Origin of the sequence: Mariprofundus sp. EBB-1, from assembly GCF_003665155.1 — a bacterium.
Classification (GTDB): Bacteria; Pseudomonadota; Zetaproteobacteria; order Mariprofundales; family Mariprofundaceae; genus Mariprofundus.
Window position 1 is genome coordinate 115,343 of the sequence record NZ_RCFQ01000002.1, and the last position, 57,671, is coordinate 173,013.

Below are 57,671 nucleotides of genomic sequence, written 5' to 3' on the forward strand. Positions count from 1 at the left end.
TCACTATGGAAATGCTAATTTCTTGCAGGAGAGTAATCTTACACGGGCCATGCCCGAAGGGGGCTACACATAAAAGTGTAGCATGAAACCAACCATTTATATGGCCTGTTAGTAGCCCATCCGTGGGCTGCAAGGAAATATCGAATCATTCAACATTTCCTATACCCATGTTAAGCAATGAAGGTTTAGCTACTCAAACTCAACTGGTCTTTGAGGTTGCGTATTGACGTGAAGTGTAAAAATATCTGGTCTTGCATAATGGCCTGCGACATCGAGCGCGCGTTTTGCAATGTCAGCAAGGTTTGGATCCACATCGGCATAGAGTAGGCCCTTCTCTTGATGCATTGGACCAGCCAAAATTTCACCACCTGGCGAGATCACTACAGAATCTCCGGGGTTGATCCATTCTTCTGAAAAGGGATACAAAGTGTCTCTATTCGGAAAGTCCGTGGGTATATCACTGTTCGCCAAAACGACACCACTGCCTATAACCCAGCAACGACCTTCACGTGCAATATGCTGCAGCGATCCAATCCAGTTATCGCCACTGTCATAGGTAGGTGCAATGTAAATTTCTATACCTTGAGCGTAGAGGCTGTACCTTGCCAGAGGCATATAATTTTCCCAGCACAACAATGTACCAATCCTTCCACAAGGAGTATCAACCACTTTCAACCCGGTGCCATCTCCAAAGCCCCATACCATACGTTCAGGATTGGTTGGCATTAACTTGCGATGGCGATTAATAATATTTCCTTCTGGCCCAATAATGACGACAGTGTTGTATAGGGTTGCCTTGCTAAGGTTTCCATCTCTTTCATTAAGGCCACACACGATTGTTATTGCGTGCTTCTTTGCTATTTCGCAAAGCGGCATTAGTTGATCGGAATTGAGATCGACAGCACTGTCTAACAAACGAGCATGTAAAGACTCATTTAAATCCCAATCTCCACCAGGTCGGAGTCGCCATATCCAGGCAGGATAACCTGAAATAAACGCCTCTGGGAAAATCACCATCTCTGCGCCATTGGCTACTGCCTGGTCAATCATAAGAACAGCCTTTTCAATTGTCTTTTTACGATCTAACAGTATAGAAGATTCTTGAACGATTGCGATTTTACCCATGGCAAATACTCCTACTGAATATTTAATGCACAATATAACCAAGCTAAATAGTAGGCTATTCTCTATTGAGACTCAAATTCGCTATGTTGGGAGCTAAATGAAGACTCAGCCACCATATCCATAGCATATACAGATAGTTCGTATGTCAGCTCTCTGGATTGACGCTAATCAGTAGATTTCTCATAAGTCCGACAGGCTTCTGGAGATGCTTTTATGTGGTGGTGGCGAGATTACGCTGGCGTGACTGGAATAAGTCGCGTCGTTGTTTGATCATGTTGCAGGCGTTTCCAGCTGGCGTAGGGCATGTGCATGTCGCGGGTGGCAGCAATGGGCAGGTTGAGGGCATGGGCGATAAGCATGCGCATGCTGCCGGAGTGGCCTACCACTAGAATATGACCGTCCGTCATGTTGCTGGTGGTTTCTTGCCACCATTCTGCAATACGCTCACGCAACTCTTCTGGAGATTCTCCACCGGGAGGACGCATGCCGGTTGGGTCCTGACGCCATTGCTGGATCAACCCCGGTGAAATTTGTTCAATTTCCTCGATGGTTTTATCTTCCCATGCACCATAATGCATTTCGGCAATGCGTGGTTCGATGATGCATGGAATATCTGCACGTTTGGCCCAGTCGGTAGCCGCTGTAGCGCAGCGGGAGAGTGGGGATGTGATGATGCACTCCACCTGTTCTGACAGTGGCTGCCATACCTGATCCATTGCCAGGCGTCCTTGGCTGGTAAGCTCCGCTTCAATTTGACCGCGATATTTTATGCCGCCTTGTAGGGCGCCGTGGCGTAGCACATCGATAGTTAACATCTTATCCCCTATATTTTACAGGTGTTGTGTAGATTTAAAATCCGCTATGGTATCGACCGAACTGTAAAACAGAGCGGTATGTTATTTCAGGTGCGAAATATTGACGCATGCTGCAATGCTGGCAACTGTGGCGTTGTATAGGTTTATTTATGCTAAGTTTCGATTACAAATCAATTGCTTGCGAAGTGAGTTGTTGATTTTCGCTCCCGCCCATGGGGGCGATGATGACTTTAAAACGCATCACAATAACGCGTTGCAATGAAAGGAATGAATGATGACTGACGATTTTGACATCGAAGACAAGAAGAATATCGAAGCGATGGGTTTTGTGCGTGGCATGCTTGAATACATTGGTGAAGATGTGAACAGGGAAGGTTTGTTAGAGACTCCTGCACGTGTTTTAGCGGCGATGGGTGAACATTTCTCCGGTTATAAAGAAGATCCGCGTGAGCATCTACTGAAAACCTTTGAAGAGGTTGAGGGTTATGATGAAGTGGTGCTGGTTTCAGACATTGAAGTACATAGTCATTGCGAGCATCACATGGTTCCATTTATAGGTAAGGCGCACGTGGCTTATATTCCGCGTGATCGTGTGGTCGGCCTCTCCAAGCTCGCACGCGTGGTGAATGGTTTCGCCAAACGTTTGCAAGTGCAGGAAAAATTGACCATGCAGATTGCCAATGCCATTGAAGAGGTGTTGGATCCTAAAGGGGTGGCGGTCATTATTCAGTGTCAGCATTTCTGTATGTGTCACCGTGGGGTACATAAACCTGATTCATGGACCACAACATCGAAATTGACCGGTTCATTTTTGAAGAATCCATCCTCACGCCTGGAACTGTTTCAACTGATAGGCATGAAAAAATAGCGGGTGTTTAGAAGGGAGAAGATATTTTTCCTTTTTTTACAATGATCGGATTTTTCTGGCCTGCCTGGTAGCTTTCTATCAGAGCTTGTTGGATATCGGGCTGCTGCATCAGGTCAGAAATATTGAGATGCTGTTCAGCAATAGCCTCAATCTCAGAGAGAATGCGCATCTTATGCCACGCATGGGTAAAGCCTTCAAAGTCGAGTGTTCCATCTGTAAAAAAATCACAAGCTAGGCCGGTGGGCTCTGAATACACAATCGCATGCATCACCATTACATCATACTCATGCCGATAGGCATCCAGATCAATGGAAGCACCAAGCAATACATATAGATAGTTCAATGGCTGCTTCTTTAGCATCATCGTATGCAGGTCAACCGTAATAGATGGTTCGAAGCGCTTGCCACGAAAGTCGAAACTGATACTGGCGATAACAGTTGCTGTCTGTGTGTTGTTCATGTGTTCTCCATAGATGAAGGGTTGTTTATCGGGGTGATATCAATCAATTCTTTGGCATGCTGCAAGACAAAGTTTTTGAAAGCTTCCGGAATGGCTGCAAAACGCTTTCCGGTTCGGTGCACAATATGCCATTGGCGCATGATTGGGAAATCTTCGACATTGAGAATGTTTAATCGTTTGAGTGCCAGTTCCATCTCGATGGTGTGCAGTGATACAATGCCGAGCCCAAGTTCAGCCATCACGGCCTGTTTAATGGCTTCGGAACGGTTCATTTCCATGCCGGTAATCAGTTGCAGATCATGCTTGGCAAAGAATCGTTCAACTGCGATGCGTGTGCCTGAATCAGCCTCACGCACAATAAAGTGTTCATCGGCAACTTCTGCCAATGGAATGTGTTCGCGTTTAGCAAGAGGGTGGCTGGGCGCGGCAATGACCACAAGCGGGTTATCTATAAATGGTATGCCATTGATTTTTTTGTTTTGTGGAGGGCGTCCCATAATGACCATGTCGGTGATATTATTATCGAGTGCATCAAGCAGGCCTCTGCGATTACTTACATCAAGCGTTACCTGTGCGGCTGGAAACTCTTGATGAAAAGCGGCAATGAGTTGAGGGGCAAAATAGTTGGCGGTCGATGCCATGGTGAGGTGTAGTTTGCCGCGTTTCATGCCTTTGAGTTCTTCGATCATCTCCGATGCTTCTTCCAGTTGTTGGCGAATATTCTGGGCGTAATAGAGTAGCTCTGTACCAGTCTGAGTCGGTGTTACCCTTTTACCATCACGATCAAATAGTGGCATACCTACCTGTAACTCCATCTGTTTGATCTGCATGGAAACAGCCGGTTGCGTCATAAATAGTGATTTTGCAGCTTCAGTATAACTGAGCTTCTCTACAATCGCTTCAAGTATAGACAACTGTTTGAGTGTAATGTTCATTGTGCACCACCATAAGAAAAAGTTATGGAAGACATCATATGCTCTGATTTTACATTATGGAAGTGCTTTCTATACTTCCATCCATCGCTGAAGAGGTTTATCATCCTCCACCGCGACGGAGAGGGGCGAAAGCTTCTTTGCTCACATAATAAAACTGGAGGGAATTCCCTAATGGATCAATCGAATCGTTACGCAGACCTGAGTCTGAATGAAGCAGACCTAATCGCAGGCGGCAAGCACTTGCTTGTTGCTTATAAACTAATTCCGGCCGAAGGCTATGGTTTCCTGGAAGTTGCTGCGCATATTGCGGCTGAATCTTCTACCGGTACCAACGTAGAAGTATCTACCACCGATGATTTCACACGTAGTGTGGATGCACTGGTATATGACGTAGATGAAACTGCATTTGCTGATGGTAACAGCGTCACGGGTGGCGGTTTGATGAAGGTTGCATACCCCGTAGAACTTTTTGATCCAAACTTGATTGATGGTCATTACAATGTATCACATATGTGGTCTTTAATTCTGGGTAATAACCAGGGTATGGGCGATCATGTTGGCTTACGTATGTTGGATTTCATGGTTCCTGAATGCATGATTAAAAAATTCGATGGTCCAAGTGCTGGTATTACCGACTTGTGGAAAGTGTTGGGCCGCCCTGAAGTAGATGGTGGTTATATCTCCGGTACTATCATCAAGCCTAAATTGGGTCTGCGTCCTGATCCATTTGTTAAGGCATGTTACGAGTTCTGGCTGGGTGGCGATTTCATCAAGAATGATGAACCACAGGCCAACCAGCCTTTCTGTCCAATGGAAACTGTTATTCCTATGGTTGCAGAAACGATGGATCGTGCACAGCAGGAAACCGGTGAAGCGAAACTGTTCTCTGCCAATGCAACTGCTGATTTTCATGGTGAGTGTATCAAGCGTGGTGAATTCATCCTTGAGTCGTTTGCTAAATACGGCAACGAAAAACATGTTGCATTCCTGATCGATGGTTTTGTAACTGGTCCTGCTGGTGTAACCACTGCTCGTCGTGCATTCCCTGATACATTCTTGCACTTCCATCGTGCTGGTCACGGTGCATTAACCTCTTATAAATCACCAATGGGCATGGATCCACTGTGCTACATGAAACTTGCTCGTCTGCAGGGTGCTTCCGGTATTCATGTAGGTACTATGGGCTATGGTAAGATGGAAGGTCACGGTAAAGAAACCGTGCTGGCATACATGATCGAGCGTGATGAGTGCATGGGTCACTACTTCAACCAGAAATGGTATGGCATGAAACCTACCTGCCCAATCATCTCCGGTGGTATGAATGCACTGCGTCTGCCTGGTTTCTTCGAAAACCTTGGACATGGTAACCTCATCAATACCTGTGGTGGTGGTGCATTCGGTCATATCGATAGTCCTGCATCTGGTGGTAAGTCACTGAATCAGGCATACGATTGCTGGAAATCCGGTACTGATCCAATCGAATACGCTAAGACTCATAACGAGTTTGCACGTGCATTCGACTCATTCCCGGGCGATGCTGATAAGATCTACGGCGCTGACTGGCGTGAAAAAGTGGGCGCGCACAAATAAGCTCCGACTTTTAAGTCAACAAAATGAAAAGGCCTCTGCGAAAGCAGGGGCCTTTTTTCTTTGTGATTATTCTGCTCGCTCCTGATGCGTGATTCCTGCGTTAAAATACTTCAAACCGACGTAAACTTCGTACCTTTTCCTTGGTACTACGCGAATCAGAAATCATCTGAACAGTTACAGGGTGCTGTGGCTAAAACCACATTCCCAATTCCGGTTCATCATCTTGCTGAATACAAGTGCGTAATGTGGCTGGCACTGTTTATGCGCCATTGGATCAGGAAATACCGCTTATATCTGGAGGTCTGTTTAAGTTCGTACATAAAAACAGGTGGTTATAATGCTTTGATGAAAATGCTTCTCTTCCGTTTTCTGTTGGGATCGGCAACTGTTGCCGTTGCTATAGGAATCTTATTACCTGTTGCGGGGCGAATGTTATGAAGCTGACGCTGGCGATGGGTGTGCAATTCGATAATGGTCAACAGGCCAGTATGGTTGCGTTGAATCTTGGCCAGAACAAACAATCATCAATGCAGGCAGATCAGCGGCGAATCGAAACAACTGAAGCAATCGAGGCAGCGGTAGTTCGAGCTGACCCGGCTCAAACAGAAGTAGATCAAGGGGGAGGCAACGGCTTGCGTTTCAATCCACCCTCAACCATGCCTGATAGAAAGAGCGACCCTCTATTTTTCCTTACCTATAATTTTAACGGTTTAAACGATACGCTGGTGTTTGAGCACAGCTTGGTGGATATCTATGCCTAACGGTCGGATGAAAAAACAGAAATGGAGCGAATACCATAATCACCACCGCGATTGCTCATGATTAAGCCGTTGAACGAATCGCGATAATTTTTGTCGCGCGCTTGAATCAAGCGGCGTCCATCGAGTGAAACAGTCATTAAACCATCAGCGCTGCGTTGCCAGTCAATTTTATGCATATTTCCATCTTCTAACAGCTTGCCGGTATCGTAAATATCAATCACGGCAGATCTGTTGCGTTGATAGCGAAGCAGTTTTAATGCTGGCCGCGTACCGGCTTGATACATCAGTCGATAACCAGACTCCAGGTTTTGCCTTTGGTAAGGGCCAAATTCAAAGCTACCATGCTGCTTACCCCGGCCCAGCGCTGATATCTTTATAGTGATGGAAAAAGCATTGCTGATACTGACCGCTGTGGATAGATCAGCACGTAAATGCTGGGGGGCCGTTGGTTGAGCTTGTTGGCGTGGTCTGTTGTTGCCAAGAATCATACCGATGATGGCTGCTTCAGGAGAACTATTGAGTTGCGTTTGTGGCTGTGCTGTTTGGGGATTTAACACACTGCGTAGCCCAATACTGCGTGTCACCCAAAAATCATCGGAGCTGTTATGCCAAACAGGATTACGCAAGAAATCGCCGTCGCGAAAATTATCAAACAATACCTGTCTATCCCATGGTTGATCATAGCGTGCGCTTAAATCGCGCAACTGATCGATCAGGCGATAGTTGGCAGATCGATCACGTTCAGCCTGGTCTGTAAGTATTTTAAGCTCATTTACCAACTTTTGTGTTGTGGCATTACCTGCTTTAGGTTGAGCCAGAATGGTAGTTGGAGAGATGAGAGCAAGAGAGAAAAAAATGTAAAGAAGTTTCATGTCTGACTCCTGATGAATGGGTGTCTTTTACTTATAACAGTGGCCATTGCATGCCTTTTTAAAAAAAGATGGTAACACTATCTGGCTTGCGTTGAAATCAGTCTGCAGAGATGCTGGAAACGTGAAGCAAGCGGAGGTGGAAGAAATTGTGCTCAGGCTTATAGTTGCGTAGCTATCAGAAACAGGGGAACGAAGCGGGAGTTTCAACATGACAGATGTGCAGAATAATGGGTTGTTATCAATAGCAGCATTGATGGAAAGTAGTGGTGCGAAGTTCGGTACCAGTGGTGCGCGCGGCTTGGCTGCCGATATGACCGACCGGGTCTGTTATGCCTATACGTTGGCGTTTTTACAGGCGCTTGAGAGCAGTGGCGATATTAAGAAGGGCGCACGCGTTGCCATTGCCGGAGACTTTCGTCCCAGTTCACCACGCATCATGGCTGCAGTGGCCTTGGCAGCCCATGATGCTGGCTGCGAACCTGTCAATTGCGGTTTTATTCCCACACCGGCAGTGGCCAGTTATGCCATGCATCGAAATGCGGCATCGATTATGGTGACAGGTAGCCATATTCCTGATGATCGCAATGGTATTAAATTTTATAAACCAGCTGGTGAAATTCTCAAAAGTGATGAGCAGGCGATGACTGCACGCAGTGTATCGATACCAGCGGGTCTGTTTGATGACGATGGAAATGCGCTTGTTCAGTCACTGTTGCCATCTGTGTTGGATGTTGCTGAGCGCGAATTTGTGCAGCGTTATGTCGATTTTTTTCCGGAAAACTGTCTCTCAGGTCGCAAGGTTGGTGTGTATCAGCACTCCACTGTAGCGCGTGATGTGATGGTAGAGATTCTGCAGGGGCTGGGCGCAGAGGTTGCCTGTCTGGGTCGTTCAATAAAATTTATTCCGGTGGATACAGAAGCTATTCGTCCTGAAGATGTAAAGCTTGCCGCTGATTGGGCCAAAGAATATGACTTTGATTGTATTGTATCTGCCGATGGTGATGGTGATCGGCCGCTGGTCAGTGATGAAAATGGCATCTGGTTGCGTGGTGATGTGGCTGGTGTGTTGTGTGCCAAATATTTGCAGGCCAGTTGTGTGGCGACACCAGTGAGCTGCAATAGCGCAGTCGAAAAGTCCGGCTGGTTTAAGCGCGTGGACCGTACCCGTATTGGCTCTCCTTTTGTTATTGCGGCGATGAACGAAGCGATTGCAGATGGTGCCAGCAGCGTGGTTGGTTATGAAGCCAATGGTGGTTTTCTTACGGCTACCGATATTGCATTGAATGGCCGTATTTTGCCTGCTTTGCCTACCCGTGATGCAGTCATTGTGCCATTAGCCATTTTGATGTTGGCACAGGAGTATAATCTTACTATTTCAGCACTGCTGGAGACATTGCCACAGCGTTTTACCTATAGTGATCGTTTGAAAGAATTTCCAACTGCGTTGAGTCAATCGCGATTGAGTGCCCTCAATACCGGTGATACAGCACGTGATATTGCTGCGGCAGAAGCGTTGTTGGGTGCAGCTTTTGGTTCGGTCGTGGCTATTGATAATACAGATGGTGTGCGTGTTACGTTTGAAAGTGCAGAAGTTGCTCATTTGCGTCCATCCGGAAATGCACCTGAACTGCGTTGTTACAATGAGGCTGCCAGTGATGCACGTGCTGTTGAAATGAATAGAATCTGTATGGATATCCTGGAAAGTTGGCGGTAACGACTTAACAAGGATCGACTTCTGATCCTCATATTAATAATGAGGGCGAATTGTCCTGCTAGGTGATCGTTTTTGTCGATGCATATTTTGTGGTATCTATAGCAGTTCAGTTTCTTCTTGTTTCTTATCTTCTGTTTGCTCTTCTTCAGTTTCTTCTTGTTTGTTGAAATGAATGATTATACCGATAATGGTGGAAATAAGCCCCAGTGTTAATACGACGGTTGCAGACGGTGGCAGGTCGAGAAAATGGGCTGTGAGTGTGCCGACTACACTGGCAAGGGCTGCCAGGGCAGTAGCTTGCCATATCGGGCCGTTGTGACCATTGCGCCATACGGATAGGGCGGGCATGACCAGGTAAGCGAATACGAGCAATACACCGATAGCATGAATGGCTGGCACGATGATCAGGCTTAATCCGGCAGAGAAACGTAAACGACCATGATAGGTGTTGCTGTGTGGTGTTAAAGCCAGAGCCAATCCAACGGCTGAAAATGCTACGAGTATTCCAATACCTTCCCAGTTTACGCCTAGAATACTGCCGAACATCAGCTCCATCAATTGCCCTTCACCATACGGTAGCAGGGATAGTAGAACCATGCCAAGAGAGGCTGCAAAGGCATACACTGCACCCATGACAGCCTCTTTGGGTAAGATGGTATCTTCATCCATGGTTGCCATCAGCGCTACGGCAATAGCAGTGGTGATGATGGCGATGAATATGCCAGGCATATGCAGAGCCATGCCGAGCGCATAACCTGTTGCTGCAACCTGCGCCAGAGCCAAATCAACAAATACAATACGTCGTTCCAGTACCCTCTGCCCCAATACGGGTAGGCTGATAGCAATCACCAGCGTGGCTATTAATACTGTTAATAAAATCATTGGCTCCACCTCGCGATACGTTCAATCATTCTATCAAACATACCGATATATCCTTTTGCCCCGAATCCTGCGACCGAATCGGGTAATACCATCAGACGAATACCTGCGGCATCGGCTATGCGTTGGGCAATCGCTTTGCTATTGTATGGTTCAACCCAGATGAGTTTCACCTTCTTTTGACGAATAATATCGACCAGGTTATCCAGGTGGCGTGTGGATGGTTCGATGCCTGATTTAGGTTCAACGAACCCAGCTAGTTCAATATTCATGGATTTCATGAAATACACATAGGTGCTGTGGTAGGTAATGATGGCGCCGGTGTGCAGATCCATATAATCACGCCAGCGCGGTAATGCGCCTCGAATAGCCGTGACAAATGCGTCAACTCTTTGTTGATATCGCTCAGCATTGACCGGATCTATCTCACTCATACGAATAGCCAGTGCTAATGCCACTTTGATGCCAAGCTCCGGATCAAGCCACCAGTAAGGGTTTGTATCTGAAGACCATTGCTCCATGGTGTCGCTGGTCATACCGCGTGGTACACCAATGGCTTCAATGGCATCATCGCCGCTGAAATAGCCTTGCATGCCAGGTGTTACCTTTGGGTTTTTAGACAGATGGATCAGGGTACTCAACCAGGATGATTCAAGACCAAAACCTACAGAGAAAAGTAAATCTGCTCTTGAGAGATTACGAATATGACTGGGGCGAATGAAGAATATGTTGGGGTTTTGCCCTACCAACACTAATGATTGTACTTCTACATCAATACCACCGATAGCCTCAGCAATTTGTGCCAGTGCTGGCATGGTGGCAATAATAACCGGCTTACTACCTGCGTGGGCAGAGGGTGTGATGCACATCCATATGATGAATGCAGCGACTAACCCTGTTGTAGATTGTTTACTACGCATGTGAAACCACCAATGAAGTTGTATGAAGAGTAATAAAGAAGTTGTTAGCAGATTCAATGCCAATTTATATAAAATGTTAAATACATCAGTAAATTTGATGATAGCCATAATTATTATAATCATGATTTTTTCTGCGCTGGGGTTAGACTGAGTCCCAACAATTTCAGGAGGCGAAACGATGACCACCGATAATGAGCAGTACAACATTAAACAAGAGCCATTCTATCAGGCTCAGAACGAAGAGATCGAGCTATATGAGGCTGCTTATGCGGCCCGTTTGCCGGTGATGGTGAAAGGCCCGACGGGCTGTGGTAAATCACGTTTTGTTGAATATATGGCATGGAAGCTGGATAAGCCATTGATCACTGTGGCCTGTAATGAAGACATGACTGCATCTGATCTGGTTGGTCGTTATCTGCTTGATGCCAATGGCACGCGTTGGCTTGATGGGCCGTTGACTACTGCTGCACGCATTGGTGCTATTTGTTACCTTGATGAGATCGTGGAAGCGCGTCAGGACACGACTGTTGTAATCCATCCGTTGACCGATCATCGTCGCACGCTGCCGTTGGATAAAAAAGGTGAGTTGGTTGAAGCGCACCCTGATTTCCAGCTGGTGATCTCTTATAACCCGGGTTATCAGACCTTGATGAAAGATCTGAAACAATCGACCAAACAGCGTTTTGCAGCGTTTGAATTTGATTATCCAACTGCGGCAGTGGAAACAGACATTGTGGCCAAAGAAACCGGTATTGATGCTGAATTGGCGGCTAAACTGGTTCAGATTGGTGGAACAGCCCGTAACCTAAAAGGACATGGTCTGGATGAAGGTATTTCTACCCGTCTACTTACTTATGCAGCGACCTTGATAAAAGGTGGTATTAACGCGCGTTCTGCCTGCCGTATGGCACTGGTTCGCCCAATTACAGATGATGCTGATATCCGTGATACCTTGGATCATGCGATTGATGCCACATTTGGCTGATCGTATTGTGCGTCCGTACATGGGCGCGATGATGACTTTTTACAAAGTGGTCAGTATTGAATACGTGTTACAGTGATCTGTTGAGGTTTAACTAAACAATGTGGAGTAAGAACTCCAGGGTGGTCAATCATGGGTGAATCGTTAAGAGCCATGGATGTAAAAGTCTATTGGCAGCGCTTGAACTGTAATTTTGCTCAAGCCGATAAAATTTTTGATGAGTGCATGGTCGAGGCGAAAGCACTGCTTTCCAAGCAGGGACTGGTCAGTTATATCGAAAATGCACGTTTTCTTGGCAAGATGGGCCGTGGCCCTGAACCGTTGCTGGTATATTTGGAAGAAGCGCCTTTGGTGGCGGGACAGGTGGGTGAAGAGGTTCTGGAAGATCTGCGTGAATTTGCGCATTACATGTCCACGCATACAAATTTCAAAGCGATGGTGCCTTTTTTGCAAACCAGTGGTGCAGTCGCTAAGCGTTTGAAAAATTATACCTCATTTAAACGGTATATAGAGATTCTGCGTGAAATGATGGATCAAACGTCTGTATCTGTGCAGGGGCATCACACCACCTTCCCCAGCCCTGGTTTGCCGGATATGCTGAAACAATCACCCATACTATTACGTGAATTGTCACTGGAAGGATATAAGAACTGGGTCGATTACGGTGTGAAATATTATAGTACGCATCCGGGACGTCAGGTCGATTTTTTCTCCCTGCAATCTGCCGATTCACATGCGGTGATGCAGCGTGAGCGTCATGGAACACTGTTGGTAGACAGCGAGCGTAAGCTTGATGCTTTTCTACGCGGCCTTTGGCAGGACTCGGACTATCTGGTGCCGTACTCGCTCATCTTTGATGAGTTGCGTAAACCCATGCCGTACTACGATGATCATGGTATCCGGTTGCCGGATGTCTATGATGATGATCGTGGTGTTTCCGGTATCGATCGTTATCGAGCCACGCTGGCGCATATGGCGGCGCATCGGCGCTGGAGCCAAAAGATGGTTGTTGATAACTGGAGTCCGTTTCAGCGTATTGGTGTTGAGACCTTTGAGGATGCCCGCGTCGATTATCTGGCGTGTAAACGTTTTCCGGGTCTGAAAAAAACATTAATAGCACTGCATCCTGAACCCAAACAGGAAGATCTGGCAGTAGAAGGGATGTCGTTAATTCCACTGCGTCTGGCTATTGCTTCCAGAGGCATGCTTGATCCCGATTACAAGATCGAAGATGCCGATATTCGTGAGTTTGTTCAGCGCTTTTATGATGCGATGAAAGATGGTGAATCCAGTAGCAGAGATGTGGCGATGATTGCGCTCTCTTTTATTGCCCGCACCCGCAGACAGACCGATGCGTTGCCAGACACATATTTTGAGAACACTGAAGTAGATTATCGGGATGATAATCGTCATCTGTGGATCTATATTGAACAGGGTGATGATGAAGAGACGACCTTTGAACATTTGGATAAACGTCAGACCGAGGATGAACATGAAGGTCTTCCACCACGCCATTATCACGAGTGGGATTATAACGCGCAACATTATCGTCCGGATTGGGTCAGCGTGTATGAAGCGCTGCAACCGCGAGGCAATGCGGCTGTTATTGACAACCTGCTTGCCAAAAACAGTGCGACAGCCAAACGTCTGAAAGCGATTCTGGATATGCTTAAACCACAGGATCGCGTGCGCGTGCGCTATCAGGAAGATGGTTCGGAGCTGGATCTGGATGTGGCTATTCGCTCGTTGATTGATTTCAAGGGCGGGGCAGCACCTGACCCTCGCGTGAATATGTCGCATAAAACGGATGGCCGTAATGTGGCTGTTTCACTGGTGTTGGATCTATCACAATCGTTGAGCGAAAAAGCAGCCGGTAGTAATCAGACCATTTTGGAACTCTCTCAAGAGGCCGTATCACTATTGGCTTGGACGATTGATCAGGTTGGGGACAAATTCGCAATCTCAGGCTTTAATTCCAATACGCGCCACGATGTGCGTTTTTATCATATCAAGGGGTATTCTGAAGAGTGGGGCGAAGATTCGAAATCACGTCTGGCTTCTATGGAACCAAGTTATTCTACCCGAATGGGTGCTGCTATGCGCCATGCGGCGCATTATCTCAAAGCCCAGCAAGCGGATAAGAAGCTCATGTTGATTCTTACCGATGGTGAGCCTGCTGATATTGATGTGGATGATGATCAGTTGTTGATTCAGGATGCGCGTCAGGCGGTTAAAGAACTGGATCAGGATGGTGTATATACGTATTGCATCAACCTTGACCCTAAAGCGGATGAATACGTGGCGGATATTTTTGGTAGTCAATATAGCATTATTGATCATGTCGATCGTTTACCGGAAAAATTGCCTGAGGTGTTTATTTCGCTAACCAAGTAACAAGTAGCTGATTAATGATTCAGTCGCATATAATGCCGCCCTGTAATGGGGCGGTATTTTTTTGCCGTATCCATCACACAGGGCACGTTGGCCGGCGGAAAGAATGTCCTCTTAAAAGCGGAAAAAAATTCCCCGAGGAACATTATTCCTGAGCATGTAGTCTTGTAAGTGATTGAAATAAAAGCATAAAACATAGAGGTGTTCACTGGCCGCTATCTTGCATTAGTACAAGCAGGCAAGCAGTAGTTCAGGAGTACATTATGCAATTAGGTTATTTAATGGCCGGTGTCGCAGGCGACATGGCACAGCAGAAGCTGGATACCATCAGTAACAATCTCGCCAATGTGAATACGGCCGGATATATGGAAGATCGCACCTCTTTTGCATCGCAGTTTTCTAATGCGATGGGACGTGTAGGAGATCCAGAACAAACATCCGCCGCCTTTTTATCCATGAATAAACAATATGTGAGCACACAAGCTGGCTCTGTACATCATACCGGTTCTGATTTCGACTTTGCCATCAATGGCAATGCCTATTTTCGTGTCCAACTGGCGGATGGTTCAGTGGCGTTAAGTAGGGCTGGCAATTTTAAAATGGATGCCGACGGCAATCTGCTTACGCAAGGTAATCTGGCTGTGTTGGATAAATCAGATTCGCCGATTACGTTGCCTGTTGGCGCGATGAGTGCGACTAAAGACGGCACTATTTATGTGAATGGCAACGCTACTGCGGAATTAGGATTGTCCATGCTGCGTGATGAACGCCTTATCACAAAGGGTGAAGGTGTGATTATCAAAACAGATAAGGAAAATATGATTGAAGCCGATAAAACGGTATCGATACATCATGGTTCATTAGAAAATTCTAACGTGAATGCTGTGTTATCGATGGTAAGTATGATCGACACCATGCGAAATTATCAATCCACGATGAAAATTGTAGAACAATATAATCAACAGGCCGGCCTGCTTAACGACAGAGTCGGTGTGGTTCAGTAGGAGTTTATTATGATGCGAGCATTATGGACGGCGGCAACAGGCATGTCGGCACAGAGTCTCAATGTGGATGTGATATCCAATAATATTTCAAATGTGAATACAACTGGTTTTAAGCGTGGACGGGCTAACTTTCAGGATCTGATGTATCAACAGATCAAATCGCCGGGTTCCGAGGCAAGTTCTGCCGGTACGCAGCTACCAACAGGTATTCAGGTTGGGTTGGGTGTGAGAGCGGCCAGTGTCGATAGTATTTTCACAGAGGGTAGTTTTCAGCAAACCAACAATCCATTGGATCTCACCATTCAGGGGCGTGGTTTTTTTCAGATTCAATTGCCCAATGGTGATACCGCCTATACACGTGATGGGAAATTCAGTGTGGATTCAACCGGTCAGATTGTGACTCAGAATGGCGATCTGGTGCAGCCGGGTATTACCGTGCCGGCGGATGCCCAGGCAGTACAGATTTCACAGGATGGCACAGTCTCTGCAGTGCAGGCTGGAGGTGTTCAGTCTGTATTGGGGCAAGTTCAGATTGCCGACTTTATCAATCCAGCCGGGCTTACCCATTTGGGTTCAAATCTTTTTCAACCCAGTAATTCATCCGGTGAAGCGGTAATCGGTAACCCGGCTGAAAATGGTCTTGGTTCGATTGGTCAGGGTATGTTGGAGATGTCCAATGTTAGTATGGTTGAAGAGATGGTGAATTTGATTGCAGGTCAACGTGCGTATGAAATGAATTCCAAGGCGATTCAGGCAGCTGATGAAATGCTGCAGACCGCCAACAGCATCAGGAGGTAAGCGTGATTCGCCACCTGCCATTGTTGGAAGGGGTGTGTGAGAACACATCCAAGCGCTTGCTGATGCTGGTCGTCGCTATGTTGCTACCTGTTCTGAGCTTGCCTGCTTTTGCATTAGCAGCATCGGATTCAGTCATGCAGCAGTCGCTTGTATCCTTCTTTAACAATGGTGTGGTGGTGCGCGGCGCTTCTGCTGAGTTGATTCGTGTTGAACGCTGGCCTGTGACGAGCGGTGCTATTCGCTGGTCATTGCCCCTATCGTTGCGTGGCCATCCTAAACGCTTCTCATTGGTTGCCGAGCAGGGCGGTAAACGTTGGTATGTACCTGTTCGTGTACATTGGTGGGCCATGGCAGTTGTTATGGTGAAAGATATTCCGGCACGTAGCTTGCTCACACAGTCTATGTTAAAGAGAACGCGTACCGATATAGCTGGCCATAGTGGTCATTTGGTTCGTCAAAATAATGACGCGGTTGGCATGCGTTTGACTCGTCGGATGTATAAAGGTGATCTGTTGCTCAGTAATCATATGAAACGTCCTCCGTTGATTCAGCGTGGAGAGCTGGTGACAATGATTGTTGAATTTGGTGGTTTACATGTGCGTACACAGGGTAAAGCGATGCGTTCAGCCCAACAGGGGCAACGTTTATTGGTGAAAAATTTACGCAGCCAGCAAGTAGTACAAACCATCGTTGAAAGCGCCGGTGCTGTGCGTGTGCTGTTCCAGGGAGCTGAAGGATGAATGCTTTAATGATGGCCATTTTATTGACAGTCAGCATGTTTCTAGTATCTGGTTGCATGCCGCGTGTTGATAGCAAGGCCAATGCACAACAAAAACAGGAAGTGGATCAGGCTTTGAGTACACCGACCCCTGATACCAGTCAAAGCGGCTCATTGTGGGGCAATGGCGGAGCTGGTTTTTTATCCGACTCAAAAGCTGCCCAAGTAGGGGACCTGGTAACGATTGTAGTCTCGGAAAATGCCAAAGCGACACGGTCTCTAGCCAGTAAACAGAGTAAAACCTCTGACCGCAAAACGGGTTTGAGCGCCAATATTACCTATGGTGCAGCGCTAGCCAATAAAGATGTGAGTCCTGCTGGTGATATAGGCATGAGCAACAGTAAAACATTTGACGGTTCCGGTTCCACCAATAACTCGGATACCTTAACAGCCAGTGTTACTTCGGTTGTGATGCATGTCTATCCCAACGGTAATATGCGGGTGGTTGGTAAGCGTCTGTTGAATGTTAATCATGAGCCACAGGAGATCACGTTTTCTGGTGTGATACGTCCAACCGATATTGCCGCAGATAATACTATTCCATCGTCAAAAGTGGCTCAGGCACGCATCAGTTATGGTAGCACAGGTGCTTTGGCAAATGTGACCCATGAAGGCTGGTTATCGAAAACACTGGATCAAGTATGGCCATTTTAACCTACCTTCCCCGACTAAGCCTCGCTGTATTGGCAATAGCGCTGCTATTACCGATGCAGACCCAAGCTGAACGCATCAAAGACCTGGCTAGTATTGAAGGCGTGCGTGGTAATGCCCTGATCGGTTACGGCCTGATCGTTGGCCTCAATGGTACCGGGGATTCAGGAACCTCATCGCCCTTTACTATCAACAGTATTACAGCTCTGTTAGAACGCCTGGGTGTGAATGTGCGTGCTGATATTACCAAAATGAAACCAAAAAATATTGCGGCAGTCATGGTGACAACAGAACTGCCTGCATTTGCACGCCCCGGCCAGCAACTGGATGTTACTGTCTCCAGTATTGGGGATGCCAAGAGCTTGCGAGGCGGCACATTGTTGGTAACACCTTTGCTTGGTGGTGATGGTCGTCCATACGCGGTTGCTCAGGGTGGCTTGTCCATTGGTGGTTTTTCAGTTGAAGGAAAAGGAGCCAGCACGACCAAAGGGCATCCTACGGCAGGTACTATTCCGAATGGTGCGCGTGTTGAAAAAGCAGCTCCTCGCGGGTTAACTGCTGAGCAGGATCATATTACATTGAGTTTGCGTCGTCCTGATTTTACTACGGCCAGAAATATGCAGCGTGCGATCAATGCCAAATTGGGTAAAGGCATGGCCAGAGCCACGGATTCAGGCACGATTAAAGTGTGGAACCCAAGCAGTAATACGATTGATCTGATTGCTGATATCGAACAGATCGATGTCGCTATAGATCATCAGGCCATCGTGATTGTTGATGAACGTACCGGCACTATCGTCATGGGGCAGGATGTGCGCATTGATACGGTTGCTGTGGCGCATGGTAATATTACTGTCAGCGTGACAGAGACCCCCGAAGTATCACAACCGGGTGCTTTTGCCGGTGGACAGACCACAACGGTGGATCGTACTGCTGTGGATGTGACTGAAAGTGAAGCTAAATTGGTAGTGTTACCTAAACAGGTCTCTTTATCCGAACTTGTGAGTGCATTGAATGCGGTGGGTGCCAGCCCAAGTGATTTAATAGCGGTACTGCAGGCGATCAAAGCAGCCGGTGCATTGCATGCCGATTTGAGGACGATGTAATGGCAGATCTGGTCGAATTCGTTATCGATGGCATCTTGAAGCGGGAGCAGATGCAACAGCATGTGAAGACGCAGCAATCAGCCAATGTTCGCACGCATTCGCCAACAGCTACCAATAAAAACAGTTTTCATCGTGTGCTTGCATCACAAACAACGGTGCCGGTAAAAGAAAAAGATGAAGGGCTGTGGAAAGTCAGCAAGCAGCTTGAAGCGGTTTTTGTGCAGCAGATGATGACTGAAATGCGTAAGAGTGTAGGAAAGTCTGATTTTATGCCCAGTGGGTATGCTGAGAATGTACATGCTTCAATGATGGATGATGCCATTGCTCAGGCCAGTGCAAAGCGTGGTGACTTTGGTATCGCTGAAAGTATTTATCGCCAGCTTGAAGGTGCCCAGCATGCGCGCACTTCTAAGCAGGGAAATCATGCAATGATTCAAGAAATTTCCAAAACCACCGATAAATTAGAGATGAGTCGTGGTTTGGCCATGGAGGTAAACAGAGATGCGCATTAATAGTACATCAGGATCTTCTGGAATTAAGCGTTCCGGCAGTGCCTCAAAAGGTAAGGGCAAAGGCAAGGCGTCGGGTTCAGGTGGAGATTCTGTTAAAGTTACAGATGCAGCCAGTTTGCGTGAAAAAGCCATGACCATGCTTGGTGAAATGTCAGATGTACGGATGGAGCGTATTGAAGAAATTCGAGGCGCTCTGGAAGAGGGAAGCTTTAAATCGGACAGCCATAAAGTGGCCGCGCAGATCGTCAGCAATGCGTTGGCGGAGCGGTCATGGTAGGTCATAATATCTCTAGCCCAAAGCGTTCTCATAAGATCATCGCATTGCCAGCTAACGCATTAGAAGAGCTACATAGTGTGCTGGAGAAAATGAATGTGTGTGCGCTTGAATTGGAAAAAATTGCGCAAGCTGAATATGAAGCTATTCGTCATCTTGATGCGGATCAAATCATGCAGTTGACGGATGAACGTATTATTGCTCACCAGTGCCTTGGCCAGTTGGAGCAGCAGTGTCGTCAATTGCTGGATTCATATGATGTTTCCAGAGAGCTGTCATTATCGGTCGTGATTGATATGTATGCAGGCACTAAAGCGGCAGCGTTTCAGTCCTTACGCCGTAATTTGTATGAGCGTATGATCAAGGTGGATCAGAGTAATCAGGAAAATAAGTTACGCTTACATGCTGCATATAATGTGACGTCAAATATTTTGCAGGGCTTGGGTCTGAGTCAACCTGAGCACACCTATAATCGCAGGACGCCCGGGTAATACCATGATTTTCGATAGCCTGAATATCGCTGCCAGCAGCTTGAAAGCACAACAGAAGTCTATGGATGTGGTGTCGCATAATATCTCTAATGTTAATACTCCCGGGTATTCGAGGCAGTCTGCAAACCTGGTTACGGCAACACCGGAAAAAATTGGTGCGACCACACTTGGTCGTGGCGTGAATGTGAATAGTGTCCAGCGTAAGATTGATCCCATCATCAATCAGGCACAGCTTAATAATGGCACGCAATTATCGTATTGGACAACCATGAACACAGGCCTTAATGCGGTTGAAAATGTCTTTGGCAGTTTGCAAAGTACAGGTCTTGCCTCATCGTTGGACGATTTCTTTTTGTCATGGAAACAACTGGCAAATAATCCTCAGGATAATGGACAACGGGTGAATGTCAGGGCGAAAAGTAATGCATTAGTCAGCAATATAACCAATATGCATACGCAATTGGTAGGTGTGCAGGCCACTACCGATAGCAATATTGATCAGTCGATTGCCAATATTAATCAGGCACTGACAAATATTGCTTCGTTGACTTCGCAAATTAGAAGGCAGGAATCAACATCTCAGGGCGGTATCAACCTGGCGAATGATCAACGTGATCAGCGGGATCAGGCTGTGCGTGATTTGGCAGCATTGCTGCCTGTGCAAAGCGTTACCACCGGTGACGGTTCTTTTATGATACAAACCCTGAATGGAGATCTGTTAACGCAAGATGGTGTCGCGCGCCAATTGGCAAGGGGAGGTGCAGTTGCTGGTGGCTTTTCCAGTATCGTGATTGCAGGTACTTCTACGCCTGTTCTGGGCACGACTCAGGGTGGAGAAATCGGCGGCTTGCTGGATTTGCGAGATAACCAATTGGGGAACTATATCACCCAGATTGACAGTATAGCAGCCAATTTAATTTTTTCGGTTAACCAAATACATGCCAATAGTAGTAATGCTGTGAAACATACTGCTCTGTCATCAGGACAGTCCAGTCAGGCAATCATTGCCTTGGATGATGCCAGTCAGACAGCTCCGTTTGCTGCAAAAGTACAAACTGGCAGTTTTAATATTCATGTGTTTGATGCGGCAGGTGCACCTGTGGTGCCAGGTGGTATTGCGATTCCGATTACAGCTGGTGCAACGACGATGAATCAGGTGGCAACAACGCTTAATGCAGTGGCTGGTATTAATGCAACGGTTGATGCTGATGGTCGGTTGTCGATCAATGCCGCAGCCGGACAGAGTTTTGCTCTGTCTGATGATACCAGTAATTTTTTAGCAGCGTATGAAATAAACAATTTTTTTACGGGTGGCGATGGCGCATCGTTGAGTGTATCTGCGGCTATTCAGGCTAATGCTAGTGCCATCAATACAGGGCGAATAGATCCAACCACCTCTATTGTTCAATCCGGAGATAACAGCAGTGCGTTGGCTATTCTCGCATTGCAGGATACGCCTTTGAGTGTGGATGCCACCACATCATCGAGTCTGCATAATCGAACCACTGCATTATCTGTTCAATATGGCTCTGATGTTACCATTTCCAAGCAGCAAAAAGAGTATCGCACCGTTGAAGCAAGCTCTTTGGAAAGTCAGCGCTTAGCAATCTCCGGCGTTAATATTGATGAAGAACTAATATCTATGATTAAATTTCAGCGCGCTTATGAGGCATCAGCAAAAATTATCACGACCACCAATCAGATGCTTGATTCATTGCTTGGCTTAATTCGATGAGATCGGTTTTTGATATGAACAGGGCAGGAGTGAACGCATGAGAATATCGACTAGTATGTTATATAATAGTTTGCTCACAGGTATTAGTAAACAGCAGAATATTCAGAATGACGGTAATGCTAAAATTGCCTCTGGCACACGTTTTCAAACGCCAGCGCAGGCTGGTTTGGATTATAAATTATCGCTGGATTTACGTCATAGTCAGTTGGCTAGCCAGAGTAGTATTGATGCTATTTCTACTGTTGAATCACGATTAAGCATGAGCCAGACAATGCTCAATGATATGAGTAATATCATGCAACGCGTCCAGACTTTAGCGACGCAACAAGCTTCTGCTCAGATCGGTACTGCAGAACGACAGGCGGCGCTTGCTGAAGTGGGACATTTGAAGAATCAACTGTTGGCAGATGCAAATCAGCAATGGCAAGGAGATTCCCTGTTTGCTGGAACAGCAACTGACAAAGCAGCCTTTGTCTCGAATCCGTTCAATGCAGGCACAGCGACGTATACGCCTGCTACTCCGGTCACCAACACATCCATCAGTAATGTGACACTTGCTTCCAATGCTAATGCTATCAATGACAGCTATACCATCACACTTGATGCCGCAGGTACCAGTATTGCCAGCATCTCCAACGCTGCAGGCACCAATATGATTGGTACCCCTGCAGCACTGGTAACAGGTGCTAATAGCGTGTTATTGAGCAATGGTAGTCAGTTAAGCCTGACCTATAATGGCATACCGGACACGGTGAATGCGGGTGCCGGTACGCTTAGTGTCAGTGGTTCAACTGTTGCAGGGAGTATCAGTTATAGTGGTAGTAATCAGGACCGTATCGTTTCAGTCAGCGCAAATCAGCAGGTTGTAAGTAATGTTCGAGGTGATCAACCGGGCTTCAGTGCAGCATTCACAGCTATGCAAGAATTCACGGTAGCTCTGACGAATAATAATCTGGCCGGTATTCAGTCATCGTTGGGGTCTTTGAATGCAGCAGGGAACGGTATGATTGATTTAACTGCTGATGTCGGAGCAAGACTCAAGTCGGTGCAGATTTCTAAAAATTCCTATCAAGATATGAAATTGAATCTGGACCAACGACTCAATACGCATGAAGCAGTGGATATTCCAGCTGTGGTCGCTGAACTGCAACAATCGAGTATTGCTTTGCAGGCCGCTTATAGCCAGGTAGCTCAGATAAAATCACTCAGTTTAATTAACTTCCTCGGATAGGAGGAAAATGCATTAGATGTTAGTTTTACGCAGAAAAATTGGTCAGGCTATTCAAATCAATGATGATATCCGAATTGTGATACAGGATATTCAAAATGAGCATATTGTGCGCATTGGCATTGAAGCACCTTCAGACATTCCAGTTCACCGCATGGAAATATACAATCTTATCCAGGAAGAGAATAAAGCTGCCGGAGGCGCAGCAGCTTTAACATGGTTACAAGGAGCGGCCCGATATGATGGCTCAAGTGATGACAGTTCCAATGATGGAGACAATAACGATGAGTAAAATAGATATTGATTACTCAGAAGCCTTTCATTTTCCTCAGGGCTTGGCTGGTTTTAGTGACGCTAGAAAGTATGGTTTCATTTATGAGGGGGAGGGTGACATCATTTGTATTCAGTCTATGGATCAGCCTGAAGCCGCTTTTTTGATTACGCCATGGAATGAGGAGCGCCTTGGATCCGTTCCTTCATTGTCACCTGATTCGCAAAGCTGCATAGGTGCCGATAGTGATAGCCCTATTATGTGGATGCTGGTGCTCAACCCTTTTGCAGATAAACAATGGGTAACAGCTAATCTGAAAGCACCCATTGCATTGAACATAGAAGCACGGCTTGGCCTGCAATGTATTCGTCAGGAGCCTGATCTGGATATTCGATACCAGTGGATGCCACAACCACAACCGGAATAAGCTGAGTGGCGTTTAAAGGCATGATAAATAGAGGATTGAAGTGTGAGCTGATTGATTTCACGTTAGAGCGGTTTAGCAACCTCTATTGTATAAAAGTAGTCAATAATAACTGATCAAAATGGTTGTTATGCGGCACGCATGCAGCCATAAAGATCCCATAAACACCCCTTTTCATGACCTCTTTAGAGGAGTAAGATTTCATTGTATTCGGCGATTCTCTTTCTATACCTCCAATACATAACAATGATGCGCATGCTTATGCGTTCAAATACTTTTGAGGATTTAACAACATGACTAAGCAGGCAACTACATACGTTTACTCTTTCACCGAAGGAGATGGCAAGAACAGACAGCTTCTGGGTGGTAAAGGTGCCAACCTGTGTGAGATGACGCAGATAGGTTTGAATGTGCCGCCTGGTTATACCATTACAACGGAGGCATGTCTTAGTTACCTGGAGAATGATAGTACCTATCCGGATGGTCTGATGCAGGAAGTGAAAGAACAGATGGTCGCGCTTGAAAATGTGACAGGTAAAGGTTTTGGCGATGCGCATAACCCCTTGCTGGTGTCGGTCCGGTCCGGTTCAGCCATGTCGATGCCGGGTATGATGGATACTATTCTCAATCTGGGTATGAACAGCGATACCTTGCAGGGTGAGATTGAGCAGACAGGAGATGAGCGTTTTGCTTATGACGCATATCGCCGTTTTATTCAGCTGTTTGGAAAAGTAGCTCTTGGTATTGAAGATGAGTATTTTGACGAACCCTTTGAAGCGATTAAAAAACGTGAAGGTGTGAAAGAAGATGTTGGCCTCTCCACTGACAATCTGAAAGAGATTGCGACCCTGTTTCTTGAAATTGTACATGCTCAGACAGGCCGTTCTTTCCCGGAAGATCCATATGAACAGCTGGACTTGGCCATTAAAGCCGTGCTTGGCTCGTGGTCTGGTAAACGTGCGGTCGATTATCGACGTGAATTTAATATCACCCCTGATCAGGCCAATGGTACTGCTGTAAATATCTGTACGATGGTCTTTGGCAACCGCGGTGATGATTGTGCTACGGGTGTGGCATTCACCCGTAACCCGGGCACCGGCGAAAATATGTTTTACGGTGAATATCTGGTCAACGCTCAGGGTGAAGATGTGGTAGCAGGCATTCGTACACCCAAACCCATTGCCCAGATGGCTGATGAGATGCCGGATCTCTACCGTCAGCTTGAAGAACTGCGCAGCAAACTTGAAAAGCATTATTCAGAAATTCAGGATTTTGAATTCACAATTGAGAAAGGTATTCTATATTGCCTGCAAACGCGCAATGGAAAGATGAATACGCAGGCCATGGTTCGCACCTCGGTTGAACTGGTGGCAGAAGGCCTGATCAGCGAAGAAGAGGCGCTCATGCGTATTGCTCCTGAATCATTGGAACAGATGCTATTTCCTCGTCTTGATCCTGATGCCGATGCCACACCTCTGGCTGCAGGCTTGCCTGCAAGTCCGGGCGCTGCATGTGGTCATGTGGTGTTTGATGCGGATCGTGCAGTGGCGCAAAAAAACAATAATGACAGGCCGCTTATTTTGTTGCGTGAAGAGACCAAACCTGAAGATATACATGGTTTTTTTGTATCCGAAGCGATCTTAACCTCCCGTGGTGGTAAAACCAGTCATGCTGCTGTTGTTGCGCGTGGCATGGGCAAACCTTGTGTGGCGGGAGCCGATGGCATTGAAGTAGATGTGATGGCCCGCCGCGCACATATCGGTGATGTTGTCATTAAAGAGGGTGATGTTATTACTCTGGATGGTACTACTGGCAATGTGTATTTGGGCGTTGTTGATACTGTTGAAGCGGAGTTCTCAGAAGAGCTCAAAACCTTACTGTCATGGGCTGATGAACGTGCGCGTTTAAAAGTGATGGCCAATGCCGATGTGCCTGAAGATGCTGAACGGGCGCTTAAATATGGTGCTATGGGGATCGGGCTGTGTCGTACAGAGCGGATGTTTAATGCGGCAGAGCGCCTGCCAATCGTGCTTGAGATGATTGTTGCGGATACCCTTGAGCAGCGTCAGTCTGCACTGGACAGATTGCTTCCTATCCAACGTCAGGACTTTATCGAACTGTTCACAACCATGTCACCAAATGCTGTAACAGTGCGTCTGCTTGATCCGCCTATTCATGAATTTCTGCCATCAGAAAACCAGTTGATTGATGATCTTGTACAGCTCAAACATTTGAAAGATACCATGCGTGGCTCAGAAGTGCTTTCAGCCACCTTAAGCCTGCTCTCTGCGCAGAATGGTGTGCTTAAACCCATTCAGCAGTTGGCTGACTCTTCGCTGGTTGATGAGGCTATCGAGAAGAAGGAAGCCATTCTTAAAAAAGTGCGTGCGCTGTTCGAAGTCAATCCAATGCTGGGTCATCGTGGTGTGCGTCTGGGTATTACCTTTCCAGAAATCTACGCCATGCAAATTCGCGCGGTACTTGAAGCAGCCTGCGAATGTCAGAAAAAGGGCATTGAAGTGCATCCTGAGATTATGATTCCACAGGTTTGTACTGCTGAAGAACTCAGAAATATTAAAGTGCACGTTGAAAAGATTAGAAAAGAAGTGCAACAAGCACAGGGCATGGATCCAAGCTTCAAGTTCGGCACCATGATGGAAGTCGTACGTGCATGTCTGCGTGCAGAACAGCTGGCTACCGAAGCCGAATTTTTCAGTTTTGGTACCAACGATCTGACTCAGGCAACATTCTCGTTCTCACGCGAGGATGCGGAAAACAAATTTCTGCCGATGTATAGTGAAGTAGGCATCTTGCAGAACAATCCGTTCGAAGTGCTGGATGCGAATGGTGTCGGTAAATTAATGGAGCTGGCCGTGAATTGGGGGCGTAGTGTTAAACCGGGCATGAAGATCGGTATTTGTGGAGAGCATGGAGGCCATCCAGCTTCTATCAGCTTCTGTCACAAGATTGGCCTGAGCTATGTATCATGTTCAGGTCCACGCGTACCTATCGCGCGTCTGGCAGCGGCACAAGCAGCACTGCTGGATTCCTGATCAGCAAAAAAGAAGTGGATTGAAAAAGGGCAGCGCTTCGCTGCCTTTTTTTGTGGGCTGAATGTAAAAGGCTTTCTCAATGCGTTAAAAGAAAATGGGGCGTGAATTCGATACATTTCGAAAGTCCGGGAATACTGCTTTGGCATACTAGGAATAGGGAACTGTGATGTGATCGATAAGCTAGCCACGAATACACACGAATTTCCACGAATTACAAGATATCATCGCTATGACAAACATCAGCTGGCAGGTAAATAGCAAAGCCTGAAAGAGTGTAGTGAGCCATGACTTAACAAATTACACTGATTTTTTTCGTGATTGTCGTGTTGATTCGTTCCCAAGGGAGCCCTCTAGTTTAGCTATTCACCTTCTGGCTGGATACTTTTATGATTGAGTAACATCGAACAGTTACCATATGTTGATGTTTCCTGATCACCCGTGATGAACTTTAAATGCTGACAGGTATGCGGCGAGCACCAAAAGCACCATGAAATGGACCAAAGCGGCCAGCTATTGAAGTGCCACAGACGATGCAACAACCATCATCTGACACGCGGTGCTCCAATATTTCATACCAGTCGCGTTCTATTATTCTGGTCTTACACGTTGGGCATAGTGTTGTAGCACCTATGCGATCATGTACGTTACCTGTATAGACATAATGCAGGCCTGATTTTTTACCGATGCGGCGGGCACGGCGCAATGTGGATAGTGGCGTAGGCTGCACATCCACCATTTTCCAATCGGGATGAAATGCAGTGAAGTGCAGCGGTACATCAGTGCCAAGATTTGTCGCAATCCAGTCACACATGGCGTTGAGTTCTTCGTCACTGTCATTTTGATCAGGAATTAACAGGGTGGTGATCTCAAACCACACATCAGTTTCATGTTTTAAATATGCCAATGTATCCAGTACGGGGCCTAACTCGCCCGCACACAGCTTACGATAGAAATCATTGGAAAAGCCCTTTAGATCAATATTGGCAGCATCAATGTGTGAAAAAAATGCTTTCCGCGCTGCAGGTTTGATATAGCCGGCAGTCACAGCGACTGTTTTAATACCCTGTTCATGACAGGCGCGCGCGGTATCAATGGCATATTCAAGAAAAATTACCGGATCGTTGTAGGTGAAGGCAACACTCTGACAAGCATGGTCAACGGCAGCTTTGGCAATCGCTTCAGGTTCGGCCTGATTGCATAAACGATCAAGCGTTCGGGCTTTGGAAATATCCCAGTTCTGACAAAACTTACAGGCCAAATTGCATCCGGCCGTGCCAAATGAGAGCACGCTTGAGCCAGGGTAAAAATGATTCAGTGGTTTTTTCTCAATAGGATCAATGCAGAAACCGGATGAGCGGCCATAGGTGGTGAGCACAATTTGATCACCTTTGCGTTTGCGCACAAAACATAATCCCTGCTGACCATCATGCAGTTTGCAATCACGCGGACAGATATCACACTGGATGCGTCCATCTTCAAGTGTGTGCCAGAAACGACCCGGAAAGTGTGCGTCGGCCACGATCAGTCTCCGGAGCCACTGTGTTCATTCTTGTGTTCATTATTGTGCTCATGGAATTTATTCACCTGATAAATATGCAGTTGCATATCGGGGTGCCAGAAATCGGGGCTGAGTCCGGCCTTCTGTTTCAGGTGAGTAAGAAATTGTCGGGGGTCAGGTAGTTGATCCCACACTTGCGGTAAAAATGTGGCTTTATGGGCTCTAAATTGCAGTACCACGCCATCCATCTCCGGCCTTATATTGGCGATTGCGCTATGCTCATCTCGGGCATTAACGCATTGCATCTCAGAAAGTACCGACACCTCTATCCGGATAGAGTCATATTCACTTTTGCTTAAGGGAGTAAAGCGCGGGTCATGAATAGCCGCTGCTACAGCATTAGAGCATACATCATCGATGAGCGGGCGGTATGCTTCCAAGCTGCCAATACAGCCGCGTAGCTGTCCATGCTTGGTGAGTGTAACAAAGCTTGCTGCATCTTTTGCCAGCCAAGCATGATCATCCGGGCTGATGCCGGTGTGTGGTATCTCCAGTTTGGTGGCAATGGCATGACGTGCCAGTGCTATCAATACCGGGCCGCGAAAAGATGATTCAGGCATGATCTTGCACATCGTCAAAAAATGCGATGGAAGCGTAACCAACAACCCGTTCTTTATCGCCAGCGGTATCACCGGAATTTCTGTAATCCAGCAGTTGTGCTTTCAAATGATGTTTGTTGGCAACGTTCAACAAAGCATTGATCCCTGTGGCTCCACATGCCTGTTCATGGTTTAAGCTGGCTTGCTGCCGTAAAATCATATCAATGCTTAGCTCATCGATTGTATTCGCTTCTTGATAGCTGTGAAAATGTGATAGATCAGAGCTGATGACAAAGAGTGTTGCATCATCATACCAGAATGATTCGATAAGCTGTGCCACCACATCGGCTTCTACGCTGCCGATACAGATCGGCAACAGAGTAAACTGATCAAGCACTGTCTGCAGAAAAGGCAGTTGCACTTCCAGTGAGTGCTCCTGTGCATGCGCAGCTGCATTGATTTGCACATCAGCGTGTATGAGAGCTTTTTGCATGCGTTTATGATCAACCTTCACCAGTCCAAAAGGGGTTTCAAAAGCATCACAATCGGGCACGGCCATGCCACGAAATGCGATGCGGTGAGAGGGGCCTAATAATATGATATGTTGAATATGTGCAGGTATCATGCTGGCAAATGCGAAGGCTGCAGTCTGGCCGGAATAAATAAAACCGGCATGCGGCACTATAACAGCTTTGAGACTCTGAGTTGGTGCAGGTAATAATGCAGGCCTTGCCTTATTCAGGGCATGGATTATCAATGCCTCCAGATCATTTTCAGAGCCGGGGTAAAATAGATCAGCAACAGCAGCAGCACGAATGTCCATAGTCGGACTCCTTTACATTCTGAAACATGATAAAACTTCGGCATAGATCTGTGAAGTGTGAGACTGTTTCAGGGCGGACTGTCTGTTTTTAGTACGGTTGCTAGTATTCTTGTTGCAAGAGGTGATTGAGAAAGTCATATTGGCTTGGTGGAGATGTGAAGTGCTGGAGGAGGGCATGCTGCAAAGAATGAAACTCAGAGGGTTAGGTGGCTTGGGTGTTCTGGTGGCGATTCTGTTCTGGATCGTTGAAGCATTGTTGCATGTTTTTGTGTTTGGTGGAGAAAGTTTTCTGAAGAATCTCTTTTTTTCCGACCCCAATGAAAACTGGATGCGTCTGTTAATTTCGGTCACCGTGGTTGCCTTTGGATTTTATGCTCAGGCAGCTGTAGATCAGCAGCAGCAATTACTGGAGAGAATTCGTAAGAAAGGTACACGACTACAGAAAGTGGTAGATGGGTGCTACGATGCTTATGTAAGCATGGATCAAGAAGGTAAAATTATCGATTGGAATCGTAGTGCGGAACTACTGTTTGGCTGGCCCAGGCAGAAGGTGATTGGCGAGTCGATGGAAATCATTATACCGGAGCGTTTTAGAGAAGCTCATCGTAAAGGTCTGGCCCGTTATCAAGCAACAAATATAGGATCGTTTTTATACAAACCTGTATATACACAGGCACTGCATCGTGATGGGTTTGAGTTTCCCATTGAAATTGTTGTAACACCCTTGAATACCAATGGGCCTCAAGAGTATTTTGCTTTTATTCGTGAAAACTTTCCAGCAGATAAATGATGCCAGCAGCGTTCCCTTCTTTGGCTTGCCAAGCCTGAAACAGATTCCACACTGCTGTTCTTTACACACTGAGCCTGCTCAGTAAGCTGTAGTGATGGAAAAGTCGCCTAAACCATCAGTCAAATTTAAATTCAGCCAAATGCTGGCTATGGATGTAGCTGATATTGCTAGTCTTCCGGCTCTGTATAGGCATGGTGTTCATCTGTTACGTTTCTTTTTCAGAGTCATCATTCGTTTTATTACAGATCAGTGTATTCAGCGTGCGTCGGCCCTGGCGTATGCTTCCTTGTTGGCCATTGTGCCGTTGGTAGTGCTTGGTTTCTCGGTGTTTACCAGCTTTCAGGTATTTGAAACGATGTCAGGTAGTGTGAGTGAGGCACTATTAAAGTATCTGTTGCCCACCAGTCAGCAGGTTGTGCAGGATTATCTGGGAACCGTGGCTGAAGAGACAACCACCCTTTCTGTCTTTGGTATTATCGGTCTGTTATTTGTTGCCACAGCCCTACTGAATACAATTGAAGAAGCATTTAATGATATTTGGCGTATCACGCGAGCACGTGCCTGGCTCTCCAAATTTGTCGTGTTCTGGGCGACAATAACTTTGGCTCCGATACTTATTGGCGCTTCGATTACGATTACATCCTACTTCACAGCACTGCCGGTGTTGAAGGAGGTGGCAGAAGGTGCATCCTATATCTCCGAGGCGCCTTTTCTGGTGCCATGGTTGATGTCCTCCATGGCTATGGCATGCCTGTATTATGTGTTGCCTAACACCAGCGTACCGTTTCGTTATGCCGCAGTAGGTGGTTTGATCGCGGGTGCGTTGTTTGAATGGACCAAGATAGGCTTTGCCTTTTATGTGACTGAAATTGCCGATTACGAGCGCCTGTATGGAGCGCTATCGACACTGCCGGTGTTCCTGCTTTGGATATATCTGGTTTGGGTGATTGTATTGCTCGGTTCTGAAATTGCATTTTGTCTGCAGCATCCGGAGCAGTCGCATCGGCAACACAGTAGTTTCCAGAAACCGGGGGTGAGGCAGTTCTTTTCACATCTTGTGCTGTTACGGGCAGTACAGGCTCAGCGTGATGGTGAGATGCTGAGCATGGGCGACCTTATTGAAGAGACTGATGTGCCCAATAATATTTTGCAGGAGTGGCTGGATCAGTTGTGTGCAAGTGGATTGTTACGAACGACGATATCGAATCATGAAGAGGCCGGCTGGTTGCCCGGCTTTGATGTCGATAAAATGAGTTTACAAGATATTTTTCAGTATCTTAATGATAGTCCGATGGATGTGCCGGAAGCGTGGGCTGACAGTTCTCTGGGTCGACAATTAACCGGTATTTATTTCCGCCTCGAACGAGAACGCTCAGCACTTCTAAGCCATATGAATTTACGTGAATTTATGAAACGCCAGCATGAAAAAGATGATGCGCTGGATGATGTATTAAAAGGATATAACGATAAATGAAACAGTTAGATGGTACACGACTAATTATTGCCGACTCAGAACATAATGCCGATATGCTGTATGCCAGTGGTATGTTTGTACCTGATGCATTTATTGCCATTGAAATGGAAGGGCAATGGCATGGGCTATTTTCACCATTGGAGGTGGATCGGGCAAAAAAAGATTCAAAGCTACATGAAGCGCACCTTGATACGCCCTGGCGACAACAGGCTGAGGCGGATCATCGCTCTGGTTTGGCTGCTGTTGCAGCTGCTTTTTTACAGCACCGTGATATCACACAGGTGATGGTGCCGGGTGATTTTCCACTCGCTTATGCTGAAAAATTGCGTAGCTGGGGTTTTAAGGTCGATGCTGTTGAAGGCGCTTTTTTCCCGGGCAGGGCAGTGAAATCTGAATATGAACTGCGCTGCTTGGCACAATCCGAACGCTTAACACGCCAATCCATGCAACAGGCTGAGGCATATTTGGCGCAATGTGGTGTAGGTGATGATGGTATTCTACGTGCTCCTGATACGGCTAAAAAAGTAAAATCAGCAGATGTGCGACGTGTGATTGAAACCTTTTTGATTGGCCGTGGTGCGATGCCAGCCCATACCATTGTGGCATGTGGAAAAGAGGGGGCTGACCCCCATAATATTGGCCACGGTTTTATCCGTGCACACCAGACGATTATTATTGATATTTTTCCAAGGATGCTGGCGACAGGTTACTGGGGTGATATGACCAGGAGCTATGTTAAAGGCAAAGCCAGCCCTGAAATAAAACGGCTGTATCAGACAGTACGCGAAGGCCAGGATATTGGTTTGTCGATGGTGGCTTCTGGTGTAGATGGAACCGTGATTCATCAGCGGATTACGGATCATTTTGATACGCAGGGATACCCTACAAAAATGGTGCGTGGCAAGCAGACAGGTTTTTTTCATGGTACGGGCCACGGCGTTGGCCTGCAGATTCATGAAGCACCAGGCATATCCGTGCGCAGTAATATACTTCAAGCCAATCAAGTGGTGACAGTAGAACCGGGCCTCTATTATCCAGGTCTCGGTGGTATTCGTCTGGAAGATATGGTTATCGTACGTGATGGTGGTTGCGATAATTTAACCAAATACAAACGTAAACTCGAAATTGCTTAGAAGATCGGATAAACCTTATAGTCTTTCTCTTTCCATATGCCCTATGCCCCAATTTTGAAGCGCTAACAGAACCGGCTCCAGGGTTTTGCCGTAGTCAGTCATGGAGTACTCCACCTTCGGAGGCACTTCAGCATAGACTTTTCTTATGATCAGCTCGTCTGCTTCAAGTTCACGCAGTTGTTTGGTCAGCATACGTTGGGTAATACCCGGCATCACTCTCTTGAGCGCATTAAAGCGCAATGTTTCATGTTGCAGGTGGTAAAGGATAATGCTTTTCCATTTGCCGCCAATCACTTCCAGAGCCGCTTCCACAGGGCATCCTTCATTACAGTCATAACGTTCGTGAGCCATCGTCATCCTCCTTGTTCATCACAATAGTATATAAAATGATACTACATAACAAAAATGTGCGTACTTATATTAAATATCCGTAGTGCACATCATTGCGGCATCCGACAGTAAAATCAAACCCGGTCGTTATGTATTACAAAGAACACGGAGGAGAAGAAATGAAAGCAATGATGATTAATGCCTATGGTGAAGATGCGGTTTTTGAAGCGGTAGAGGTGAATAAACCCGAAGTGAAGGCCGGTCATGTGCTGGTAAAGATTGCCGCTTCAAGTGTAAATATGGTGGACACGATGATTCGAAAAATGGGCAAGGATCTGCCCTTATCACCAGATACGCCGGCCATTTTGGGTATGGACTTTGCCGGTACGGTAAAAGAAGTGGGTGACGATGTTACAGCATACGCGGTTGGTGATGAGGTCTATGGTTGTGCAGGCGGACTGGCAGATCTGCCCGGCACATTGGCTGAATACATTGTGGCTGATAGTAATCTGATTGGGCGAAAGCCTGTGAATTTAACCATGCGGGAAGCCGCAGCACTGCCGTTGGTTGCTATAACAGCCTATGAAGGCCTGACTCGGGCAGGTATTAAACAAGGACAAAAGGTATTGGTACACGGCGGCTCCGGTGGTGTAGGTCATATAGCGTTGCAACTGGCAAAAGACTTTGGTGCCGAGGTCTATTCAACCGGCGGCGGTGATCAACAGATGGCTCTGATCGAACAGCTTGGAGCAACAGCCATCAATTATAAAACAGAAAGCGTGGAAAATTATGTTGCCGCCCATACCAATGGTGCAGGCTTTGATCTGGTGTTTGATTCTGTTGGTGGCGCCAACATCATCAATTCGTTTGAGGCAGCTGCTTTGAATGGTCAAGTCGCTACCACCGTTTCGTTGTGTGAACTGGATTTGTCGTTGGCGCACTTTAAGGGGCTCTCTCTGCATGTGGTCTTTATGCTGATTCCCATGTTGCATCACTATAAGCGCGAACAGCATGCAGAGATCTTACGTAACTTGACCCGGATTATTGAGTCAGGCGGACTCAAGCCAGTACTGGATGATCATCACTTTAGGCTTGAACAGGCAGGACAAGCGCACGCCCGACTGGAGAGCGGACAAGCAATGGGCAAGGTAGTGATTGAGAACTGAGCATTACCGATTTAGGCGAACACCGGGAATGATCCCGGTGTTTCTCCCTTCGGCAGTAGCATTTCTTGGTGGTCTCGATCGATTACCGGTCTGTGGTTGATGTGACACCGGACTTTGCTGAACAGAAGGTAGTCTGACTGCTAAAGGGGCGCTGATGCCTCAGAGTATCATTTAACAATTACGCTCTTTAGTACTGCCTTTGCCACCTGTTCTGATGAGGCCGGGTTCTGGCCTGTGATCAGGTTGCCGTCCGTAATCGCGTAGGAATGCCAGTCATCTACCTTGGAGTAGTTTGCCCCTTTTGCTTTTAACGCGTCTTCGAGCAGGAATGGAACAATCGTAGAAAGTTGCACGGCCTCTTCTTCACTGTTGCTGAAACCTGTTACAGACTTGCCTTTGATAAGAGGGGAACCATCCGGGTTTTTGGTGTGGATCAGTGCTGCGGATGAATGACAAACGGTAGCCACCACTTTGCCAGCTCCATACATGGACTCAATCAAGGCGACCGAGTTGCGATCTTCTACCAGATCCCATAGTGGCCCATGCCCACCAGGATAAAACAACGCATCGAAAGCATCGGAAGACACATCTGATAATTTCACTGTATGCGCCAGTGCGGTCTGCGCAGCATCGTCGTCCATGAAGCGTTTGGTTGCATCGGTCTGGAAATCCGGTTCATCACTTTTCGGGTCCAGCGGCGGCTGGCCACCATTGGGGGAGGCGAGTGTGATATCCGCTCCGGCATCCTTGAACACATAGTAGGGTGCAGCAAACTCCTCTAGCCAGAATCCTGTTTTCTGTCCTGTATCTCCTAGTTTATCGTGGGATGTGAGTAGCATAAGAATTTTCATGTTGGATCTCCTTGTGGGTGTTGATGGCTCATTTGAGCTTAAATATCAGGTCGAGGTAATCAGTCGTTCGAAACGCGCACGATCAGTTTGCCGAAGTTCTTGCCTTCAAGCAGTCCGATGAATGCGTCGGGTGCGTTTTCCAGGCCGTCAACGATGTCTTCACGGACGCTAATCTTGCCCTCGCCCAGCCATTGTCCCATGGCGCTGGCAAATTCCGGATAGCGGTGGCCGTAGTCGTCAAACACAATAAAACCCTGCATCCGGATGCGTTTGACCAGCAGGGTGCGCATCAGTAGTGGCGTGCGATCCGGCTCCTTCGGTAATCGGGTGGCATTATAGCCGGAGATCAGACCGCAAACAGGCACGCGGGCTGAGCTGTTCAGCAAGGGCAGTACGGCATCAAATACCTTGCCGCCGACATTTTCAAAATAGACATCGATGCCATCGGGGCAGGCTGTGGATAACAGTGTAGAAAGTTCAGGGTTATGGTGATCAATGCAGGCATTGAAACCGAGATCATCGACGGCGGACGTGCATTTCTTTTCACCGCCGGCAATGCCAACCACGCGGCACCCTTTGAGTTTTGCAATCTGGCCCACCAGTGAGCCCACCGCTCCTGTTGCTGCGGCAACCACAACGGTTTCACCCGCCTTGGGGTTGCCGATGTCGAGCAGACCCATGTAGGCGGTGAGGCCGGGCATTCCCAGCACGCCGAGGGCGTAGGAGGGAGGCGCAATCGTTGGATCGAGTTTGGTCAGAGCGGTGCCATCTGAAACGGCATAGTCCTGCCAACCGCTATAGGACAGCACCCAGTCACCAGCTGCAAAGCCGTCGTGTTGACTGGCCTGAACCCGGCAGACAGTGGCACCCACCATGGTGTCACTGATGGCCAGTGGGGCGGCATAGCTTGCCGCATCACTCATACGACCGCGCATGTATGGATCGAGCGATAAAAATACCGTACGCAAGAGCAGTTGCCCAGCTCCGATTTCAGGGACGCTTGTGGTGGCCAAATGAAAATTGGCAGCCGTTGGCGCACCGGCAGGGCGGGAGGCCAGCTGGATTTGGCGGTTGATGGTGGTGGTTTGAGTCATAGAACTTCTCCTGATTTGTGGTGAAGGATTTTGAATTGGTTCTTAAATCGCGGTAGTCAGAATGCGGCGGCTTACTTCGGGGGTGACATCACCATGTTCACCGAGTTGTGTCATGCCATGCGCTTCTAGTTGTTTGATGACCAGGTCAATCGCCTCGTTACCCAAATCGTAGTCACTCAGGCGGGTGGGTGTTCCCATGCGCTCGAAGAAATCACGGGTAGCTTCAATGGTGGCGGTAATGCGCGCATCCTCGCTGCCGCTGTTAATGCCCCATACACGCTGGCCGTATTGCAGTAGTTTATCATGCTTCTGATTGCGTTGTTCGTGTAACAGCGCCGGCAATACAATGGCCAGCGTACGGGCGTGATCTATATTGTAGGCCGCAGTCAGTTCGTGGCCGATCATGTGCGTAGCCCAGTCGTGTGGCACCCCGGCACCAATGAGTCCATTCAGTGCCAATGTTGCAGTCCACATCAAGTTGGCTCGGGCATCTGCATCTTCCGGCGTTGCCAGAGCTTTCGGGCCGATCTCCACCAGGGTTTGCAACAGTCCTTCAGCAAAGCGATCCTGAACCATGCCTCCAACCGGATAGGTCAAATATTGCTCGGTAATATGCACGAACGCATCAATCACACCATTGGCGATTTGTCGTGTAGGCAGCGTATAGGTCTTGGCCGGATCAAGGATCGAGAATTGCGGAAACACATGGGTATTCATAAACGCCAGCTTGGTATGGGTTTCCCGGCGTGTGACCACCGAACCACAATTCATTTCTGAACCGGTTGCCGGCAGCGTTAGTACCGTACCGAAGGGCAGGGCGCTATCAATGTTGCGCCCATGATTGAGCAGGATATTCCATGCATCACCGGAAAAATTAACAGCGGCTGCGACGAATTTTGTACCGTCAATGACCGAGCCGCCACCGACGGCAAGCAGATAATCCAGTTTTTCCGTGCGAATGTATTCGACGGCCTGCATCAGTGTCTCGTAGCTTGGGTTCGGTTCAATGCCACCGAACTCCTGCATAAATCTGGAACCAAGTGCTGATCTGACTTCATCCAGCGTACCGTTCTTTCTGGCGCTGTTGCCACCGTAAAGAATCAGCACCCTTGCATCCGATGGCACAAGCTCGGCCAAGCGGCCAATGGTTTCGTTGCCGAAAATAATTTTCGTTGGATTATGGAACTCAAAGTTTTGCATTTTTCCATCCTTATTTGTTTTTTTGTGTACTCTGTTCAACCCTATCGCGTGCCGGGAGCCCCGGTGCTTGCTTCCGTGGTCAAACGCTTTTCGGTCTGTTTTGCTAGATGACAATCAAAGGCAAAAAACCACGGAACAGACAGAATACATGGAAGCAAAACCCACGGTCAGGAACCTGAAAATTCCACTTAGGGTTATTCAGGTGATTTATGTCAGTATTTTCAGGGTGACAGCCATGGCAGATTCGAGGGCGCTACGGTCACGGCGGATCTTGGTTAAAGCAGTTGCCCCAAGCCAGAGGTTGTAAAGCACCAGCGCGGAGTCTGTAGCATTAATGGATTCGGATAGTGAACCATCCGCCTGAGCAGTGATGATGCTCTCGGCGATCATGTCAACAATCCGACTGGTGCCATGCTCAAGGCTGATACGCATAGACTCAGACAGATCAGAAACTTCGCCACCGAGTTTTACAACCAGACACTTTCCATCCGTACCATCAGTAGATTGGCTATCCAACCACCGTTGCCAGTAGTTGATCAGTCGGTCACGACCATTCCCATCACTTTTTATTAGAATTTTTGACAGTTGTTGATGATATTGGGTGAAATAACTGTCCAGTAATGCCTCGCCAAAGCCTTCTTTGGATTTGAAATAGTGGTAAAAAGAACCCTTGGGTACACCTGCAGCGGACAGGATCTCATTCAGTCCGACAGCTGAAAAACCCTTGCCAAGAATAATCGGCTTGGCGGTATCAAGAATGTGCTGGCGTACGTCAGTATGTTCATCACTCATGGCGAGATAGTAGCTACAATTAGACCAGTCGTCTATAGAGGCGTTTTGATCATCTATCAGTATTGCTAGTGTAGGTCAGTACATAGTAGATAAGTGGAACGGTTGATTTGAATGATATATTGCAAGGGGATACTCCAAAGGAGATAGCTTAAATGTGTGGGCTTTACTATTTGAACCACCATGCCACTGCAGCTAAAATAAACAGTAGATAGACCATAAAAATAATGCTCACACCACGCTTGAGCGCCACACTTTGGCTGCTACGCAACAGATAAACACTGCCGATAATCACTACTGAAATTTCAAGAGAGCCAAGCCACAGGCCAAAATATTCGGGATTCCAATATGACAGCGGACTGATGAAACGATAATCAGAAAACGGAAAGAGATGTTGGTGTGCATCATTATGATGAAAGGGGAAATCAAACAAGGAGTGGCAGAACATACTGGCAAAAAATATTGACCATGCAGAGAGCCGTGCACGCCATGCGACAAAACAGGCCAATGCCAGTAATGGGAAAGAATGAAAGGCATTAAACCACATCTGCCATGCTGGCTGATGATATAGGTCGCTCCAAATCACACGCTCAGCCATGCCCTGATATTTTTCCCATAGATAAAATACCAGCATCGGTGCATCGGCAATCAGTGCTCCTGCAATAATCGCCAGAGCATGTTTTTCTCGATGTTTTTTACCCATCAGCAACAGATTGATGATGGCATGGGCTGGCGTATTCATTGTTTTAAACCTTACAACACTTGATGTTGTCCATCGCAAAATGTATCTGTTTTACTATATTTATATTGGCGGAAATAGCTATCGGCTATAAAAATCCATGCATAAGAATATGGCTTGATGCAATCAGCTGTAAAGACTCGTTGTTCGCCACTGTCAGTTGAAACGTAGATTAACGGTACCTGTCAATGACTAATACATTCGGATATATGCGTACTTCATTGCTTGGATCGTAACTCTAAAGATGGTTCGTGAATTCAACATGCAAGATGCAACTCGAATTACCGGCTGTATCCCTCGAACACCTTTGAATAATCACTATTTTACAGTCTCATCAAAAGAGGACTATAATACCCGAGCATTATAGTCAGATATAATGACACGCAACTGCGGGTACAAGGAGATTCACAATGAAAACGATGTTGGTAACAATTTTGAGCGCTTTACTGTTTATGTCGGCACCAATGGTCGCGTCTGCTCATGGCGCCCTGTCCGAAATAGCTACGATCATCATGCATTTGAATCATTATCCGACTACGGACGATAAAAAGGTACTGGCAGAGATCGCTGCTGACCCGCAGTCCACTGCTGGAGACAAGATCATCGCCGAAGCGCTGATGCGCATGCAGCACCAAGTTAAAGGAGCGGATGCGGATGCATTGCAAAAGCTGGCTGGCAATGATGCCACTCCGGCGGCTGAGAAGGAGCTTGCCACGATCATGCTCGGCATTGCTCACCATCCGTCGAGTGCGGATGTAGCACAATTGAAAGCCATCGCCGAATAGGTTCACTTGTCAGGGAATGCTCGGCCCGCATTCAGAAGAAAGGCTCATGCCATTAGGGGGTATATTCATTGCATCCTGCAAGAAATTAGCTCGCAAAAGAAAAATTGTGATTTTATTGCATGTTGATGCAGAAGGGAGACCTTCAAGAATGCCGGGGATGATATCAGTTGGAATTTGAAGTTGATGCGGATGCAGTGTCAGTGCGCAATATGGACAGTGGTGAGCTTCTACCTGCCACGCGGTTGTATTGGTTTGCCAGGAGTACATTTCCCCCCGAGACAGCATTATCCGGAGATTGAAAGTATCACAAAACTTCCAATCTCCGGATATACTGTCCGTTATTTAGTGAGGTATTAGCTGTTTTTACCTTCAGAACGCAAAATCACACAGGATAATGGTGGCAGGGTTATTTCTACGGAATAGGACTGATCCATCCATGCTTTATCTTCAGTATCTACGCCACCGGCGTTACCGATATTTGAACCACCATAGGTTTCTGCATCACTATTCATGATTTCTTTATAATGCCCTGCAGCAGGCACACCCAGACGATAATTATGACGTGGTACTGGTGTTAAGTTCAGTGCGACAATGACAGGGCCACCGTTTTTATCACGACGGATGAAGCTCAAAATGGACTGTTCAGCATCGTTGCAGTCAAGCCATTGGAAACCAGACGGGTCAAAATCTACTTCGTGTAGGGCAGGCACATCTTTGTAGAGATGATTCATGTCGCGCATCATCAGTTGCAGACCACGGTGCGGCATGAAGTTGGATTGATCCCATGGCAGGGAAGCATCAAAATCCCATTCCGGCCACTGGCCGAATTCCAGACCGTTGAATTGCAGTTTTTTACCCGGATGGGCGTACATGAATGCATAAAGTAAACGCAGGTTGGCAAACTTCTGCCAGTCATCGCCAGGCATTTTTTGCGGCATGGAGCCTTTACCATGCACTACTTCATCATGCGAAAATGGCAGGATGAAATTCTCGGTAAAGGCATAAACCATGGAGAAGGTCAGCGCATGGTGATGGTAGGAGCGGTGAATAGGATCTTCTTCAAAATAGGAGAGCGTATCGTTCATCCAGCCCATATTCCATTTCATGGTAAAGCCCAAACCACCCAGATAAGTCGGGCGGGAAACCATAGGCCATGAGGTAGATTCTTCGGCCATGGTAACAGCACCCGGGAAGCGTTCATGCACCAGACAGTTGAACTGTTTTAAGAATTCCACCGCTTCAAGGTTTTCGCGACCGCCATATTTATTGGGAACCCATTCATCGGCTTCGCGGGAATAATCCAAATACAGCATTGAAGCCACTGCATCGACCCGTAAACCATCAATATGATATTCATCAAGCCAGAACAGGGCTGAGGCGATAAGGAAGTTGCGTACTTCATTGCGGCCGAAGTTGAAGATATATGTGCCCCAGTCTTTGTGTTCACCCAGGCGTGGATCCTCGTGTTCATACAATGGTGTACCATCAAAACGTGCTAAACCATGTGCATCTTTAGGGAAATGAGCCGGCACCCAATCGAGAAATACACCGATGCCTTTGAGATGACAGTAATCGACAAAATAACGGAAATCATCGGGTGTACCAAAACGACTGGTCGGGGCAAAATAACCAACTGTCTGATAGCCCCATGAACCATCAAACGGATGTTCGGTGACTGGCATCAATTCGATGTGGGTGTAACCCATCCATGCACAATAATCGACCAACTGATGCGCCAATTCACGGTAATCGAGGAATTTTTCTCCATCATCGCCTGCGCGTCGCCACGAACCGGGATGTACTTCATAAATACTCATCGGTTTGTCGGCAGCCTGATTGACCGGACGATTGGCTATCCAATCGGCATCACTCCATTCAAATGCTTTGCAGTTGTGTACCACACTGGCGGTGGCAGGGCGCAATTCCATCTGCTGGGCGTACGGGTCGGTTTTTTCAAATACATCACCGTTTTGAGCGCGGATTTCAAATTTGTAGGTTTCGCCTTCACACAGGCCGGGAATGAAAATTTCCCAAATACCGGTTGAACCGCGAACACGCATCTGATGTTCACAACCGTTCCAGTGGTTAAAATTACCGATCACTGAAACACGCGATGCTGCCGGTGCCCAGACCGCAAAACCAACGCCGGATACACCTTCATGCTGGCGCACATGTGCACCCATGATACGGTATTTTTCAAAATGATTGCCTTCTCCAATCAGATGCAAATCCATTTCACCAAGGAATGGACCAAAGCGATAGGCGTCATCTTTTTCCCAGCGATGGCCTTCAGCGTTTTCGATGCGCAAACGGTATGGCTTTTCAAAATCACCACCTTTCCAGTGCTTTTCGAATACATCTGTGCCTTCAATACGGGTCATGGCTTGCGCTCTACCACCTTCTGGTAGTAACCACATTTTTTCAGCCTGAGCTTTCATGGTGCGGATGATGACACCACCTTCGGGATGCTCATGTACGCCCAGCCAGGCAAATGGATCATGGCTGCGTGCTTCAATAATAGCCCATGCTTCAGGTGATAAAATAAGTTTTTCCATGTGTTCCTCGCTTAAAAACTATTGAAAAGGTGTTCTGATTTCATTGCATGCATTGTGATCAGGTGATGACTGTGGGTTTATCGCGGCCACTGAGTTGGCGCAATTTAGAAATAGCATCGGCAGCAGTAATCATATCAGCCAGAGCATCTTGTGCATCGAGCCCATGTTTGTCGCTGTCAGCTTCATAGGATTCCAGATAGACGCGAATGGTGGCTCCACTGGTGCCTGTACCAGAAAGACGGAAAATAATGCGTGAACCATCTTCAAAGAGGATACGTACACCCTGATTCTTGCTGATGCTGCCATCAACAGGATCGGTGTAGGCAAAGTCATCACAGGTTTTGATCAGGCGCCCTGCCAGTTCAGTGCCGGGTAGGGTTGTGAATTGGTCGCGCACATTTTGTAGTACTTGTTCTGCAGCAGCTGAATCGACACCTTCGTAATCATGGCGTGAATAATAGTTGCGACCAAAGCGTTGCCAGTGATCGTTTAAGATCGATGCAACAGACTCTTTGCGTACAGCAAGAATATTTAACCAGAACAGTACAGCCCATAGGCCGTCTTTTTCGCGCACATGATCCGAGCCAGTTCCAAATGATTCTTCACCGCACAGCGTAACGCGACCGGCATCCATAAGGTTGCCGAAAAACTTCCAGCCGGTTGGAGTCTCAAAACAATCGATTCCCAGTGCTGCAGCAACTCTGTCTGCAGCGGCAGAGGTGGGCATGGAACGCGCTACACCTGAGATACCATCTTTATAGCCTGGAACCAAGGTGGCGTTGGCAGCCATGACAGCAAGAGAATCACTTGGTGTGACAAAGAAGTGATCGCCGAGCACCATATTGCGATCGCCATCACCATCAGATGCAGCTCCGAATGCAGGTGCATTGTCACCATATAGAATATCTACCAGCTCATGTGCGTAGGTCAGGTTAGGGTCGGGGTGACCACCGCCAAAATCTTCTTTTGGCTCAGCATTGATTACGGTACCAACAGGCGCTTGTAATATGCCTTCGATAATGGTTTTGCCATAAGGGCCTGTCACGGCATGCATGGCATCAAAGACCATGGAGAATTCTCCAGCCAGTAGTTCGCGAATGGCATCAAAATCGAATAGCGATTGCATCAAATCAGCGTAATCGGTTACCGGATCAATCACCTCAACCTGCATGCCGGCCAGCTCAAAGCTGCCTTGTTTATCCAGATCAATATCCGGGCATTGGGCAATGAGATAGTGGGAGATGTCGCTTGTGCGTTCAAAGATAGCTTCGGTAACCGCTTCGGGAGCCGGGCCACCACTGCCAATATTGTATTTGATGCCGAAATCTTCATCCGGGCCTGCAGGATTGTGGCTGGCTGAAAGGATCAGGCCGCCAAAGGCTTTGTATTTGCGGATCACGCAAGATGCAGCCGGTGTGGAAAGAATGCCACCCTGGCCTACGAGTACTTTAGCAAAGCCATTGGCCGCTGCCATTTTTATAATAATTTGAATAGCTTCGCGATTGAAATAACGCCCGTCACCACCAACAACCAGTGTCTGGCCTGAAAAATCACCAATGGAATCAAAGGTGGCCTGTACAAAGTTGGCTAAATAATGTGGCTGCTGGAATACTTTTACTTTTTTTCGTAGGCCTGATGTGCCTGGTCGCTGCCCATCAAATGGCTGAGTTGAAATAGTGTTAAGTGACATGCAATGAATCCCCTCTCTAACTGGCGGCATACTAGCGGAACCTGCATCTTATAACCAGATGGCGAACAGCATCGTATGATGGTAGTGTGCGCTTCGGAAATATGTTGATATAAAAACATGGGGGAAGGTAATGCCACAGATGGAGCGAAACATTAGTACACTGACAGCCAATACCGTTGCACTGGTTCTGGCTGGAGGGAGAGGCTCTCGCCTTAAACAACTGACGGATTGGCGTGCTAAACCCGCTGTGCCGTTTGGTGGTAAGTTTAGAATTATTGATTTCCCTATGTCTAACTGTATCAATTCGGGTATTCGCCGTATTTCGGTAATTACTCAGTATAAGTCGCATTCTTTGCAGCGTCATCTTCAGCGCGGCTGGTCGTTCATGTCAGGGCAATTTGGTGAGTTTGTTGAAGTGTTGCCAGCTCAGCAGCGTATGGGTGAAGGCTGGTATGCGGGTACCGCCGATGCAGTGTATCAAAACTTGGATATTATCCGTCATTATGATCCTGAATATGTGATTGTTCTGGCAGGGGATCATATTTACAAAATGGATTATGGTAAAATGATTGCTGCACATGTGGCTAAGGGTGCAGACATTACCGTTGGGTGTATTCCTGTTCCCTTGGAAGAGGCCAAAGCCTTTGGCGTGATGGCTATTGATGATGAGTCACGCATTGTCGAGTTTGCTGAAAAACCGGACAGTCCTAAATCCATGCCCGGTGACGAAGCACAATCATTGGCTTCAATGGGTATTTATGTCTTCTCTGCCCAGTATTTGCGCGAGCGTCTGGTTGAAGATGCTAGTAATGGAACATCAACGCATGATTTTGGACACGATTTGATTCCGCATGCCATTGAGCATGACAACGCTTTTGCATTCCCCTTCCTGGATGCCAATACCAGCGCTTCAGGTTACTGGAAAGATGTCGGAACCATTGACTCTTACTGGGATGCCAATATCAATTTAGCCGAGATCAATCCGGATTTGAATCTGTATGATGAAAACTGGCCGATCTGGACCAATCAGGATCAACTGCCGCCTGCAAAATTTGCTTTTGATACTGACGATAGACGTGGCATGGCTGTAGATTCCTTAGTCTCCGGCGGTTGTTTGATCACCGGTGCGGTTGTGCGTCATTCGGTACTGTTTTCAAATGTGCGTGTGCACTCCTATTCGGTTGTCGAAGATTCAGTGGTGTTGCCGGATGTTACGGTCAACCAGAACTGCCGACTCAAACGTTGTGTGATTGATAAAGGCACCATTATTCCAGAGGGCACCGTGATTGGTGAAGACCTGGAAGAAGATGCCAAGCGCTTTAATGTGTCTGAAGGCGGTGTTGTATTGGTTACACCTGAAATGTTTGGTCAAAAGTTACACGAACTATAGTCGATTTTTAACATATTTTTCATCTTAGGGCTGTTTTATACAGCCCTAAGTTTTTTTATACGATGCGCTGCATCAAAACCAGCGAGGAGCTACAATGAGTAAACCACTGTCCGTTATTTTTTATTGGCATATGCATCAGCCGTTTTATCGCGAAGCTGATACAGGCCGTTATCACCTGCCATGGGTCTACCTGCATGCTATGAAAGATTATACCGATATGGCTGAGATTTTATCTCAGATACCTGATGCAAAGGCTGTAATTAACTATGTACCTTCTCTGGTGGCTCAGATTGAAGATTATGCAGAACATCTGCGTGACTATCTCAATGGTACACAACATGATTTGAATGATCCGTTATTGGCTGCTTTGGCGCATAAGCCGGGTCAATTACAGCAGCAAGATCATGCATATCTGTTGGAATCATGCTTTCGTTTAAACCATGAGCGAAACCTGCATCGTTATCCGGACTTTTCACGTTTGTGGAATATGGCTGAACATGCCAAGAGCCATGATGCAGTAGAGTATCTGGGTGAAAGTTTTTATTCGGATCTGGTGACCTGGTATCATCTGGCATGGCTGGGTGAAACAGTACGTCAGCGTAACTTTGTGGCGCGGCGTTTGATTGAAAAGGGTACAGGCTTCACCTATCAGGATCGCCGTGATCTGTTGACCCTGATTGCATCGTTGTTGGCGGAAATTCCTTCCATGCACAGGGATCTGGTTGCATCGGGTCAGGTGGAATTGACGACTACACCCTATGCGCACCCGATTATTCCATTGATGCTGGATTTCAATACAGCGCTTGAGACAGTACCTGATGCTATAATTCCAGCCGAGCAATATCCGGGCGGGCGTGAACGCGCTCAGGATCATATTGATCTGGCCCGTTCCCATCATGCAGAGCGATTTGGTAGTGTGCCAGCCGGTTGCTGGCCGGCTGAAGGGGCAGTATCGAAAGATACGCTAGCTATGTTGGGTGAATCCGGTTTCCAGTGGTGTGCTACAGGTGAATCAGTCTTGCATCACTCCATGAAATTCAATATTCGTGAACAGCAGGGTAACCGTGATCTGTACCATCCATGGCTGGTGGGTGACGGTGATCAGGAAATCACCTGTTTCTTCCGTGATGACCGCTTATCAGATCTGCTTGGTTTTGAATATTCTCGCTGGGATTGTCAGGACGCGATCAATAACTTCATGCATGAGTTAGCCGGTATTCATCACCGCACCAAGGGCATGGAGGCACCTGTTGTCTCTATTATTATGGATGGTGAAAATGCATGGGAACATTACCATGAAAATGCACTGCCATTTTTAACGCAACTGTACCAATCCATTATAGATCATGAAGATTATAATCTTACTACCTTTAGCGACTATCTGGCGGCAAGTCCGGCAACTGACAAACTGGATAAGTTGACCTCTGGTTCCTGGGTGTATGGCAACCTCTCCACCTGGATTGGTGATCGTGCTAAAACACGTGCATGGGAGCTGTTGATTGATGCCAAAAAGGCCTTTGATGCGCATGCTGATGCATTGAACGCTGAGCAAAAGGCTGATGCGACCGAGCAGTTGCGTATTTGTGAAGGTTCTGACTGGTGCTGGTGGTTCGGTGATTATAATCCGGGCGCTGCTGTACGTGATTTCGATCAGCTCTACCGTCGTCATTTGAAAAAGTTGTATCAATTGCTGGGATGTATTGCACCAGCCTCATTGGATGAAGATATTTCTCGTGGTGGTGGCGATGCTGAAGGTGGCGGAACCATGCGTCGTGGCGGAGCTGATTCCTAAATCAATATTTCCTTAAGGAGATGCTGAATCATTCAGCTTAGCTTAAAAACAATAAGCTTGGAAAATTAAACGAAAAAAGGCGATGCATCTTGCATCGCCTTTTTTCGTTGTTCTATAAGTGCTACATATTATGAGGCTTTTTTGACAAACTCCGACTTGAGTCCCATCTGGCCGATGCCCGGTATTTTACAATCAATATTGTGATCACTATCGACCAAACGAATATTCTTAACCTTAGTACCAACCTTTGCCACTGAAGATGAGCCTTTGATTTTCAGATCCTTGATCACTGTAACGGTATCACCGTCGGCTAGTTGGGTGCCGTTTGCATCACGTACAATAAACCCACTAGCTTCCTCAGCTTCACCTGTATCCGTTGCTGTCCATTCGTGAGCGCATTCAGGGCAGACAAACATACCGCGATCTTCGTAAGTATATTCGGAATTACATTTTGGACAATTGGGTAGTGTGGACATGGATCACCTCGATAGACTAACTGTCACCTTTATAGATGAAGGGTCAGTAAAATAGGTGCGTAGTGTCGAATGAATAGGGTTCAATTGCAAATACTAACTGTTGTGATGGCAATAGATGTGTTGGCGATGAAATTAAATAGCTGTTATTGTCTTGCTTCCTAATTATACCAAATAAAATATTAAATTTTGGATGACAAATGAGTGCATGGATTGATCGCCGCAAATCAGCAGTTTTGTTACATATTACTTCGCTTCCCGGTCCTTTTCATAAAGGCGTGCTGGGTCAAGAAGCACACGATTTTATCAATGATTTAGCTGGTGGAGGATATGGTGTTTGGCAGTTTTTGCCATTAGGCCCAACGCATGGTCATGGTTCGCCGTATGAATCCCTCTCTACTTTTGCTGGCAATGCAGAGATGCTTGATCTGCGTGATTGTGTTGCACAAGGCTGGTTGGACGGGGCATTGTTGGGTGGTGAAATGTCAGCCAAACAGCATAAAGAGCTGCGTGATAAGGCTGGCCAGATGTTTTGGTCGGAAGTGGAAAATAATCCGGTGCTAAAAGAGCGTGTGAATACCTTTCAAACGACACAAGCTTATTGGTTAAATGATTATGCACTATTTGCTGCGCTGAAAGTAGCCTTGAATGATCTTGCATGGTGGCAGTGGCCTGGTGCTCTACGTGATAGAGAGCCGGAAGCTTTGCAGGCTGCTTGTGAAGAACATGCGGAACTGATTCAACAGATTGTGTTTGAACAGTTTCTTTTTGATACGCAATGGCATGCACTGAAAGCGCACGCTGAATCTCGTGGTATTCAGATGTTTGGTGATTTGCCGATTTATGTGGCGCATGATTCATCAGACGTATGGGCTGGGCGTGAATTTTTCACGTTGAATAAGAAGGGGCTATGTCTGGATGTGGCGGGTGTGCCACCGGACTATTTTTCTGAAACAGGTCAGCGATGGGGTAATCCGCTATACCGTTGGGATAAGATGCAGGCTGATGGTTTTTCCTGGTGGGTGCGACGAGTGTCTCGCCAGCTGGAGTTGATGCATATGCTGCGTATCGATCACTTTCGCGCTCTGGAAGCCTTCTGGGCAATTCCGGGTGACAGTAAGGATGGTGTTGTTGGAGAGTGGCGTCCGGCACCTGGTGAAGCAATGTTACAAACATTGCAGCAGGAGCTTGGTGAGCTGCCTTTGATTGCAGAAGACCTTGGCATTATCACGGATGAAGTGACGGCCCTTCGAGAAGCCTTTGGTTTACCGGGAATGAAAATTTTACAGTTTGCCTTTGGTGGTGATGCAGATAATCCATATCTACCGGGCAACTTTGGTGAAGATGCTGTTGTCTATACAGGTACGCATGATAACGATACTACCATGGGCTGGTTTGAGTCATCCGAACAGCATGTGCGCGATCATGCCTTGAAGATACTCGACGCCAAGGCTGAAGATATGCCATGGGCATTGATTGAGTCGGCACTGGCTTCTCCAGCTGAGCTTGCTGTGATTCCGATGCAGGATTTGTTGGCGTTGGGCACAGAAGCGAAATTCAACACGCCCGGGACACTGGCAAATAACTGGTCATGGCGTTTGTCATCGCTGCCGGATTCAGATGCAGTATGCTGGACGCGTTCGGCTCTCCTGAATAAGGAAACGCAACGCACGTAGTAAAGCGCGTGGCAGGTAGCAGAGAGATTAGTTGTTACTGACTTCAACAAAGCTTTCGCATTGTCTGTGGATGGTTGCGAATAGAGCTTGAGTGGAGGCCAGCTTCTCGATGCGATTGATCGTGGCACTGGATACATCGGTATAGGTTTCCATGAACGTGGTTTTATCCTTCTCTTTGCGGATGAATAATTTGCCGCGTACATCGGCCTGTTCTTCTACCTTCTCAAGCCAGTCTAACAGGGCGGGTTCCTGATTCTCATTGGCGTGATACCAGATAAATGCATCAGGCATGACATGCCTCCAAAATGGTGATGTTTGTGTTGTTCTCTAAGGTGAGCTTGGTATCAGATGCTATAGCTTCAATAGGTAGTAGTGCAATGCCAAAACAGATGCCGTTGTCATCCATCGCGGCAGATTTTAGTTCGCCGATATTGGCACTGCTGCGAATAGGGCAGGGTAGCTCTACGGGCTTGGCATCAAGCTGTACACGATAGAGTTTCTTTTTAATGCCGCCGCGCCAATGCATGCGACTGGTTACTTCCTGCCCAACATAACAGCCTTTTTTGAAATCCACCCCGTCAAACTCAACCAGGTTGGCGTTGAGGGGATGCAGACGTTCATCCCATTCCATGCCAAATTGAGGGAAGCCATGCTGAATACGCAGTGCTTCCAGTTCGTCCGTTGTAGTCTGATGGTGACTGCTTTTATCAATCGCTGTTGTTGCAGTGATGGCCCAATATGCGTTGGGGCTGTGCTGCATTGCTATGGCAAAGCTATCTTCACCCGCCTTGCTGGATTGAGATAGCCAGTTTGTATCGGGCGCTGTAAGGCCGAAATTTTTCAGGCCATCTGCAGCATGAGTGCCATACACGGCAGCAACGGCAAGGCTATCTACAACACCTATGCGTAGCTGGTGACCAAGTGCAAATTGACGTAATCGTGCAACGGTTTCTACAGCGTGTGATGTAGGTGTGAGTAGAATCAATTCATCATGGTGTCCTGAGAGAATATAGACTACCGAGACCGCTTTGCCTTGTGGTGATAACAGCGCACTATGGATGGCTTGTCGGGCACCCAGTTTGTCCATGTCCTGGGTGATCTGGCCTTGCAGATATTCACGTATAGTAGGGCCTGAGGCCTTGAGTACGGACCAGTAGCTATCTTTGAATATGATATATGATTGTTTTATACGCTCTGCTGTTGCTTTGGAAATGGTCGGAATATGATTGTTCATTAAATACCGTTTACGCGTTGAACACGCGCTCCTACGCCTGTGAATAGTGTGTAACTGATTGTATCCAGCTGTGATGCTATAGCACTGGCCGGGTGTTGTTCTCCCCAAAATTCTACAAGATCACCTAATGCAGCATCCATATGCGTGACATCAACCATGCTATAATCCATACAGATGCGACCAATGATGGGGCAGCTTATGCCGTTGATAGAGACTGAACCAATTCCCGACAAACCGCGTGGTACGCCATCGGCATACCCGAGCGAAACGGTGGCTAATCGCATGGCTTTGGGGGCAATGAATGTTGCTCCATAGGAGATTGCTGCACCGGCCGGGATATCACGCAGTTGCATGATACTGCCGAGCAAGGTCATCACAGGCTTCAGTCCCAGCGTGTTTCCTGCTACGGGTTCAATGCCATAGAGTGCAATACCCGGGCGTACGACATCCATGTGGTGTTCGGGCATTGAGATCATGCCGGCACTGTTAAGCAAAGAGCGGGGTAACTCTGGTGCAATCGTTTCACAGCATTGTATGAACGTTTCAAGTTGAAGTTGATTCATTGGATGCTCAGGTTCATCGGCACAGGCTAAGTGTGACATCAGACCACAGATGCTGATGCCTGCTTCTCTGCATTGTAATATCAAAGCTGCCGGGTCAATCGCACCGAGGCGATGCATGCCTGAATCTATTTTGATCCACACATGGCCATGAAAATCAGCGGCTTGAAGCCAGCAGATGTGTTGAGGTTCCGTGATGACCGGGCTTAAGTTAGCCCGGCATGCCAGGCTAGCATCATGCTGGCTAAAAAGGCCGGAAAGCGGTGTGATATCAGCGTGATGTGTCGATGATTGCATCGTCAGGTGTTGACGTAATGCTAATCCTTCTTGTGCATCGGTTACTCCAAAGTGTGTGCAGCCTGCAAGGTGTAAGCTTGTGGCAATGCTTTCCATACCATGACCATAGGCGTTGGCTTTCACTACAGCCATGATATCAGTAGAGCCGGCCTGTATGTTGAGCAGGGTATAATTGTGCAATAGATGGCCATGATTGATTTGTGCGATAGCACTTCGACTGCTGATCACAGGGGCTGTTGAAGAGGCTCCTTCGGTAGGGCTCATATCAAGCTTAATCGGTGTTGAAATAAAATGATATTATACTCCACTTTTGTGTCGATATTTTGACGCCAGGTTGACCAGTCTGTTGAAGATCAGGTTAAAACGCTGTGAAGGCTGAACGAATTTAATCAGTGCTTCAAGCTGTATGCCTGCATAGAGATGATTGATATCCAGCATGTAGGCCTGTGGTGTGTATTGGTATTAAATTTGCTTATTGTCTGAGTGTGCGTTGTTACTGTAGTAGATAAGCATGGGGGTGCAGGGAAAATGGAAATATCATGTTGAATGATTTCGTGGGTCAGAAATGAATGCTATGCATGCTTTAATGATGCCTTTGTCGGGCGTTAAGAGTCGCTTGTTTATTGTATTGCTGACTATTTTTCTGATCACACCGGCGCACGTTGAAGCGTTGGGTTTTGGTGCTCTTTCGCTGTCCAGCCATTTGAACCAAGCTTTGAAAGCTGATATTCCCATGCTGCTTAATGATGCCGATGATATGAAAGCGGTACGTGTGAAGTTGGCAACGCCGAAAGAATATGAACAACTTGGTCTCCAATGGCATCCTGATTTGTCGCGTATTCGGGTATTGATTCAGAATAGGTCATCAAACCACCCGATAGTGCAATTGCGTTCTACAGGTTTGATAGATGCACCGATGTTATCGATTGCTCTCAAAGCCAATAAATCAGGGCGTGGTACATACTTTAAACATTATAAGTTGATGCTGGACCCGGTCGAAAGAGCACAGGGTAGTGCGCAGAGTAGTCCATCGCCGCTGTTACCTCTTGAGGTGTTATCACTGAAAAAGAGCCAATCCTCCCCCGGTATGGAGGCAGACTGGGCTCGTACATGGCGTTATGGGCCTGTACAGACGGGCGATTCCCTGAGTGAAATCGCTTATCGTTTGCGTATTGATAAACGCTTCAGCAATAAACAGGTGATGCTCTCTCTGTATGAAAAAAACAGGGCTGCATTCGTAGATGGAAACATTAATCGTTTAATTAAGGGGGCTTGGCTGGAAGTACCACGAGCAGACGTGGTTGAACAATATGGTGGAAGCAAATCAATGCAGAAGATTTCCAAGCTGATGCAAGGGACACATTCAGCTACAAAATCGCGGGTAAAAACCAGTGCCCAAACTGATTCTGCAGCTGTGAAAGCTGCTGCTCCTGTTGATCATGGCTTACGTTATAGTGGAAAAATCGCATTAAATGATCCCTCAACTGTGCATGCTCTCAATGCGGTGTCGGAGTTAAGGTCGGATATGGGGCAACAGTTTGAGAGTCTTCATAAGGTGATGATGAATGGTAAACTGCAAATGACGTCACTGGATGAAACGATATCTACACTGAGTTTATCTATGCAGGGTGTTAAAACTGACATTCATCGCATGCAAAAAGATATCGAAATGATCAAGACCCGTACTCAGGCATTATCGGCTCAAGAGTCATCATGGTTGAACTGGCAGTTTATCTTGATTGTTGTTCTGTTAGTGGCCTTGATTTGCATGCTTCTGATGTTGATGATGCAACGGAAAACAAGTCCGGATAAATCAGCGGCTTATGAATCGCCTAAACGCACTGGCGAGCAGGATCATGGGGTAGATAGTGATCATCGTCGTCAAGTCGTGGCGATGAAGGATCGACAGCATGCCAGGCCAGATACTGCTGCTAAAGGAAGCACTATCGATAGCGATGATGAAGGAAAACATGCTGACCCGAAAGCGGACTCTCTATCTGACGACGTAACAGGTTTACTCAATCAGATAGAGGAAGAGCTGGGCCAATGCCATTATGAAAAAGCCGAACAGCTTCTGACTAAGGTGGATAGCCAAAGCCCTGATTCTCTCAAAGCATCGGCATTAAAAGCGCAATTGTATCATGAGACAGCCCGTTTTGATGAAAGGAATGCCTTGATCAATCAGCTCAGTGAACGCTCTGATGAGGCACGCTGGGAACGTTTTTGTTATTTTCTACCGACGCATGTCTGGAATGCGTGTTTTGGTGATTCGCTATCATCAGATGACACGCAGCAATCGGCTTAGGTATTGACGGTGAAATATTGATGGTTGTGAGGTAAAGAACATGGTGCAAGCATCAGTTCGTAAAGTGAATCGGCATCAGGATGTCACCATAAATCTCATGAATGGAGAGATGCTTGAAGGGCATATGCTCGGTTTCTCACCGATCATGAATACATTGCATTTTTTTGATAAGGCTCAAGCTGAGGAAGGTGGCTCCCGAAAACTGGATATCGAAGATATTGTCTATATCGGGCTGCATCATGCAGATGATGTGGCTGTAGAACATTCAAATAAATCACAGCATCTGGATGCGTTGAAAATAATCACAGTTAATCTTGATAGTTTTGAAATCTATGCATCTCCTGCCATGTCCAATACCCCCGGTTTTTTTGCCGTTGGCAGAGACGATAGCTTTCCGTATGAACGTATGTTTTTTTATCATCATGGCATCCGTTATCAGGAAAAACCGGAACGCCTTGGTGATCTACTGATTGATCAGCACAGCATCAATTCTCAAGAGTTACAAAATGCTCTGGAAGCACAGTCGCAAAGCATGCCTTCATTGGGTGATGTGTTGAAAGGTCTGGGAAAGGTGGAGGATCGTGATGTAGATCATGCCCTGACCTTACAGAACCAGCAGCGCATGAAGTTGGGTGATCTGCTTGTTGATCAGGAGTTGGTGACAGCGGGTGATGTGCAGGAGGCCTTGGATCATCAGTCGGCCAATCCGGAGGTAAAGCAGCTTGGTCATATTCTGATCGAGAAAGGGAAAATTCAGGATAAACATATCGATAAGGCACTGGCCATTCAGAGCCGGAAAAAAATGCGTTTGGGTGAAATTCTGGTGGAGGCCGGGTTAATTACTGAAGATGATGTGAAGTTTGCCCTGGATGAGCAAAAAGTACGTGGCATGCGTATTGGTGAAGTATTACTCAGCTCGCAGGTGATTACCGAAGATGAACTGCTAACGGCATTGGCGAAGAAGTTTCGTTTGCCCACAGTTGACCTGGACACCTATGAAGTCAATCCGGTGGCGGGTACTGAAATAGGCCGGGATGTGGTTGAGAAATATCAGATCATGCCGATTAATACCGATGCACACTCATTGACCATTGCGCTGGCAGATCCGATGGGGTTGGAAGCGTATGATCAAATAACCTTTAAGACTGGTAAAAAAGTGCATGAAGTGATGGTGAAATCGTCACAACTAAAGAGTGCTATAGCCGGATTGCTTGCAGAAGATTTGGCGGATGAAGAGTTGTCGTGTGAGTTCCTGCAAGGCGAGGATGTCGATTCGGATGAGCCGATGAATGAGCTGGAGATCACCCAGTCTGCTGAGGATGCTCCTATTGTGCGTTTGGTGAATCGTATTATTCGCAATGGTATTAGAAAAAAAGCATCCGATATCCATATTTTACCACAGGCCAAGAAAATTATTCTGGCATATCGACTCAATGGGCAACTGTTGTCAGATAGTGCGCTGGATAAGGGCTTATGCAAACAGATTTCCGCCAGAATCAAGATTCTATGTGGTATGGATATAGCCGAGCAGCGCATGCCACAGGATGGTCGTTTGCAGTTGCGCGATGGCAAGCATAAATATGAATTTCGTGTTTCTTGTATCCCTAACACCTTTGGTGAATCACTGGTGCTGCGTGTATTAAATAAAGAGATGGCTGTTGAGTTGGATGTGCTTGGCTTACGTGAAAAGGATATGCATCAGCTCTCGATTATGGCGCGCAAACCGTATGGTTTAGTGCTGGTAACAGGCCCGACCGGTTCCGGTAAATCAACCACGCTGTTTGCATTGCTAAAATCAATTTCACATCTGCCTGCCCACATTTTAACCATTGAAGATCCGGTTGAATCAGAAATCGATGATGCCAATCAGATTCAGGTGAACAGCAAGATCGGCATGACCTTTGCCCGTATTCTGCGCAATGTACTCAGACACGATCCTGATATTATTATGATTGGTGAAATGCGTGATCCTGAAACGGCAGAAATAGGCATTGAAGCAGCGCTTACCGGCCATCTGATGTTTTCCACCCTGCATACCAACTCTGCTGTTGATACCATTATTCGTTTGAATGATCTGGGTATTCCGAACTATCTCATCGCTCCTGCATTGCTTGGTGTTATTAGCCAGAACTTGCTCAAAAAACTCTGTATGGAGTGTCGGGCTGAGCTGGACAGAGATGATCCTGCCTTTACCATGATAACCGATCTCGGTTTGGATAAACCTGACCATTTGTATAAGGCTGTAGGCTGTGAGCATTGCAATCAAACCGGTTATGCTGGACGGGTGATGTCTTATGAGTTTCTTGTCGTCAATGAGAAGGTAAGGCAGGCCATTCACGATGGTGTGAAAGGGCAGGAGATGCAGCGCATTGCCTCAGAGAATGGTATGCTGCCTAAATCACAGTCGGCACTGAAGTTGGCCGCTGATGGCGTCATTGATTATAACGACTTTATCTATTCAGTGATTTAACCAGCAAGGCGCGGCGATTCTCTGGCATACCTTGCGCAATGACATATAGGGCATTGCATTAAAGTATTAAAAGCATTTACCGCGAAGTACGCAAAGTAAACCCTTATATTTTAATGTGTTGGGTTTTACCTGTATAAACCACTCTATAGCGATTTGATGCAGATCTCTATTTTTTACAAGAGTAGTCTTTGACTTACTTTGCGAAACTTTGAGGCAAGGTGAATCGAGTTTGCGAGAGAGAAGGTGCCCTGGGGTAACTCTGCGGTGAAAATAGTGGGTAACGATAGTGACGCTAGGGTTTTTCTAATGCGATGACCCTGTCTTGGTATAGCGATGTCGTAGCATCCGTTTAGATTGATGAGTAGTGTCCCGAGCATGCAAACAGCCACTGATTCCTATTTCCTATTCCGCTTGATCAATGATGCGCATTCACCAGTCGGTGATATGTTTTTTGGTGTGGTGAGTGGTTTGGGTGATGGGCTGGTGATCGCACTGCTCTGTTCGCTGGTGATGTTATTTCATCTGCGGTTGGGCATTGCATCCATGCTGGCATTTATTGTTTCAGGTCTGTTTGCACAGTTATTGAAGCGTATCTTTGATATGCCACGGCCGCCTGCAATCTTAGATAATGTGCATGTGCTGGGACATAGTTTGACCAGTCACAGCTTCCCATCCGGTCACTCCACTTCCGATGGTGTTATGGTGTTGCTGGCCTTTCTGATCTGGTCGCGATTTGATTTGAGAAGTTGGGCTATTGCGGCGTTGTTTGTACTGGCAGCGATTGGTCGCATTTATGGGGGCGTACATTTCCCTATTGATGTGGCAGTAGGGTTAACGCTTGGTATGGCTACCATGTGGTTGTTCTGGCGTTGGTCGAAATGCTGGCCGATAGAGAGCTGGCAGGCGTCTCAATGGAGCTGGAAAACCCCGGGTTTTATTGTTGCCGTACAGGCTGCTGTGTTGGGGTTGGGTTATCATATGCAACCCTCGACGGCACAACCGTTGGCACTTATTATGCCGGTGGCAGCATTGCTTGTTCTGATGCATGTATGGAAGGGCAAACTTGGCTAAAGACAATGAAGTAAAAGTACATTTTGAACTGCTGGAGATGCCTGATCGGATTGAGGGTATTTGTAAATTATTGCTCAGGCGTGCGCGCCTGACTCCGCATCTGTTGATTCTCTGCCCGGATGATGCTTTTGCAGCGCAACTGGATGAACGATTGTGGACGATACATCCTGAATCGTTTCTTGCCCACGCTATTGCCTCTGATGATGTGCAATCAAATAGCCAACAGCCGATTCTATTATCAACAACCATT

54 protein-coding genes (1 of these 54 cut by a window edge) are annotated in these 57,671 nt (G+C 47.0%); 32 read left to right on the forward strand and 22 right to left on the reverse strand.

Going from position 1 to position 57,671, the window contains the following annotated elements; genetic code table 11:
• Window positions 1-189: 189 nt before the first annotated feature.
• Complete coding sequence (locus tag D8Y20_RS01505) at window positions 190-1,125, reverse strand: carbon-nitrogen hydrolase family protein (RefSeq protein WP_121541258.1); 936 nt, start codon at window positions 1,123-1,125, stop codon at window positions 190-192.
• A gap of 230 nt (window positions 1,126-1,355) precedes the next feature.
• Entirely contained in the window at window positions 1,356-1,940 is a 585-nt protein-coding gene (locus D8Y20_RS01510) for a histidine phosphatase family protein (protein WP_121541259.1), read from the reverse strand.
• Window positions 1,941-2,214: 274 nt separating this feature from the next.
• On the opposite strand from D8Y20_RS01510, the gene folE reads away from it, so the two are divergent.
• A complete protein-coding gene (folE, locus tag D8Y20_RS01515) occupies window positions 2,215-2,808 on the forward strand; it encodes a GTP cyclohydrolase I FolE (RefSeq protein ID WP_121541260.1) in 594 nt (197 codons plus the stop codon).
• 7 nt (window positions 2,809-2,815) lie between these two features.
• On the opposite strand, the gene D8Y20_RS01520 is transcribed toward folE, so the two are convergent.
• Complete coding sequence (locus D8Y20_RS01520) at window positions 2,816-3,268, reverse strand: hypothetical protein (RefSeq protein WP_121541261.1); 453 nt, start codon at window positions 3,266-3,268, stop codon at window positions 2,816-2,818.
• Window positions 3,265-4,203: a LysR family transcriptional regulator gene (locus D8Y20_RS01525; protein ID WP_121541262.1), complete on the reverse strand. Its 939-nt coding sequence runs from the start codon at window positions 4,201-4,203 to the stop codon at window positions 3,265-3,267. The genes D8Y20_RS01520 and D8Y20_RS01525 overlap by 4 nt, the downstream gene beginning before the upstream one ends.
• A gap of 171 nt (window positions 4,204-4,374) precedes the next feature.
• Here D8Y20_RS01525 and D8Y20_RS01530 point away from each other — a divergent pair, with 171 nt between their 5' ends.
• The 3 genes from D8Y20_RS01530 (at window position 4,375) to D8Y20_RS01540 (ending at window position 6,554) form a co-directional block, all read left to right on the forward strand.
• A complete protein-coding gene (locus D8Y20_RS01530; protein WP_121541263.1) occupies window positions 4,375-5,793 on the forward strand; it encodes a ribulose-bisphosphate carboxylase in 1,419 nt (472 codons plus the stop codon).
• An 84-nt stretch (window positions 5,794-5,877) separates the two neighbouring features.
• Window positions 5,878-6,231, forward strand: a complete 354-nt coding sequence (locus tag D8Y20_RS01535; RefSeq protein WP_121541264.1) for a hypothetical protein — start codon at window positions 5,878-5,880, stop codon at window positions 6,229-6,231.
• A complete protein-coding gene (locus D8Y20_RS01540; protein ID WP_121541265.1) occupies window positions 6,228-6,554 on the forward strand; it encodes a hypothetical protein in 327 nt (108 codons plus the stop codon). Before D8Y20_RS01535 ends, D8Y20_RS01540 begins: the two co-directional genes overlap by 4 nt.
• Here D8Y20_RS01540 and D8Y20_RS01545 read toward each other — a convergent pair.
• On the reverse strand, window positions 6,551-7,426 hold the full coding sequence (locus D8Y20_RS01545; RefSeq protein ID WP_121541266.1) for a hypothetical protein: 876 nt from the start codon (window positions 7,424-7,426) through the stop codon (window positions 6,551-6,553). The genes D8Y20_RS01540 and D8Y20_RS01545 overlap by 4 nt on opposite strands.
• Before the next feature lie 208 nt (window positions 7,427-7,634).
• Between D8Y20_RS01545 and D8Y20_RS01550 the strand changes: the two genes are divergently transcribed.
• Window positions 7,635-9,140 (forward strand): phosphomannomutase, encoded by a 1,506-nt coding sequence (locus D8Y20_RS01550; protein WP_121541267.1) that lies wholly within the window; start codon window positions 7,635-7,637, stop codon window positions 9,138-9,140.
• A gap of 96 nt (window positions 9,141-9,236) precedes the next feature.
• Here D8Y20_RS01550 and D8Y20_RS01555 read toward each other — a convergent pair whose 3' ends face one another.
• Window positions 9,237-10,022 carry a metal ABC transporter permease gene (locus D8Y20_RS01555; RefSeq protein ID WP_121541268.1) on the reverse strand — a complete coding sequence of 262 codons (786 nt, stop codon included), beginning with the start codon at window positions 10,020-10,022 and terminating at the stop codon, window positions 9,237-9,239.
• On the reverse strand, window positions 10,019-10,939 hold the full coding sequence (locus D8Y20_RS01560; RefSeq protein WP_161957555.1) for a metal ABC transporter substrate-binding protein: 921 nt from the start codon (window positions 10,937-10,939) through the stop codon (window positions 10,019-10,021). Before D8Y20_RS01560 ends, D8Y20_RS01555 begins: the two co-directional genes overlap by 4 nt.
• Window positions 10,940-11,117: 178 nt before the next feature.
• On the opposite strand from D8Y20_RS01560, the gene D8Y20_RS01565 reads away from it, so the two are divergent.
• From D8Y20_RS01565 to ppdK, 15 genes are all read left to right on the forward strand, one after another.
• Window positions 11,118-11,924 carry a CbbQ/NirQ/NorQ/GpvN family protein gene (locus D8Y20_RS01565; RefSeq protein ID WP_121541270.1) on the forward strand — a complete coding sequence of 269 codons (807 nt, stop codon included), beginning with the start codon at window positions 11,118-11,120 and terminating at the stop codon, window positions 11,922-11,924.
• 129 nt (window positions 11,925-12,053) lie between these two features.
• Window positions 12,054-14,315: a nitric oxide reductase activation protein NorD gene (locus tag D8Y20_RS01570; protein WP_121541271.1), complete on the forward strand. Its 2,262-nt coding sequence runs from the start codon at window positions 12,054-12,056 to the stop codon at window positions 14,313-14,315.
• 260 nt (window positions 14,316-14,575) lie between these two features.
• Complete coding sequence (locus D8Y20_RS01575) at window positions 14,576-15,316, forward strand: flagellar hook-basal body protein (protein ID WP_121541272.1); 741 nt, start codon at window positions 14,576-14,578, stop codon at window positions 15,314-15,316.
• A gap of 9 nt (window positions 15,317-15,325) precedes the next feature.
• Window positions 15,326-16,114 carry a flagellar basal-body rod protein FlgG gene (gene flgG / locus D8Y20_RS01580; protein WP_121541273.1) on the forward strand — a complete coding sequence of 263 codons (789 nt, stop codon included), beginning with the start codon at window positions 15,326-15,328 and terminating at the stop codon, window positions 16,112-16,114.
• Between the two features lie 2 nt (window positions 16,115-16,116).
• A complete protein-coding gene (gene flgA / locus D8Y20_RS01585; protein WP_236075181.1) occupies window positions 16,117-16,854 on the forward strand; it encodes a flagellar basal body P-ring formation chaperone FlgA in 738 nt (245 codons plus the stop codon).
• The gene (locus D8Y20_RS01590) at window positions 16,851-17,546 is read left to right on the forward strand and encodes a flagellar basal body L-ring protein FlgH (RefSeq protein ID WP_121541274.1); all 696 of its coding nucleotides are present in this window, start codon (window positions 16,851-16,853) and stop codon (window positions 17,544-17,546) included. Before flgA ends, D8Y20_RS01590 begins: the two co-directional genes overlap by 4 nt.
• The gene (locus D8Y20_RS01595; protein ID WP_121541275.1) at window positions 17,534-18,649 is read left to right on the forward strand and encodes a flagellar basal body P-ring protein FlgI; all 1,116 of its coding nucleotides are present in this window, start codon (window positions 17,534-17,536) and stop codon (window positions 18,647-18,649) included. The genes D8Y20_RS01590 and D8Y20_RS01595 overlap by 13 nt, the downstream gene beginning before the upstream one ends.
• Window positions 18,649-19,161, forward strand: a complete 513-nt coding sequence (locus D8Y20_RS01600; RefSeq protein WP_121541276.1) for a rod-binding protein — start codon at window positions 18,649-18,651, stop codon at window positions 19,159-19,161. Before D8Y20_RS01595 ends, D8Y20_RS01600 begins: the two co-directional genes overlap by 1 nt.
• Entirely contained in the window at window positions 19,151-19,438 is a 288-nt protein-coding gene (flgM, locus tag D8Y20_RS01605; protein ID WP_121541277.1) for a flagellar biosynthesis anti-sigma factor FlgM, read from the forward strand. Before D8Y20_RS01600 ends, flgM begins: the two co-directional genes overlap by 11 nt.
• Entirely contained in the window at window positions 19,432-19,926 is a 495-nt protein-coding gene (gene flgN, locus D8Y20_RS01610; RefSeq protein WP_121541278.1) for a flagellar export chaperone FlgN, read from the forward strand. Before flgM ends, flgN begins: the two co-directional genes overlap by 7 nt.
• Before the next feature lie 4 nt (window positions 19,927-19,930).
• On the forward strand, window positions 19,931-21,661 hold the full coding sequence (gene flgK, locus D8Y20_RS01615; RefSeq protein WP_121541279.1) for a flagellar hook-associated protein FlgK: 1,731 nt from the start codon (window positions 19,931-19,933) through the stop codon (window positions 21,659-21,661).
• A gap of 37 nt (window positions 21,662-21,698) precedes the next feature.
• Window positions 21,699-22,892, forward strand: coding sequence for a flagellar hook-associated protein FlgL (gene flgL / locus D8Y20_RS01620; protein ID WP_121541280.1), 1,194 nt, complete (start codon window positions 21,699-21,701; stop codon window positions 22,890-22,892).
• 16 nt (window positions 22,893-22,908) lie between these two features.
• Window positions 22,909-23,181, forward strand: a complete 273-nt coding sequence (gene csrA / locus D8Y20_RS01625) for a carbon storage regulator CsrA (protein WP_121541281.1) — start codon at window positions 22,909-22,911, stop codon at window positions 23,179-23,181.
• On the forward strand, window positions 23,174-23,587 hold the full coding sequence (fliW, locus tag D8Y20_RS01630) for a flagellar assembly protein FliW (protein ID WP_121541282.1): 414 nt from the start codon (window positions 23,174-23,176) through the stop codon (window positions 23,585-23,587). Before csrA ends, fliW begins: the two co-directional genes overlap by 8 nt.
• A gap of 290 nt (window positions 23,588-23,877) precedes the next feature.
• Entirely contained in the window at window positions 23,878-26,637 is a 2,760-nt protein-coding gene (gene ppdK, locus D8Y20_RS01635; RefSeq protein WP_121541283.1) for a pyruvate, phosphate dikinase, read from the forward strand.
• A 448-nt stretch (window positions 26,638-27,085) separates the two neighbouring features.
• Here ppdK and amrS read toward each other — a convergent pair whose 3' ends face one another.
• From amrS to amrB, 3 genes are read right to left on the reverse strand one after another with little or no spacing between them, the layout of a single operon-like run.
• On the reverse strand, window positions 27,086-28,156 hold the full coding sequence (amrS, locus tag D8Y20_RS01640; protein WP_121541284.1) for an AmmeMemoRadiSam system radical SAM enzyme: 1,071 nt from the start codon (window positions 28,154-28,156) through the stop codon (window positions 27,086-27,088).
• Window positions 28,157-28,158: 2 nt separating this feature from the next.
• Window positions 28,159-28,755: an AmmeMemoRadiSam system protein A gene (amrA, locus tag D8Y20_RS01645; RefSeq protein ID WP_121541285.1), complete on the reverse strand. Its 597-nt coding sequence runs from the start codon at window positions 28,753-28,755 to the stop codon at window positions 28,159-28,161.
• Window positions 28,748-29,557 (reverse strand): AmmeMemoRadiSam system protein B, encoded by an 810-nt coding sequence (gene amrB / locus D8Y20_RS01650; RefSeq protein WP_121541286.1) that lies wholly within the window; start codon window positions 29,555-29,557, stop codon window positions 28,748-28,750. Before amrB ends, amrA begins: the two co-directional genes overlap by 8 nt.
• A 175-nt stretch (window positions 29,558-29,732) precedes the next feature.
• On the opposite strand from amrB, the gene D8Y20_RS01655 reads away from it, so the two are divergent.
• The 3 genes from D8Y20_RS01655 (at window position 29,733) to D8Y20_RS01665 (ending at window position 32,954) form a co-directional block, all read left to right on the forward strand.
• Complete coding sequence (locus tag D8Y20_RS01655) at window positions 29,733-30,347, forward strand: PAS domain S-box protein (RefSeq protein ID WP_121541287.1); 615 nt, start codon at window positions 29,733-29,735, stop codon at window positions 30,345-30,347.
• A gap of 94 nt (window positions 30,348-30,441) precedes the next feature.
• On the forward strand, window positions 30,442-31,821 hold the full coding sequence (locus D8Y20_RS01660; RefSeq protein WP_236075182.1) for a YihY family inner membrane protein: 1,380 nt from the start codon (window positions 30,442-30,444) through the stop codon (window positions 31,819-31,821).
• On the forward strand, window positions 31,818-32,954 hold the full coding sequence (locus D8Y20_RS01665; protein WP_121541288.1) for a Xaa-Pro peptidase family protein: 1,137 nt from the start codon (window positions 31,818-31,820) through the stop codon (window positions 32,952-32,954). Before D8Y20_RS01660 ends, D8Y20_RS01665 begins: the two co-directional genes overlap by 4 nt.
• A gap of 15 nt (window positions 32,955-32,969) precedes the next feature.
• Here D8Y20_RS01665 and D8Y20_RS01670 read toward each other — a convergent pair whose 3' ends face one another.
• The gene (locus D8Y20_RS01670; protein WP_121541289.1) at window positions 32,970-33,305 is read right to left on the reverse strand and encodes a helix-turn-helix domain-containing protein; all 336 of its coding nucleotides are present in this window, start codon (window positions 33,303-33,305) and stop codon (window positions 32,970-32,972) included.
• Between the two features lie 158 nt (window positions 33,306-33,463).
• On the opposite strand from D8Y20_RS01670, the gene D8Y20_RS01675 reads away from it, so the two are divergent.
• On the forward strand, window positions 33,464-34,450 hold the full coding sequence (locus D8Y20_RS01675) for a zinc-dependent alcohol dehydrogenase family protein (RefSeq protein ID WP_121541290.1): 987 nt from the start codon (window positions 33,464-33,466) through the stop codon (window positions 34,448-34,450).
• Between the two features lie 167 nt (window positions 34,451-34,617).
• On the opposite strand, the gene D8Y20_RS01680 is transcribed toward D8Y20_RS01675, so the two are convergent.
• The 5 genes from D8Y20_RS01680 to D8Y20_RS01700 form a co-directional block, all read right to left on the reverse strand.
• Window positions 34,618-35,301, reverse strand: a complete 684-nt coding sequence (locus D8Y20_RS01680; protein ID WP_121541291.1) for a type 1 glutamine amidotransferase domain-containing protein — start codon at window positions 35,299-35,301, stop codon at window positions 34,618-34,620.
• Between the two features lie 59 nt (window positions 35,302-35,360).
• Complete coding sequence (locus D8Y20_RS01685; protein WP_121541292.1) at window positions 35,361-36,395, reverse strand: NADP-dependent oxidoreductase; 1,035 nt, start codon at window positions 36,393-36,395, stop codon at window positions 35,361-35,363.
• A gap of 42 nt (window positions 36,396-36,437) precedes the next feature.
• Window positions 36,438-37,595 (reverse strand): iron-containing alcohol dehydrogenase, encoded by a 1,158-nt coding sequence (locus D8Y20_RS01690; RefSeq protein WP_121541293.1) that lies wholly within the window; start codon window positions 37,593-37,595, stop codon window positions 36,438-36,440.
• 207 nt (window positions 37,596-37,802) lie between these two features.
• Window positions 37,803-38,387 (reverse strand): TetR/AcrR family transcriptional regulator, encoded by a 585-nt coding sequence (locus D8Y20_RS01695; protein WP_121541294.1) that lies wholly within the window; start codon window positions 38,385-38,387, stop codon window positions 37,803-37,805.
• A 166-nt stretch (window positions 38,388-38,553) separates the two neighbouring features.
• On the reverse strand, window positions 38,554-39,126 hold the full coding sequence (locus D8Y20_RS01700) for a hypothetical protein (RefSeq protein ID WP_121541295.1): 573 nt from the start codon (window positions 39,124-39,126) through the stop codon (window positions 38,554-38,556).
• A gap of 407 nt (window positions 39,127-39,533) precedes the next feature.
• Here D8Y20_RS01700 and D8Y20_RS01705 point away from each other — a divergent pair, with 407 nt between their 5' ends.
• Window positions 39,534-39,908 carry a hypothetical protein gene (locus D8Y20_RS01705; protein WP_121541296.1) on the forward strand — a complete coding sequence of 125 codons (375 nt, stop codon included), beginning with the start codon at window positions 39,534-39,536 and terminating at the stop codon, window positions 39,906-39,908.
• Window positions 39,909-40,261: 353 nt separating this feature from the next.
• Here D8Y20_RS01705 and glgB read toward each other — a convergent pair whose 3' ends face one another.
• Both glgB and D8Y20_RS01715 read right to left on the reverse strand, forming a co-directional pair.
• Window positions 40,262-42,463 carry a 1,4-alpha-glucan branching protein GlgB gene (gene glgB, locus D8Y20_RS01710; RefSeq protein WP_121541297.1) on the reverse strand — a complete coding sequence of 734 codons (2,202 nt, stop codon included), beginning with the start codon at window positions 42,461-42,463 and terminating at the stop codon, window positions 40,262-40,264.
• A gap of 58 nt (window positions 42,464-42,521) precedes the next feature.
• Complete coding sequence (locus D8Y20_RS01715; RefSeq protein WP_121541298.1) at window positions 42,522-44,153, reverse strand: alpha-D-glucose phosphate-specific phosphoglucomutase; 1,632 nt, start codon at window positions 44,151-44,153, stop codon at window positions 42,522-42,524.
• Window positions 44,154-44,283: 130 nt separating this feature from the next.
• Here D8Y20_RS01715 and glgC point away from each other — a divergent pair, with 130 nt between their 5' ends.
• Window positions 44,284-45,543: a glucose-1-phosphate adenylyltransferase gene (glgC, locus tag D8Y20_RS01720; RefSeq protein ID WP_121541299.1), complete on the forward strand. Its 1,260-nt coding sequence runs from the start codon at window positions 44,284-44,286 to the stop codon at window positions 45,541-45,543.
• A 94-nt stretch (window positions 45,544-45,637) separates the two neighbouring features.
• Window positions 45,638-47,335, forward strand: a complete 1,698-nt coding sequence (locus D8Y20_RS01725; protein ID WP_121541300.1) for a glycoside hydrolase family 57 protein — start codon at window positions 45,638-45,640, stop codon at window positions 47,333-47,335.
• A 128-nt stretch (window positions 47,336-47,463) separates the two neighbouring features.
• Here D8Y20_RS01725 and D8Y20_RS01730 read toward each other — a convergent pair whose 3' ends face one another.
• Window positions 47,464-47,811, reverse strand: a complete 348-nt coding sequence (locus tag D8Y20_RS01730; protein ID WP_121541301.1) for a zinc ribbon domain-containing protein YjdM — start codon at window positions 47,809-47,811, stop codon at window positions 47,464-47,466.
• A gap of 197 nt (window positions 47,812-48,008) precedes the next feature.
• Here D8Y20_RS01730 and malQ point away from each other — a divergent pair, with 197 nt between their 5' ends.
• Entirely contained in the window at window positions 48,009-49,484 is a 1,476-nt protein-coding gene (malQ, locus tag D8Y20_RS01735; RefSeq protein ID WP_121541302.1) for a 4-alpha-glucanotransferase, read from the forward strand.
• 27 nt (window positions 49,485-49,511) lie between these two features.
• Here malQ and D8Y20_RS01740 read toward each other — a convergent pair whose 3' ends face one another.
• The 3 genes from D8Y20_RS01740 to alr are packed head-to-tail and all read right to left on the reverse strand — an operon-like array spanning window position 49,512 to window position 51,839.
• Window positions 49,512-49,775 (reverse strand): hypothetical protein, encoded by a 264-nt coding sequence (locus D8Y20_RS01740; RefSeq protein ID WP_121541303.1) that lies wholly within the window; start codon window positions 49,773-49,775, stop codon window positions 49,512-49,514.
• Window positions 49,768-50,718 carry a folate-binding protein YgfZ gene (locus tag D8Y20_RS01745; RefSeq protein WP_121541304.1) on the reverse strand — a complete coding sequence of 317 codons (951 nt, stop codon included), beginning with the start codon at window positions 50,716-50,718 and terminating at the stop codon, window positions 49,768-49,770. Before D8Y20_RS01745 ends, D8Y20_RS01740 begins: the two co-directional genes overlap by 8 nt.
• Window positions 50,718-51,839: an alanine racemase gene (alr, locus tag D8Y20_RS01750; RefSeq protein ID WP_121541305.1), complete on the reverse strand. Its 1,122-nt coding sequence runs from the start codon at window positions 51,837-51,839 to the stop codon at window positions 50,718-50,720. Before alr ends, D8Y20_RS01745 begins: the two co-directional genes overlap by 1 nt.
• 301 nt (window positions 51,840-52,140) lie before the next feature.
• Here alr and D8Y20_RS01755 point away from each other — a divergent pair, with 301 nt between their 5' ends.
• From D8Y20_RS01755 to D8Y20_RS01770, 4 genes are all read left to right on the forward strand, one after another.
• The gene (locus tag D8Y20_RS01755) at window positions 52,141-53,880 is read left to right on the forward strand and encodes a FimV/HubP family polar landmark protein (RefSeq protein WP_121541306.1); all 1,740 of its coding nucleotides are present in this window, start codon (window positions 52,141-52,143) and stop codon (window positions 53,878-53,880) included.
• A 40-nt stretch (window positions 53,881-53,920) separates the two neighbouring features.
• Window positions 53,921-56,350: a GspE/PulE family protein gene (locus D8Y20_RS01760; RefSeq protein WP_121541307.1), complete on the forward strand. Its 2,430-nt coding sequence runs from the start codon at window positions 53,921-53,923 to the stop codon at window positions 56,348-56,350.
• Window positions 56,351-56,707: 357 nt separating this feature from the next.
• Window positions 56,708-57,421, forward strand: a complete 714-nt coding sequence (locus tag D8Y20_RS01765) for a phosphatase PAP2 family protein (protein ID WP_236075183.1) — start codon at window positions 56,708-56,710, stop codon at window positions 57,419-57,421.
• Window positions 57,414-57,671, forward strand: the 5' portion of a protein-coding gene (locus D8Y20_RS01770) for a DNA polymerase III subunit chi (RefSeq protein ID WP_236075184.1). It continues 189 nt past the right edge of the window; 258 of the gene's 447 nt are visible here — the first part of the coding sequence; it begins with the start codon at window positions 57,414-57,416; its stop codon lies beyond the right edge, outside the window. Before D8Y20_RS01765 ends, D8Y20_RS01770 begins: the two co-directional genes overlap by 8 nt.

Coding starts and splice junctions, on each gene's coding strand:
- D8Y20_RS01505 (WP_121541258.1), bottom strand. CDS start 1,125: ATGGGTAAAATCGCAATCGTTCAAGAATCTTCTATACTGTTAGATCGT.
- D8Y20_RS01510 (WP_121541259.1), bottom strand. CDS start 1,940: ATGTTAACTATCGATGTGCTACGCCACGGCGCCCTACAAGGCGGCATA.
- folE (WP_121541260.1), top strand. CDS start 2,215: ATGACTGACGATTTTGACATCGAAGACAAGAAGAATATCGAAGCGATG.
- D8Y20_RS01520 (WP_121541261.1), bottom strand. CDS start 3,268: ATGAACAACACACAGACAGCAACTGTTATCGCCAGTATCAGTTTCGAC.
- D8Y20_RS01525 (WP_121541262.1), bottom strand. CDS start 4,203: ATGAACATTACACTCAAACAGTTGTCTATACTTGAAGCGATTGTAGAG.
- D8Y20_RS01530 (WP_121541263.1), top strand. CDS start 4,375: ATGGATCAATCGAATCGTTACGCAGACCTGAGTCTGAATGAAGCAGAC.
- D8Y20_RS01535 (WP_121541264.1), top strand. CDS start 5,878: ATGCGTGATTCCTGCGTTAAAATACTTCAAACCGACGTAAACTTCGTA.
- D8Y20_RS01540 (WP_121541265.1), top strand. CDS start 6,228: ATGAAGCTGACGCTGGCGATGGGTGTGCAATTCGATAATGGTCAACAG.
- D8Y20_RS01545 (WP_121541266.1), bottom strand. CDS start 7,426: ATGAAACTTCTTTACATTTTTTTCTCTCTTGCTCTCATCTCTCCAACT.
- D8Y20_RS01550 (WP_121541267.1), top strand. CDS start 7,635: ATGACAGATGTGCAGAATAATGGGTTGTTATCAATAGCAGCATTGATG.
- D8Y20_RS01555 (WP_121541268.1), bottom strand. CDS start 10,022: ATGATTTTATTAACAGTATTAATAGCCACGCTGGTGATTGCTATCAGC.
- D8Y20_RS01560 (WP_161957555.1), bottom strand. CDS start 10,939: ATGCGTAGTAAACAATCTACAACAGGGTTAGTCGCTGCATTCATCATA.
- D8Y20_RS01565 (WP_121541270.1), top strand. CDS start 11,118: ATGACCACCGATAATGAGCAGTACAACATTAAACAAGAGCCATTCTAT.
- D8Y20_RS01570 (WP_121541271.1), top strand. CDS start 12,054: ATGGGTGAATCGTTAAGAGCCATGGATGTAAAAGTCTATTGGCAGCGC.
- D8Y20_RS01575 (WP_121541272.1), top strand. CDS start 14,576: ATGCAATTAGGTTATTTAATGGCCGGTGTCGCAGGCGACATGGCACAG.
- flgG (WP_121541273.1), top strand. CDS start 15,326: ATGATGCGAGCATTATGGACGGCGGCAACAGGCATGTCGGCACAGAGT.
- D8Y20_RS01590 (WP_121541274.1), top strand. CDS start 16,851: ATGAATGCTTTAATGATGGCCATTTTATTGACAGTCAGCATGTTTCTA.
- D8Y20_RS01595 (WP_121541275.1), top strand. CDS start 17,534: ATGGCCATTTTAACCTACCTTCCCCGACTAAGCCTCGCTGTATTGGCA.
- D8Y20_RS01600 (WP_121541276.1), top strand. CDS start 18,649: ATGGCAGATCTGGTCGAATTCGTTATCGATGGCATCTTGAAGCGGGAG.
- flgM (WP_121541277.1), top strand. CDS start 19,151: ATGCGCATTAATAGTACATCAGGATCTTCTGGAATTAAGCGTTCCGGC.
- flgN (WP_121541278.1), top strand. CDS start 19,432: ATGGTAGGTCATAATATCTCTAGCCCAAAGCGTTCTCATAAGATCATC.
- flgK (WP_121541279.1), top strand. CDS start 19,931: ATGATTTTCGATAGCCTGAATATCGCTGCCAGCAGCTTGAAAGCACAA.
- flgL (WP_121541280.1), top strand. CDS start 21,699: ATGAGAATATCGACTAGTATGTTATATAATAGTTTGCTCACAGGTATT.
- csrA (WP_121541281.1), top strand. CDS start 22,909: ATGTTAGTTTTACGCAGAAAAATTGGTCAGGCTATTCAAATCAATGAT.
- fliW (WP_121541282.1), top strand. CDS start 23,174: ATGAGTAAAATAGATATTGATTACTCAGAAGCCTTTCATTTTCCTCAG.
- ppdK (WP_121541283.1), top strand. CDS start 23,878: ATGACTAAGCAGGCAACTACATACGTTTACTCTTTCACCGAAGGAGAT.
- amrA (WP_121541285.1), bottom strand. CDS start 28,755: ATGCCTGAATCATCTTTTCGCGGCCCGGTATTGATAGCACTGGCACGT.
- amrB (WP_121541286.1), bottom strand. CDS start 29,557: ATGGACATTCGTGCTGCTGCTGTTGCTGATCTATTTTACCCCGGCTCT.
- D8Y20_RS01655 (WP_121541287.1), top strand. CDS start 29,733: ATGCTGCAAAGAATGAAACTCAGAGGGTTAGGTGGCTTGGGTGTTCTG.
- D8Y20_RS01660 (WP_236075182.1), top strand. CDS start 30,442: ATGGAAAAGTCGCCTAAACCATCAGTCAAATTTAAATTCAGCCAAATG.
- D8Y20_RS01665 (WP_121541288.1), top strand. CDS start 31,818: ATGAAACAGTTAGATGGTACACGACTAATTATTGCCGACTCAGAACAT.
- D8Y20_RS01670 (WP_121541289.1), bottom strand. CDS start 33,305: ATGGCTCACGAACGTTATGACTGTAATGAAGGATGCCCTGTGGAAGCG.
- D8Y20_RS01675 (WP_121541290.1), top strand. CDS start 33,464: ATGAAAGCAATGATGATTAATGCCTATGGTGAAGATGCGGTTTTTGAA.
- D8Y20_RS01680 (WP_121541291.1), bottom strand. CDS start 35,301: ATGAAAATTCTTATGCTACTCACATCCCACGATAAACTAGGAGATACA.
- D8Y20_RS01685 (WP_121541292.1), bottom strand. CDS start 36,395: ATGACTCAAACCACCACCATCAACCGCCAAATCCAGCTGGCCTCCCGC.
- D8Y20_RS01690 (WP_121541293.1), bottom strand. CDS start 37,595: ATGCAAAACTTTGAGTTCCATAATCCAACGAAAATTATTTTCGGCAAC.
- D8Y20_RS01695 (WP_121541294.1), bottom strand. CDS start 38,387: ATGAGTGATGAACATACTGACGTACGCCAGCACATTCTTGATACCGCC.
- D8Y20_RS01700 (WP_121541295.1), bottom strand. CDS start 39,126: ATGAATACGCCAGCCCATGCCATCATCAATCTGTTGCTGATGGGTAAA.
- D8Y20_RS01705 (WP_121541296.1), top strand. CDS start 39,534: ATGAAAACGATGTTGGTAACAATTTTGAGCGCTTTACTGTTTATGTCG.
- glgB (WP_121541297.1), bottom strand. CDS start 42,463: ATGGAAAAACTTATTTTATCACCTGAAGCATGGGCTATTATTGAAGCA.
- D8Y20_RS01715 (WP_121541298.1), bottom strand. CDS start 44,153: ATGTCACTTAACACTATTTCAACTCAGCCATTTGATGGGCAGCGACCA.
- glgC (WP_121541299.1), top strand. CDS start 44,284: ATGCCACAGATGGAGCGAAACATTAGTACACTGACAGCCAATACCGTT.
- D8Y20_RS01725 (WP_121541300.1), top strand. CDS start 45,638: ATGAGTAAACCACTGTCCGTTATTTTTTATTGGCATATGCATCAGCCG.
- D8Y20_RS01730 (WP_121541301.1), bottom strand. CDS start 47,811: ATGTCCACACTACCCAATTGTCCAAAATGTAATTCCGAATATACTTAC.
- malQ (WP_121541302.1), top strand. CDS start 48,009: ATGAGTGCATGGATTGATCGCCGCAAATCAGCAGTTTTGTTACATATT.
- D8Y20_RS01740 (WP_121541303.1), bottom strand. CDS start 49,775: ATGCCTGATGCATTTATCTGGTATCACGCCAATGAGAATCAGGAACCC.
- D8Y20_RS01745 (WP_121541304.1), bottom strand. CDS start 50,718: ATGAACAATCATATTCCGACCATTTCCAAAGCAACAGCAGAGCGTATA.
- alr (WP_121541305.1), bottom strand. CDS start 51,839: ATGAGCCCTACCGAAGGAGCCTCTTCAACAGCCCCTGTGATCAGCAGT.
- D8Y20_RS01755 (WP_121541306.1), top strand. CDS start 52,141: ATGAATGCTATGCATGCTTTAATGATGCCTTTGTCGGGCGTTAAGAGT.
- D8Y20_RS01760 (WP_121541307.1), top strand. CDS start 53,921: ATGGTGCAAGCATCAGTTCGTAAAGTGAATCGGCATCAGGATGTCACC.
- D8Y20_RS01765 (WP_236075183.1), top strand. CDS start 56,708: ATGAGTAGTGTCCCGAGCATGCAAACAGCCACTGATTCCTATTTCCTA.